The 45,230-nt window shown below is 68.5% G+C and carries 44 protein-coding genes; 22 read left to right on the top strand and 22 right to left on the bottom strand.

The features are described from left to right. Positions 1 to 459 (top strand): glycine cleavage T C-terminal barrel domain-containing protein (locus M6444_RS02790; protein ID WP_298322859.1); only part of this gene is annotated, 459 nt, incomplete at its 5' end. Positions 460 to 475: 16 nt separating this feature from the next. Here the strand turns inward: M6444_RS02790 and M6444_RS02785 are convergent. After that, positions 476 to 1,690 carry an MFS transporter gene (locus M6444_RS02785; RefSeq protein ID WP_298322856.1) on the bottom strand — a complete coding sequence of 405 codons (1,215 nt, stop codon included), beginning with the start codon at positions 1,688 to 1,690 and terminating at the stop codon, positions 476 to 478. A 402-nt stretch (positions 1,691 to 2,092) separates the two neighbouring features. On the opposite strand from M6444_RS02785, the gene M6444_RS02780 reads away from it, so the two are divergent. Further along, entirely contained in the window at positions 2,093 to 2,314 is a 222-nt protein-coding gene (locus M6444_RS02780) for a hypothetical protein (RefSeq protein WP_138977971.1), read from the top strand. A gap of 16 nt (positions 2,315 to 2,330) precedes the next feature. Here M6444_RS02780 and M6444_RS02775 read toward each other — a convergent pair whose 3' ends face one another. Continuing rightward, positions 2,331 to 2,837, bottom strand: coding sequence for a GNAT family N-acetyltransferase (locus M6444_RS02775; RefSeq protein WP_298322852.1), 507 nt, complete (start codon positions 2,835 to 2,837; stop codon positions 2,331 to 2,333). Then, a complete protein-coding gene (locus M6444_RS02770) occupies positions 2,834 to 3,460 on the bottom strand; it encodes a DUF3043 domain-containing protein (protein ID WP_298322849.1) in 627 nt (208 codons plus the stop codon). The genes M6444_RS02775 and M6444_RS02770 overlap by 4 nt, the downstream gene beginning before the upstream one ends. An 80-nt stretch (positions 3,461 to 3,540) precedes the next feature. Here M6444_RS02770 and M6444_RS02765 point away from each other — a divergent pair, with 80 nt between their 5' ends. From M6444_RS02765 to M6444_RS02750, 4 genes are all read left to right on the top strand, one after another. Beyond that, positions 3,541 to 4,332 (top strand): PspA/IM30 family protein, encoded by a 792-nt coding sequence (locus M6444_RS02765; protein WP_298322845.1) that lies wholly within the window; start codon positions 3,541 to 3,543, stop codon positions 4,330 to 4,332. After that, complete coding sequence (locus M6444_RS02760) at positions 4,329 to 4,622, top strand: hypothetical protein (RefSeq protein ID WP_298322842.1); 294 nt, start codon at positions 4,329 to 4,331, stop codon at positions 4,620 to 4,622. Before M6444_RS02765 ends, M6444_RS02760 begins: the two co-directional genes overlap by 4 nt. A gap of 161 nt (positions 4,623 to 4,783) precedes the next feature. Continuing rightward, positions 4,784 to 5,686, top strand: a complete 903-nt coding sequence (gene htpX / locus M6444_RS02755) for a zinc metalloprotease HtpX (protein WP_298322839.1) — start codon at positions 4,784 to 4,786, stop codon at positions 5,684 to 5,686. Positions 5,687 to 5,694: 8 nt separating this feature from the next. Then, on the top strand, positions 5,695 to 6,261 hold the full coding sequence (locus M6444_RS02750) for a hypothetical protein (protein ID WP_298322836.1): 567 nt from the start codon (positions 5,695 to 5,697) through the stop codon (positions 6,259 to 6,261). A gap of 187 nt (positions 6,262 to 6,448) precedes the next feature. Here the strand turns inward: M6444_RS02750 and nadA are convergent, their stop codons facing one another. Beyond that, positions 6,449 to 7,654, bottom strand: coding sequence for a quinolinate synthase NadA (gene nadA / locus M6444_RS02745; protein WP_298322833.1), 1,206 nt, complete (start codon positions 7,652 to 7,654; stop codon positions 6,449 to 6,451). 114 nt (positions 7,655 to 7,768) lie between these two features. Beyond that, positions 7,769 to 8,614, bottom strand: a complete 846-nt coding sequence (locus M6444_RS02740; protein WP_298322831.1) for a GNAT family N-acetyltransferase — start codon at positions 8,612 to 8,614, stop codon at positions 7,769 to 7,771. Between the two features lie 32 nt (positions 8,615 to 8,646). On the opposite strand from M6444_RS02740, the gene M6444_RS02735 reads away from it, so the two are divergent. After that, positions 8,647 to 9,768, top strand: coding sequence for a glycerate kinase (locus tag M6444_RS02735; RefSeq protein WP_298322828.1), 1,122 nt, complete (start codon positions 8,647 to 8,649; stop codon positions 9,766 to 9,768). Positions 9,769 to 9,904: 136 nt separating this feature from the next. Next, positions 9,905 to 10,252: an iron-sulfur cluster assembly accessory protein gene (locus tag M6444_RS02730; protein ID WP_298322826.1), complete on the top strand. Its 348-nt coding sequence runs from the start codon at positions 9,905 to 9,907 to the stop codon at positions 10,250 to 10,252. Between the two features lie 76 nt (positions 10,253 to 10,328). On the opposite strand, the gene M6444_RS02725 is transcribed toward M6444_RS02730, so the two are convergent. Both M6444_RS02725 and M6444_RS02720 read right to left on the bottom strand, forming a co-directional pair. Beyond that, the gene (locus tag M6444_RS02725; RefSeq protein WP_298322823.1) at positions 10,329 to 10,571 is read right to left on the bottom strand and encodes a sulfurtransferase TusA family protein; all 243 of its coding nucleotides are present in this window, start codon (positions 10,569 to 10,571) and stop codon (positions 10,329 to 10,331) included. Then, positions 10,568 to 11,737, bottom strand: coding sequence for an aminotransferase class V-fold PLP-dependent enzyme (locus M6444_RS02720; RefSeq protein ID WP_298322820.1), 1,170 nt, complete (start codon positions 11,735 to 11,737; stop codon positions 10,568 to 10,570). Before M6444_RS02720 ends, M6444_RS02725 begins: the two co-directional genes overlap by 4 nt. A 217-nt stretch (positions 11,738 to 11,954) precedes the next feature. Between M6444_RS02720 and coxB the strand changes: the two genes are divergently transcribed. The 4 genes from coxB to M6444_RS02700 all read left to right on the top strand — a co-directional run bounded on the left by coxB (position 11,955) and on the right by M6444_RS02700 (position 16,153). Further along, positions 11,955 to 12,716 (top strand): cytochrome c oxidase subunit II, encoded by a 762-nt coding sequence (gene coxB / locus M6444_RS02715; RefSeq protein ID WP_298322817.1) that lies wholly within the window; start codon positions 11,955 to 11,957, stop codon positions 12,714 to 12,716. A gap of 23 nt (positions 12,717 to 12,739) precedes the next feature. Then, the gene (gene ctaD / locus M6444_RS02710) at positions 12,740 to 14,440 is read left to right on the top strand and encodes a cytochrome c oxidase subunit I (protein ID WP_363326216.1); all 1,701 of its coding nucleotides are present in this window, start codon (positions 12,740 to 12,742) and stop codon (positions 14,438 to 14,440) included. After that, positions 14,437 to 14,832, top strand: coding sequence for a cytochrome c oxidase subunit 4 (locus M6444_RS02705; protein WP_298322812.1), 396 nt, complete (start codon positions 14,437 to 14,439; stop codon positions 14,830 to 14,832). The genes ctaD and M6444_RS02705 overlap by 4 nt, the downstream gene beginning before the upstream one ends. A gap of 274 nt (positions 14,833 to 15,106) precedes the next feature. Further along, positions 15,107 to 16,153, top strand: coding sequence for a DUF4192 domain-containing protein (locus M6444_RS02700; protein WP_298322810.1), 1,047 nt, complete (start codon positions 15,107 to 15,109; stop codon positions 16,151 to 16,153). A 25-nt stretch (positions 16,154 to 16,178) separates the two neighbouring features. On the opposite strand, the gene M6444_RS02695 is transcribed toward M6444_RS02700, so the two are convergent. From M6444_RS02695 to M6444_RS02680, 4 genes are read right to left on the bottom strand one after another with little or no spacing between them, the layout of a single operon-like run. Continuing rightward, a complete protein-coding gene (locus M6444_RS02695) occupies positions 16,179 to 17,819 on the bottom strand; it encodes a cytochrome bc complex cytochrome b subunit (protein ID WP_298322808.1) in 1,641 nt (546 codons plus the stop codon). Between the two features lie 43 nt (positions 17,820 to 17,862). After that, positions 17,863 to 18,960: a Rieske 2Fe-2S domain-containing protein gene (locus M6444_RS02690; RefSeq protein WP_298322805.1), complete on the bottom strand. Its 1,098-nt coding sequence runs from the start codon at positions 18,958 to 18,960 to the stop codon at positions 17,863 to 17,865. Continuing rightward, positions 18,957 to 19,811: a c-type cytochrome gene (locus M6444_RS02685; protein ID WP_298322802.1), complete on the bottom strand. Its 855-nt coding sequence runs from the start codon at positions 19,809 to 19,811 to the stop codon at positions 18,957 to 18,959. The genes M6444_RS02690 and M6444_RS02685 overlap by 4 nt, the downstream gene beginning before the upstream one ends. A gap of 14 nt (positions 19,812 to 19,825) precedes the next feature. After that, positions 19,826 to 20,473: a cytochrome c oxidase subunit 3 gene (locus M6444_RS02680; protein WP_363326214.1), complete on the bottom strand. Its 648-nt coding sequence runs from the start codon at positions 20,471 to 20,473 to the stop codon at positions 19,826 to 19,828. Between the two features lie 281 nt (positions 20,474 to 20,754). On the opposite strand from M6444_RS02680, the gene M6444_RS02675 reads away from it, so the two are divergent. Both M6444_RS02675 and trpD read left to right on the top strand, forming a co-directional pair. Next, on the top strand, positions 20,755 to 21,174 hold the full coding sequence (locus tag M6444_RS02675) for a hypothetical protein (protein ID WP_298322799.1): 420 nt from the start codon (positions 20,755 to 20,757) through the stop codon (positions 21,172 to 21,174). Next, entirely contained in the window at positions 21,171 to 22,205 is a 1,035-nt protein-coding gene (gene trpD, locus M6444_RS02670; protein ID WP_298322797.1) for an anthranilate phosphoribosyltransferase, read from the top strand. Before M6444_RS02675 ends, trpD begins: the two co-directional genes overlap by 4 nt. A 36-nt stretch (positions 22,206 to 22,241) precedes the next feature. Here the strand turns inward: trpD and M6444_RS02665 are convergent, their stop codons facing one another. The 3 genes from M6444_RS02665 to M6444_RS02655 all read right to left on the bottom strand — a co-directional run bounded on the left by M6444_RS02665 (position 22,242) and on the right by M6444_RS02655 (position 25,289). Continuing rightward, positions 22,242 to 23,117, bottom strand: coding sequence for an aminoglycoside phosphotransferase family protein (locus tag M6444_RS02665; RefSeq protein WP_298322795.1), 876 nt, complete (start codon positions 23,115 to 23,117; stop codon positions 22,242 to 22,244). Between the two features lie 12 nt (positions 23,118 to 23,129). Next, entirely contained in the window at positions 23,130 to 23,411 is a 282-nt protein-coding gene (locus tag M6444_RS02660; RefSeq protein WP_298322794.1) for an Lrp/AsnC ligand binding domain-containing protein, read from the bottom strand. 135 nt (positions 23,412 to 23,546) lie between these two features. Then, entirely contained in the window at positions 23,547 to 25,289 is a 1,743-nt protein-coding gene (locus M6444_RS02655) for a DEDD exonuclease domain-containing protein (protein ID WP_298322792.1), read from the bottom strand. A gap of 262 nt (positions 25,290 to 25,551) precedes the next feature. Here M6444_RS02655 and M6444_RS02650 point away from each other — a divergent pair, with 262 nt between their 5' ends. Together M6444_RS02650 and M6444_RS02645 are read left to right on the top strand one after the other, a co-directional pair. Further along, positions 25,552 to 26,841, top strand: coding sequence for an NYN domain-containing protein (locus tag M6444_RS02650; protein ID WP_298322790.1), 1,290 nt, complete (start codon positions 25,552 to 25,554; stop codon positions 26,839 to 26,841). 389 nt (positions 26,842 to 27,230) lie between these two features. After that, positions 27,231 to 28,286 carry an NlpC/P60 family protein gene (locus M6444_RS02645; RefSeq protein WP_298322787.1) on the top strand — a complete coding sequence of 352 codons (1,056 nt, stop codon included), beginning with the start codon at positions 27,231 to 27,233 and terminating at the stop codon, positions 28,284 to 28,286. Between the two features lie 1,146 nt (positions 28,287 to 29,432). Here the strand turns inward: M6444_RS02645 and M6444_RS02640 are convergent. Next, positions 29,433 to 30,077, bottom strand: coding sequence for a response regulator transcription factor (locus M6444_RS02640; protein WP_298322784.1), 645 nt, complete (start codon positions 30,075 to 30,077; stop codon positions 29,433 to 29,435). Positions 30,078 to 30,086: 9 nt separating this feature from the next. Next, complete coding sequence (locus M6444_RS02635) at positions 30,087 to 31,592, bottom strand: histidine kinase (protein WP_298322782.1); 1,506 nt, start codon at positions 31,590 to 31,592, stop codon at positions 30,087 to 30,089. A gap of 213 nt (positions 31,593 to 31,805) precedes the next feature. Here M6444_RS02635 and M6444_RS02630 point away from each other — a divergent pair, with 213 nt between their 5' ends. The 4 genes from M6444_RS02630 to M6444_RS02615 are packed head-to-tail and all read left to right on the top strand — an operon-like array spanning position 31,806 to position 34,345. Then, positions 31,806 to 32,243, top strand: a complete 438-nt coding sequence (locus M6444_RS02630; protein ID WP_298322781.1) for a hypothetical protein — start codon at positions 31,806 to 31,808, stop codon at positions 32,241 to 32,243. A gap of 16 nt (positions 32,244 to 32,259) precedes the next feature. Next, the gene (locus M6444_RS02625; protein WP_298322778.1) at positions 32,260 to 32,727 is read left to right on the top strand and encodes an SRPBCC family protein; all 468 of its coding nucleotides are present in this window, start codon (positions 32,260 to 32,262) and stop codon (positions 32,725 to 32,727) included. After that, complete coding sequence (locus M6444_RS02620) at positions 32,724 to 33,659, top strand: ROK family glucokinase (protein WP_298322776.1); 936 nt, start codon at positions 32,724 to 32,726, stop codon at positions 33,657 to 33,659. The genes M6444_RS02625 and M6444_RS02620 overlap by 4 nt, the downstream gene beginning before the upstream one ends. Further along, positions 33,656 to 34,345, top strand: a complete 690-nt coding sequence (locus M6444_RS02615; protein WP_298322772.1) for an endonuclease/exonuclease/phosphatase family protein — start codon at positions 33,656 to 33,658, stop codon at positions 34,343 to 34,345. The genes M6444_RS02620 and M6444_RS02615 overlap by 4 nt, the downstream gene beginning before the upstream one ends. 19 nt (positions 34,346 to 34,364) lie before the next feature. Here the strand turns inward: M6444_RS02615 and M6444_RS02610 are convergent, their stop codons facing one another. Both M6444_RS02610 and M6444_RS02605 read right to left on the bottom strand, forming a co-directional pair. Then, on the bottom strand, positions 34,365 to 34,847 hold the full coding sequence (locus tag M6444_RS02610; protein ID WP_298322768.1) for a hypothetical protein: 483 nt from the start codon (positions 34,845 to 34,847) through the stop codon (positions 34,365 to 34,367). A gap of 4 nt (positions 34,848 to 34,851) precedes the next feature. Beyond that, positions 34,852 to 35,622 (bottom strand): alpha/beta fold hydrolase, encoded by a 771-nt coding sequence (locus tag M6444_RS02605; protein WP_298322766.1) that lies wholly within the window; start codon positions 35,620 to 35,622, stop codon positions 34,852 to 34,854. A 65-nt stretch (positions 35,623 to 35,687) separates the two neighbouring features. On the opposite strand from M6444_RS02605, the gene M6444_RS02600 reads away from it, so the two are divergent. Continuing rightward, positions 35,688 to 36,458 (top strand): lysophospholipid acyltransferase family protein, encoded by a 771-nt coding sequence (locus M6444_RS02600; protein ID WP_298322763.1) that lies wholly within the window; start codon positions 35,688 to 35,690, stop codon positions 36,456 to 36,458. A gap of 53 nt (positions 36,459 to 36,511) precedes the next feature. Here M6444_RS02600 and M6444_RS02595 read toward each other — a convergent pair whose 3' ends face one another. From M6444_RS02595 to M6444_RS02580, 4 genes are all read right to left on the bottom strand, one after another. Next, on the bottom strand, positions 36,512 to 37,672 hold the full coding sequence (locus M6444_RS02595; RefSeq protein WP_298322760.1) for an osmoprotectant NAGGN system M42 family peptidase: 1,161 nt from the start codon (positions 37,670 to 37,672) through the stop codon (positions 36,512 to 36,514). Between the two features lie 77 nt (positions 37,673 to 37,749). Further along, complete coding sequence (gene ngg / locus M6444_RS02590; protein ID WP_363326215.1) at positions 37,750 to 39,492, bottom strand: N-acetylglutaminylglutamine synthetase; 1,743 nt, start codon at positions 39,490 to 39,492, stop codon at positions 37,750 to 37,752. Between the two features lie 101 nt (positions 39,493 to 39,593). Further along, positions 39,594 to 41,405 carry an N-acetylglutaminylglutamine amidotransferase gene (locus tag M6444_RS02585; protein ID WP_298322754.1) on the bottom strand — a complete coding sequence of 604 codons (1,812 nt, stop codon included), beginning with the start codon at positions 41,403 to 41,405 and terminating at the stop codon, positions 39,594 to 39,596. 11 nt (positions 41,406 to 41,416) lie between these two features. Further along, complete coding sequence (locus M6444_RS02580; protein ID WP_298322751.1) at positions 41,417 to 42,574, bottom strand: trypsin-like serine protease; 1,158 nt, start codon at positions 42,572 to 42,574, stop codon at positions 41,417 to 41,419. Positions 42,575 to 42,803: 229 nt separating this feature from the next. On the opposite strand from M6444_RS02580, the gene valS reads away from it, so the two are divergent. Further along, on the top strand, positions 42,804 to 45,230 hold a 2,427-nt coding region (valS, locus tag M6444_RS02575; protein WP_298322748.1), incomplete at its 3' end, for a valine--tRNA ligase.

Raw genomic sequence — 45,230 nt, 5'->3', positions numbered from 1 at the left:
GCCGGCGCCGCCGAAGACATCGCGCCCTGCGGACTCGGCGCCCGCGACACGCTGCGAACCGAGATGGGATATCCCTTGCACGGACAGGACCTGTCTCGCGACATCGGCCCCCTGCAGGGCCGGTCCGGATGGGCGATCGGCTGGTCGAAGCCGCAGTTCTGGGGCCGTGCGGCATTGCTGGCGGAGAAGGAGGCCGGGCCGAAACGCAGGCTGCGCGGGCTCAAGGCGATCGGACGCGGCATCCCGCGCCCGGGGATGACGGTCAACGTCGACGGTTCGCCCGCCGGGACCGTCACGTCAGGCACGTTCTCGCCGACCTTGCGTCAAGGCATCGGCTTGGCCTTGCTGCCGCCTGAGGTCGCCGACGGCACCGAGGTGGAGGTCGACATCCGCGGGCGCGGCGAGCGATTCGAGGTCGTCCGACCGCCGTTCGTGCAGACTCGGTCGAGCAGCAGCTGACGTCGCCGGCGCGGTGTCACGCTGCGTCGTCGAGGGCGGCGACCGCCAGTGTCCGCGGGGCCGAACGCAGCGGTGAGAGCCAGGCGATGACAGCTGCCACCAGCAGCGAGAGCTGGCAGACGAAGATGGTGTGCTCCGCGCTCACGCGGGCGGCGAGGACACCGCCGAGCAACGCGCCGATCGGGTAGCCCACACCGAACGTGGCCATGCGCCCGGCGGTCATGACGCGGCTCATCATCGGCTCGGGGGTGACCTGCTGGCGCAGCGTCAACGAGATCGTGGCGATCATGATGTACGTCACCGACCATGTCGCCACGGCGATCACGCCGTGCAGCCAACTGGTCGGCAGCGACAGCGCGAGGCCGCAAGCCGCGGCGGCCGGCAGCACGAGCAGGGCGGCGCGCACGCCGCCGAATCGACGCACCAGGCGCGGGACGAACAGGCTGCCGATGACGGCGCCGATGCCCCACGAGCCGAACAGCACGCCCAGGCGCCAGTCACCCTCGCGCACGTCGAGAGTCCGGTCGGCCCACACGACCAGGACCGCCATGAGCGAGCCCGCGCTGAACGCCACCAGCGCGCCGATGACGATCATGATGCGTACGACCTCGTGGCGCACGATGAACCGGGTGCCGTCGGCCACGGCCGACCACCCGGTCGCCTGTCCGGCCGGGCGCGGCGCGCTCAACGGGCGGGTGATGCTCCGGACCAGCAACGCCGAGGCGACCAACGTCACGACGTCGATCGCGATCACCGACGCGGGCGACACCACGACGATCAGCGCGCCGGCGGCCATCGGCACCACTGTCTCGGCCACGGTGCTGCCCCCGAAGACCATCGCGTTCGCCGAAGGCAACCGGTCGCGCGGCACCAGGCTGGGTAGCGCGCCCTGGTTGGCGGCATCGAAGAAGACGAAGACAGTCCGCGCGATCAGCGCCGCGAGCAGCACGTGCACCGCGCTCAGCACGCCGAGCCAGGACGCGATCGGCACCGTGGCCAGCGTGAGCGCGGCGAGCAGGTCGGAGATCACCATCATGCGACGGCGGTCGAAGCGGTCGGCCAGTGCGCCGGCCCACAGGCCGAGCACGAGGTAAGGGACGGCTTCGACGACGAAGACCATGGACGTCCACGTGGCCGATCCGGTGATGCCGTAGATCAGGACCGGCATCGCGATGAAGGTGACGGCCGAGCCGGCCAACGACACGATTCGCGCAGCGACGTATCGGAACACATCCGAATCGCTGAGTAGGCGCTGGTGCCCAGATGTCGGCGACGGTGCCACGTCGATGGACTCCTACCCCCCGCACAGGATTTACGACGAAGGCAACAGCATGACGGGACACTTGTCAAGAAGTCATGCGGAAACGAGTGCGGTGACAGCGAGTAGAAAGCCGGGGATTGTCGAACGAGGGCTGTGGTAGTGCCGTCGCCGTCCCCTGTGCGGCGACGGCACCCCACATCACCTCCCAAGACTGAGGAACGGCCGCGGTATGACGCGGTGTCGCGGATTCATGGATGTGATCTGTGCAACATCGCCGGAGAATCGTGTGAACCCGCGCAACCCGGGCGAGCGATGCGGGTGCCGAACCCCGTACTGTCGTGCCTGCGCGGACATCATGACGAGGAGGCGGCGATGAGCTGGAAATGGCAGTTCGTGGGCGCGGACGGTGGCCCGGTCCCCGGTGTCGATGACGGCAGCTCCCGCCCCGAGGCCGGGTTTCCCACCCAGTCCGACGCCGAGACCTGGCTGGGCGAGCACTGGCGTGAACTGGCCAAGGCCGGCGTGGACGCGGTGATCCTGCACGAGGACGGCCGCGAGGTCTACGGGCCGATGAGTCTCAACCCGCCCGAATGAGCGCGTCGCCGGTGGGTCAGTCCGCGGCGGGGACCTGCAGGTCCTTGGTGAAGAAGTGGCTCAGCTCCTCGTCGGCGTAGATGCCGAACGGCTCGGTGGGCTCGTAGCCACTGGACTTGTACAGGGCCATGGCCTCGGGCTGGCGTAAGCCGGTCTCGAGCACGACCCGGCGATAACCGGCCTCGGCCGCCCGGGCCTCGAGTTCGGCGAGCAGTCGCCGCGCATGCCCGCCGCCACGGTGGTCGTGCGCGACGTACATGCGCTTGATCTCCGCCACGTCCTCGGCATGCCAACGGAATCCGCCAGTGGCGACCGGTTCGTTCCCGATGAACCCGACGAGGAAGCTTCCGCGGGGAGGCGCGAACTCCTCGGGGTCGACCGGCGAGTCGTCCGGCCCGCCATAGCGTTCGACGTATTCCTGCTGCAATTCGGTCTCGAGCGCACGCACGACCGGGTCGGAGTAGCGCAGTGCACGCACGAACAGGCCGGTGTGGTCACGGTCGGCGATGGGTGCACTACTCACACGAGGGTCCCTGGTTTGACGGTCGGCTTGGGCAGACGCAGCCGGCGAATCTGAGTGGCGCGCATGGCGGCGTAGAGAGCATGCCCCTTGTTGGGGTCGTCGGGGAAGCGCTGGCGCACCTCGCGCTTGACCCGCAGGCCCAGGATCGTCAGATCGATGATCAGCAGGATCATGGCGACCACCCACGCCAGGGTGGAGATGAGCTGGACTTCCGGAATGCCGATGAGGCTCGTCACGAGAACGATCAGGATGATCGGCAGGAAGAACTCCGCGATGGTGCGCCGCGAGTCGACGTAGTCGCGGACGAACTTTCGCACCGGGCCTTGATCGCGCTTGAGGAAATAGCGTTCATCGCCGGTGGCCATGGCTTGGCGCGTCCGCATCCGCTCCGTGCGCATCTTCTCGCGGTCGCGACGTATCTGCTCGCGGCGAGTCAGGGCCGGTTTGACCCGCTCTTTACGTGCCTTTTCGGCTTCGCTGCGCTTGGGTGTCGGGCGGCCTTTCGAGCCGGGACGCGCAGGGGGCGGCGTAGGCTCCTCGGGCGGAGCTTGCGTGGATTCGGAAGTGGCTCGGCGACGGAACACGCCTACCAGGGTAGGCCAGTGCGCAACCAGGCCTGCCACAGTGCGGCCTTAGACCGTAGGCTTGGTGTGGCAACACTGCAGCCGACAGAGCACAGCTCACGAAAGGGATACCTGGCCAGATGGGGATCCTCCAGCGAATGTCCATGCTCTTCCGGGCCAAGGCCGACAAGGCACTCGATCGCGCCGAGGACCCCCGGGAGACACTCGATTACTCCTACAAGAAGCAGCTCGAACTGCTTCAGAAGGTGCGTCGTGGCGTGGCCGACGTCGCCACCAGCCGCAAACGCATCGAAGTCCAGATGACCCAGCTGCAAGGGCAGTCCGACAAGCTGCAGCAGCAAGCGCAGAAGGCGCTGTCCCTCGGCCGTGAAGATCTCGCCCGGGAGGCGCTGACGCGTCGCTCGGGTCTGAGCAATCAGATCGCCGATCTGCAGACTCAGCATCAGGCTCTGCAGGGCGAGGAAGAAAAGCTCACGCTCGCCGCCCAGCGCCTGCAGGCCAAGGTGGAGTCCTTCCGGACCAAGAAGGAGACCATCAAGGCCAGCTACACCGCCGCCGAGGCACAGACGCGCATCGGCGAGGCGTTCAGCGGCATCTCCGAAGAGATGAGCGACGTCGGCCTGGCCGTGCAGCGGGCCGAGGACAAGACCGCCACGATGCAGGCCCGAGCCGGCGCGATCGACGAGCTGCTCGCCTCCGGTGCGCTCGACGATCCCACCGGTACGGCGAAGGACGACATCAGCGCCGAACTCGACCGGCTGGCTTCCACCAGCGATGTCGAGCTCGAGCTGGCTCGGATGAAGGGTGAGATCACCGGTGGCGGTGAGGCGCCCAAGCAGATCGGCAGCCAGACCGAGTCCGCCGCCGAAGGCCAGGACGCGCAGCCTCAGCGCGAGGAGGGTCAGCTGTGATCATCCGCATCATGGGTGAGGGCCAGTTCGAGGTCGACGAGTCCCACCTCGACGAACTGAATCGTCTCGACGACGCGCTGGGCGAGGCCATCGAGGCCAACGACGACGCCGTCTTCCGGACCGCTCTCGAGGCGCTGCTCGCCGAAGTCCGCCGCGCCGGCAAGCCGGTGGCCGACGACGTCCTGGTCGACAGCGACCTCGTCCTGCCGTATGCCGAAGCCCACGTCGACGAGGTCCGCGAGCTGCTGACCGACGAGGGCCTCATCCCCGCCGAGCCGCCAGTCAAATGATCATGTTCACCATGGGATTCGCTGCTTCACCAGGCGTACACGCCTAGTGGAGCAGCAGTTTCCCTGTTGGTGATCCGGCCGCCGCGGAACAGCGACGGCTGCCTTGGCGTTGTTTTCGTTGAACGCAACTTCGCCCCTCGCCGTACCCAGGAGGACCCACGTTGGCGCGCACCAGATTCGCTCCGGACCGCGGGCTCACCACCCGTATGGTCCTCACGATGGTGCTGCTCGCCGTGCTGTACGTCGTACTCATCGGTGCTATCGCGCTGGCCGGTTTCGGCTGGGTCTTCGGCGTCATCATCGGGCTGGGCGTGCTGTGGGCGCAGTGGTACTTCTCCGACAAGATCGCGTTGTCGGCTATGCGTGCACGGCAGGTTTCACCGGCTGAAGAGCCGGAACTGCACGCGATGATCGACCGGTTGTGTGCCTTGGCCGACATGCCCAAGCCGAAGGTCGCCGTGGCCGACACCGATCTGCCCAACGCTTTCGCCGCTGGGCGCAGTCCCGATCGTGCAGTGGTGTGCGTGACGCGGGGCATTCAGCGTCGCCTCGACGATCGTGAGCTCGAAGCGGTCCTGTCTCACGAGTTGTCCCACGTCGCCCATCGCGACGTCCTCGTCATGACGGTCGCCTCGGTGGTGGGTGTGCTCGCCGGCATGATGACCAGGATGCTGCTGTGGAGCGGCATGATGCGCGGCGGACGCAACAACAACAACGCCGCGGTCATGGTGCTCGTGGTCATGCTCGTGGCGGCCGTGGTGTACGCGGTGAGCTTCCTGCTGACGAGGCTGTTGTCGCGTTACCGTGAACTGGCCGCCGACCGGGCCGGGGCCATCCTGACGGGGCAACCGTCCGTGCTGGCCAGCGCGTTGACGAAGATCTCCGGCGACATGGCCAAGATCCCACAGAAGGATCTCCGGCAGGCCGAGGCCTACAACGCCTTCTTCTTCGTTCCCGCAATGACCGGCAAGGTCGACATCGCATCCCTGTTCGCCTCGCACCCGCCGCTGGAGAAGCGGCTCGAGCAGTTGAACCGCATCTCCATCGAGCTGGGTCAGGAGTAACGACCGGGATGGGACTACTCGACGCGCTGTTCGGCCGCTCCAAGCAGGTCCAGCCGAACCTCGATGCGTTGTTCGCCCTGCCCACCGCGGCGCTCACGCTGGAGGCGTCCGCGCAGATGCGCCCCACCGGCGTGGGCGCGGTGTGCTTCCGGCAAGTCGAGGGCGGCCCGTTCGCGCGGTTGAAGGACGAGATCACGACGTTGCTCGGCGGCGCGGAGCCGGAGGAGCACGTCGACGACTACGGCTACACCTGGCTGGTCGTGCGTCGTGACCCTTCGCAGATGTCGGAACTGTGCACCGACCTGCACGCCGTCAATTCCACCCTGGAGGCCGCAGGATTCGGGCCGTCCCTGCTGTGCACGACCATCGGATTGCGTGCCGACTCGGGGCAGGGCCTCGCCTTGGTCTACCTGTACAAACGCGGCACCTTCTACCCGTTCGCGCCGGTGGATGCGGCGAGACAGCAGCGGGACAACGCCCTGGAGTTGCAGGTGCGTGCCTTGGTCGGCGGCGATCTGAACATCGAGCCGGACGTGTCGCGCTGGTTCCCGGTGTGGGGCGCCCCCGGCCTGTAAGGCGCCGACGTTGAGATCCGGCCGGCGAGGTCCGGGCTGTGAACACGGCCGCGTGACCGCGGGACGGAGCAGTCACGCCGAGCTGTGCAGGCCACGCCTGGCGGCGCGGGTCGGGCACCACCAGGCGTTGTGCTGCATCACTAGGCTTGCACGGGTGGTCCGGCAGGCAATCGGGTAGTGAACATGATCATTTCTTGACCGCGCCACTGCCGGGCAGGGCGAGCATCCGGTCGAGGGCGACACGGGCCCAGTGCTGCGTGTCGGCATCGACCTCGATCTGGTTGACCACATGCCCGTCGACGAGGCTCTCCAACGCCCACACCAGATGCGGCAGGTCGATGCGGTTCATGGTGGAGCAGAAGCACACCGTCTTGTCGAGGAAGACCACGGTCTTGTCCGGGTGGTCTTGCGCGAGCCGCTTGACCAGGTTCAGTTCGGTGCCGATGGCCCAGGCCGAACCGGCCGGTGCCGCGGCGACGGTCTTGATGATGTATTCGGTGGACCCGACGTAGTCCGCGGCCGTGACGACTTCGTGCTGGCATTCCGGGTGGACCAGCACGTTCACGCCGGGAATGCGCTCACGCACGTCGGCGACCGACTCCGCGGAGAACCGGCCGTGGACCGAGCAGTGCCCCTTCCACAACAGCATGCGGGCGTTTCGCAGCTCGTCGTCGGTGACGCCGAAGCCGGGCTTGTGCGGGTCGATGACCAGGCAGTCGTCCAGCGACAGACCGAGCTGCAGGACTGCAGTGTTCCGGCCGAGGTGTTGATCAGGCAGGAACAGGACCTTCTCGCCTTGGGCGAAGGCCCAGTCGAGGGCTTGTCGGGCGTTGCTCGAGGTGCACACTGCGCCGCCGTGCCGGCCGCAGAAGGCCTTGATGTCGGCCGAGGAATTCATGTACGTGATCGGCACCGTGGACTCCGCCACACCGGCATCGGCCAGGCGCTGCCACGCGTCGTCGACCTGCAGCAGCCGGGCCATGTCGGCCATGGAACAGCCGGCCGCGAGGTCGGGCAGAACGACTTTCTGGTGGTCACCGGTCAAGATGTCGGCGGACTCGGCCATGAAGTGCACGCCGCAGAACACGATGTAGTCCGCGTCCGGCCGGGCGGCGGCGTCGCGGGCGAGCTTGAACGAGTCGCCGGTGACGTCGGCGAATTGGATGACCTCGTCACGCTGGTAGTGATGGCCGAGGATGAACGCACGCTCGCCCAGGGCAGCGCGGGCGCGCCGGGCCCGCTCGACGAGGTCCGGGTCGCTGGCCGCCGGAAGGTCGCCGGGACATTCGACACCGCGTTCACTGGCGGGATCGGCGTTACGTCCGAGCAGCAACAACGGTAGGGGAGTGGCCGGTTCGCCCGCGGGCGCCCGGCCGCTGTCAGTCACGGTCACGGCTGTTCAGCCCTTCATCCGGCGGCCGGGCCGGCGACGTCGTCGTCGCAGCGCAGCCGCATCGATTCGGCGTCATGTACAACACGCGCTCCACCGCCGATCGTCCCACGATGTTCACCCGAACGACACGGAGGGCACATAGGGCGCGGGCGGGCGCATGTGCCGCAAAGCGAGGTATCCGTCCTGGTAGACGCCGAGTCCAGCGGCCATGCCCACGTCCACGGCCCATTCCTGGCCGGATGTGAGATACCGCACGCTGACCTCGTTGCCCGGAGGTATCAGGGCCAACGCCGACCACAGCAGCCGTTGGGCCACCGCGCGGCTCGTGGCGGCGAGCACGGTGACGGTGTCGGTGCCGACGTAGACGTACCCGGAGCCGCTGAACAAGTCACAGACGAGCAGGTGGCCGTCGCGACCCAGCATGGCGTGGTCGCCCCGGTGAGTGGCCCCGCGGACCTGCCGGTCGACGGAGTCCACGAGATCCAGATCGGCCGCCGTCCCCATGCGGACACCGTCGACGACCGGGAGTTCGGCGCGGTCGACGACGCCGCGAAGCCGCATGGTGGGGTGCAGGGTGAACCCGGCTCGACGGTACCGGCGTAGCGCGCCGGGGTGGGGCAGGGCACAGATCATCCCGCGCAGGCAGCCCGCGCCGTAGCCGATCGCGGCGTCGAGCAGCGCCCGGCCGAGCCCGCGGTTCTGACCGGCCGGGTCCACGGCGAAGGTGGACAGGATCCACAGCAGGTCGCGACGCGCCGACACGGCGACCCCCGCGAGCCGCCCGGCGTCGTCGTCGGCCACCCAGCATCCGGCCGCGTCGACGGCGAGTAGATGGTCGATGCGCTCGATCCAGCGTCGCGCCGCGGCCGGCGAGCGCGCAGACCACGTCTGGTCGTCACCGGACCACGTGAAGGCCCGAGCCGTCAGGCGCTCGGCCGCGCCCAGGTCGGTCGTCTTCATGGGCCGGACGCGCATGGGGCACACTCTGCCTCATGCGCATCCTCGTCGCACCGGACAAATTCGCCGGCACGCTCACCGCCGTCGAAGCCGCTGACGCCATCGCCGAGGGGTGGACTCGCACCGCTCCCGACGACGACGTCGTCACCGTGCCGATGGCCGATGGCGGGCCTGGGTTCGTCGACGTGCTGCACTCGTGCCTGGGTGGTGACTTGCTCGCGGTGACGGTGCACGGACCGTTGGGAACCGAAGTCCCCGCCACGTTCCTCCTCGCCGGCGACACCGCTTACATCGAGTCGGCGCAGGCCTGCGGTCTGGCGTTGTTGCCGCACGGGCCGGACGGGCGCGACCCGGAACCCGGGGCGGCCGAGCGCGCCTCGACGTTCGGCGTCGGCGAGTTGGTGAGGCATGCCATCGAAGCTGGAGCGCGGCGCATCGTCGTCGGGCTCGGCGGCTCGGGGACGAACGACGCGGGAGCGGGCATGCTCGCCGCCCTCGGCGCGACCGCCCACCCCAGTGACGCGCTCACCGGTGGTCCGCGCGGCCTGGCCACGCTCACCGCGCTCGATCTCGAGCCGGCTCGGGCCCGCGCCCGCGGTGTGGAGCTGATAGCGGCCTCCGACGTGGACAATCCGCTGCTCGGCCTGCGCGGGGCCACCAACGTCTTCGGGGCGCAGAAGGGAATCGTCTCCGACGACGCCAAGCTCGCCGCCGACGGCGCTCTGGCCCGGTTCAGCGATCTGGCCGACCGGCCACTGGCCGACGAGAAGGGCTCCGGGGCCGCCGGCGGGCTGGGGTACGCGCTGTTGCTGCTCGGCGGCCGGCGCGAGGAGGGGTTCGCGACCGTGGCCGAGGCGGTCGATCTCGCCGACCTCGTCGCCGGAGTCGACTTGGTCGTCACCGGCGAAGGCAAGCTGGATTGGCAGTCGATGAGCGGCAAGGTGGTCTCCGGGGTGGCCGCGCTGGCCGGCCCGGCGCTACGCCCGTGCATCGTGATGGCCGGCGCTGTTCAGGTCGGCAATCGCGAACTTCGGGCGAACGGGATCGAAGCCGCCTATTCCATGGTCGACATGGTCGGGACCAGCGAATCGTTCGCCTATCCGCGCCGCAGTCTCGCAGCGGTGGCCGAGCGGGTGGCCAAGACCTGGAGCCGCTGAGGCCGGCGCAGCTGCCGAGGCGGCTGGGAGCCGCGGCGAACGTGTGCAACCATGGACACAGGGAACGAGGAATGATGTTCGCCGGGCGTGCGTTGTACGCCCCAGGACGTAGTCGACACTCGTCAGGAGAACAACGATGACGGTTCAGGAACAGGCGACCGATGGCGTCGTCCTCACCGAGGGGGCAGCGGTCAAGGTCAAGAGCCTGCTCGACCAAGAGGGCCGTGACGACCTCCAGTTGCGCATCGCCGTGCAACCGGGCGGCTGTTCCGGTCTGCGGTACCAGCTCTTCTTCGACGAGCGGTCTCTCGACGGCGACATCGTCAAGGACTTCGGCGGGGTCAACGTCGTGGTCGACCGGATGAGCGCGCCCTATCTCGGCGGCGCGACCATCGACTTCGTCGACAGCATCGAGAAGCAGGGGTTCACCATCGACAACCCCAACGCCGGTGGCTCCTGCGCTTGCGGAGACTCTTTCCACTGAGCCGTTCGTCACTCGCCGCTGATCATGGATCATCCATGATCAGCGGCGTTTGCACGTTCTGGGGCCGGTCCGGCGGTCACGTCAACCGCCGGACGAGGTACACCGCGACGCCGTCGGGCGCGGTCGCGGTGCCGGCGTGCTCGTGTCCGCGCATGCGGCACCATGCCGGCACGTCGGAGGCCGCGGCGGGGTCGTCGGCGGCGACGGCGATGACGGCGCCCACACCGACGTCACCGATGCGGCGAGCCAGTTCGATCACCGGCAACGGACAGCGCGTGCCTCGGCAATCCAGCGTCAGCTCGGCGGTCGTGTCGTTCACGACATACCTGCCTGCTCGCGAAGACGGGTGATGACGTCGGCGAGCACGCTGATGAATCGCTCCACGTCGTCGTGGGTCACCTCGGCGCCCAGCGAGACCCGCACGTTGCCGTGTGTCAGCGCCCCCATCGCGGCGAGGACGTGACTGGGCTGCAGCGTGCTCGACGTGCACGAAGAGCCGCTCGACACCGCGAATCCGGCTCGATCGAGCTCGGTGACCAGTGCTTCGCCGTCCACGTACAGGCACGAGAACGTCACCAGGTGCGGCAGCCGGCGGGTGGGGTGCCCGACGACGTCGACATCGTCGATCACCTGCGGAACGCGGGTTCGGATGTGCTCGACCAACGGCCAGTGCCGCTCGGCCAGGCCGGCCGCCTCCTCGTGCCGGGCGCGCAGGGCAGCCGCGGCCGCGAGAACGCCCGGCACGTTCTCGAACCCCGGCACCCGCCCGTCGCCACGTTCGTCGTCCGGCCACGGTGAGCGCCAGCGCACGCCTCGCCGTACAGCCAGCACGCCCACCCCGCCCGGACCACCCCACTTGTGCGCGCTGGCGGCCAGGATCGACCAGTGCGCCGGTAGACCGACGCGGCCGACGGCCTGGGCGGCGTCGGTGAGCACCGGCACGTCGTGCTCGGCACAGGCCGCCGCGACGTCGTCGACCGGCTGGACGGTGCCCACTTCGTGGTTGGCCGCCTGCAGACAGGCCAGGGCCGTCTGCGGGCCGACGGCGGCGGCGAACTCGTCGGGATCGACGAGGCCGGCAGCGTCGACGCCGACGTGCCGGACGACGGCTCCGCGCGATTCGAGGCGGGTGGCGCAGGCCAGCACCGACGAGTGCTCGACGGCGGAGACCGCGAGCTCGGTGCGGTCGCGCTCACGTGCCTCGAACCGGCCGAGAATCCCCAGCTGAACTGCCTGGGTGCCGTTCGGTGTGAACGACACCTCGTCGGGTCGGCAGCCGAGCACCGCGGCGACCACCTCGCGGGCGTTGTCGAGCAGCATCCGCGCGCGCCGGCCACTGCGGTACAGCCGGGCCGGATCGGCCCAGCCTTCGTCGTAGGCGTTGAGCAGAACCTCCCGGGCGGCAGGATGCAGCGGCTCGCCCGATGCGACGTCGAAATACCCGGACACAGCGTTGGCGGCCGGCTGGTGTGGATGGGTAGGCACACCACCTGTGCGCATCGTCGAACCTCCCGGTCTGTTGCCGTACACCTACCGCTAAAGTGGTGCGCGACAGAGAAGAGTCTGCCCTCGAATGCGATCCGGTGGCGAGTCGCCGGTCCTCGGGGCTTGCGGTCATAGGGAAGGGCGCGTCGTGGGTCAGTCTGGCAGGGTTCGCCCGGCACGTCGCCGGGTCACGGCTGCCGCCGGCGTCGGTGCCGTCATGGCACTGACAGGATGCTCGACCGAGTCGAGCTCGCAATGGGCGCGTCTCGGATTACCTGAGGCCGCCACCGAAGAGGCACCGCTGATCGGCAATCTCTGGATCGGCGCGTGGATCGCGGCGTTCGGCGTCGGTGTGCTGGTCTGGGGCTTGATCATCTGGGCCGTTGTGGCCTACCGGAAGCGCAACGACGACCTGCCGCGTCAGACCCGGTTCAACATGCCGATCGAGTTCCTGTACACGGTCACACCGCTGGTGGTCATCGCCGCGCTGTTCTACTACACCGTCGATCACCAGGAACAGATCGTCGACACCTCGGCGGAGCCGGACCTGACGGTCAACGTCGTCGGCCAGCAGTGGTCGTGGACGTTCAACTACATCGACGAAGACGTGCACGAGGTCGGCACCACCACCGAGCAGCCCACGCTGTACCTCCCGGTCGGCCAAACCGTGCGCTTCGAGCTGACCTCGCCGGACGTCGTGCACTCTTTCTGGGTTCCGTCGTTCTACATGAAGATGGACGTCGTGCCGGGCCACCCGAACTCCTTCCAGGTGACCCCCGACCGCGAGGGCACGTACGCGGGTAAGTGCGCCGAATTGTGCGGCGCGTACCACTCGTCCATGGTGTTCGACGTGGAGGTAGTGTCGGAAGAGGAGTTCGACGAACAGATGGATGCCCTACGTGACGCAGGGCAAACGGGTCTGATCGAGGTACCCCTGCGCGGTACGTACTCCGAGGACCAGGCGGGGAGCAGCCAGTGACCACGTACGTCGAGCGGACTGCGGTGACCGGCGGCGAGTCGGCGGTGCGTCCGAAGCGAAAAGGCAATGTCGCCGTGCGGTGGATGTCGTCCACCGACCACAAGGTCATCGGCTATATGTACCTCATCGCCTCGTTCGGGTTCTTCCTGTTCGCAGGCGTGATGGCGCTGCTCATCCGGGCCGAGCTGTTCGAGCCCGGCCGGCAGTTCGTGAGCGACGGGTTCTACAACCAGTTGTTCACGATGCACGGCACGATCATGCTGCTGTTGTTCGCCACCCCGCTGTTCATCGGGTTCGGCAACGTGATCGTTCCGCTGCAGATCGGTGCGCCCGACGTCGCGTTCCCGCGGCTGAACATGTTCAGCTTCTACTTGTTCGTCATCGGCGGGCTGATCGTGTGTGCCGGGTTCATCACCCCGGGCGGCGCGGCGGACTTCGGCTGGTTCGCCTACGCTCCGCTGCACAATCCGATCTACAGCCCCAACGTCGGCGGCGACCTCTGGGTCGCGGGCCTGTCCATGAGCGGGTTCAGCACGATCTTCGGTGGCGTCAACTTCATCACCACCATCGTCACCATGCGCGCCCCGGGCATGACGATGTTCCGGATGCCGATCTTCACGTGGAACGTGCTCGTGACCAGCATCATGGTGCTGATGGCGTTCCCGCCGCTGGCTGCCTCGCTGTTCGGGATGTTCTCCGACCGCATCCTCGGTTCGCACCTGTTCGACCCGTCCACCGGCGGGGCGATTCTGTGGCAGCACCTGTTCTGGTTCTTCGGCCATCCCGAGGTCTACATCATCGCCTTGCCGTTCTTCGGCATCATCACCGAGGTCATTCCGGTGTTCAGCCGAAAACCGCTGTTCGGCTACAAGGGCCTGGTGTTCGCCACGCTCGCCATCGCGGCGCTGTCGATCTCGGTGTGGGCCCACCACATGTACGTCACCGGGGCGGTGAGCCTGCCGTTCTTCGCGGCCACCACGATGCTGATCGCCATCCCGACAGGCCTGAAGTTCTTCGCGTGGATCGGGACCATGTGGCGGGGGTCCATCACGTTCGAGACGCCGATGCTGTTCGCGCTCGGGTTCCTGGTGACGTTCTTGTTCGGTGGGCTGACCGGCATCATCCTGGCCTCGCCACCGCTGGACTTCCAGGTCTCCGACACGTACTTCGTCGTCGCGCACTTCCACTACGTGGTGTTCGGCACCGTCGTGTTCGCCATGTTCTCCGGCTTCTACTTCTGGTGGCCGAAGTTCACCGGCAAGATGCTGAACGAACGCCTCGGCAAGATCCACTTCTGGATGTTGTTCTTCGGCTTCCACGGCACGTTCCTCGTCCAGCACTGGCTGGGAGTCGAGGGCATGCCACGCCGGTACTCGAACTACTTCCCAGAAGACGGCTTCACCCTGCTCAACCAGGTTTCCACGGTGAGCTCCTTCCTGTTGGCGGCCTCGACGCTGCCGTTCCTGTGGAACGTGTGGCAGACCAGGCTGGCGCCCAAGGTGGGTGTCGACGACCCCTGGGGCTTCGGAGCCTCGCTCGAATGGGCCACGTCCAGCCCGCCACCGCGGCACAACTTCACGTCGTTGCCACGGGTGCGTAGCGAGCGTCCTGCCGTCGACCTGAAGTACCCCGAGGTGGCTGCCGTCTCCCATGGCAAGCCGGACAACGCCGGGCCGCTGACCGAGGCGCTCGGCCCCGCTGATGTGGAAGGTGGCCAGAAGTGAGGATCGAAGCAGCGATCTTCGTGCTCGTGACGATCTTCTTCGCGATCGTCACGCCGGTCTACTGGTTCATGTCCGAGGATCCCACCGGTACGACCGCGCTGACGTTGACCTTCGGGCTCGGCGCCATGATCGCGTTCTACTTCACGCTGGTCTCTCGCCGCATCCAGCCCCGCCCTGAGGACCGTCCCGACGGTGAAGTCGAGGAACTCGCCGGCGAGTACGGCTTCTTCAGCCCACACTCGTGGTGGCCACTGGCCGCGGCATCGGCGATCGGCGTCATGTTCCTGGGCTTGGTCTTCGCCTGGTTCATCTTCATCATCGGACTGTGCCTGATTGCGATATCGGCCGTGGGCTGGGTCTACGAGTACTACCGGGGCGAGTTCGCGCACTGACTCCGGCGTTGTCCCCAAGCGCCGAGGGCTGCGGGGGGATAGCGCCGCCAGCGCGCACATGTGAACGGCTCAGGCGGCTGACTCCGTAGCCGACAGAACACGACGCGGGATCCATCAAGCGGCCCGGCGCGGGACACCGTGCCGGGCCGCGACGCGTGTCGCACGGCTGCGCCGGTCACCGACTCGTCCACAGCTTGGCCAGTCGGCCGACGTTGTCCACATTCGCGACTCTCCCCGTTGAGCCAGGCTGGCCGGCTCGCGGAGAGTCGAAGCCATGAACCCACGTGAATCCGAGGGCACCGTCGTGCCGGTCGCCGGCCTGACCGAGATGCTGTCCGTCATCCCGTACATGGTCGGCTTTCATCCCAGCGAGAGCATGGTCGTGGTCTGCTTGCACGGCGAGCGGCAACGATCCGGCCTGGTCCTGCGCATCGATCTGCCCGCACCCGGCGACGAGGCACGATGGATCGACGAGCTGGTGGCGCGCGCGGAACACCAGGACGCCGATGGCGTGTTGCTGGTCTGCTATTCCGACCACATCGAGGCCGGGGGAGCGAAGCCATGGCAGACGCTGGTCGATGGATTGAGGGCGGCCCTGGAACGCCAGGCGATACGGGTGGCAGAAGCCGCCCTGGTTCGGACTGGGCGCTGGTGGTCCTTCATGTGCCGAGATCCAGCGTGCTGCCCGCCCGAGGGTCTCGAACTCCCGGACGCCCCGCGGGGAGCGGCGGCCCGGTTCGGCGCTGAGACCGCGCTGAGCGGCCGGAGAGTGTTCGCCTGTCGTGCCGAACTCGAGGCCACGGTGTCCGGCCCGCCGGCCGATCGGCTCGCCGAGGTGCGGCGGCTGTTCGCCGCCGCCGCACACGCCCTGTACGCCGAGTACGAGGCCGGTGGACGGCTGACCGCCCAGGCACGCACGGTCGAGCTGGCCGAAGCCGCGTGGGCGGCGTATGCGGCCGGTGAGCGGTCGTTGTGTGCCGAGGACGCCGCACGCATCTGTCTGGGTCTTGAGGATCCGGCTGCGCGCGATCACGTGGCGTCGCTACCGGTGACCGAACGCGGGCCGTGGCTGGCCCTGCTGAGTGACCTCGCGCGGCTGGCCCCGGACGACTTCGCCGCCCCGATCTGCACCGTGCTGGCATGGGTGGCCTACCAGCACGGCGAGGGTGCTCTGGCGAACGTCGCCGTGGACAGGGCACTGACGTGCCGACCGGGCTACAGCATGGCCGCCATGTTGCGCGACAGCCTCAACCGGCAGATCAGCCCCGAACTGATCCGAGAAGTGTCCCGCGCGGTGCGCGCTCGTCGCGATATCGCGTGAGCGCACACCGCGCGGGGCTGAGCTTCTACTGCTGCCCGCTGGTCAGCTCCTGCTGGCGGTCACCGCGCTCGAGCTCGTGGTGCTGAGCGGCTTCCAGCTCTTCGGCCGTGGGCTTTTGGACCACGTCGCCGAAGTAGAACCGCGACAGGCGGGCACGGCGGCGGTTGGCCTTGTACGACGGGTTCGGCACCCCATTGGCGTCAGTCGCCGGGCCCGGATCGATCGGCAGCTGCCGTTCGCGGAAGGCGAGGTCGTAGGCGCTGTGCGGATCGAGCGGCTCGTGCAGCTCGGAAAACTCACCGCTGGGGCTGACCATGATCACACCGGTCTCGCGTCCGTGCAGCAGGGTGTCCCGGTCGCGCCGCTGCAGACCGATGCAGATGCGCTTGGTCACCCAGAACGACAACGGCGTCAGGACGATGAGTCCGAACTGGATGAACCGGGTGATCCAGTTGACCGGAATGTCCAGCACGGTGGCAAAGAAGTCGTTGCCGCCGGCGATCCACAACTGCAGGTAGAAGGTGATGAACGCAACCCCGATGCCAGTGCGGACCGGCTGGTTACGCGGCCGGTCGAGCACATGGTGCTCACGACGGTCGCCGGTCGCGTACTGCTCGATCCACGGATAGAGCGCGAGCGGCGTCAGGATGAGACCAGGCAGGATGATCGCCGGAATCAGCACGCTCAACGTCAACGGATAGCCGAAGATCTCGGGCTCCCATGGAGGCATCACCCGCAGGGCACCATCGAGGAACCCGACGTACCAGTCCGGCTGTGTGCCGGCACTGACGACGGCGGGGTCGTACGGGCCCCAGAACCACACCGGGTTGATCTGGATCGTGGCCGCCATCAAGATGATCACGCCGAAGACGATGAACTGGAAGCCACCGGCCTTGAAGACGTAGACCGGCCAGAACGGGGCACCGACGACGTTCTTGTTGGTCTTGCCCGAGCCGCCCCAGTGGGTGTGCTTCTGGTACCACAACAGCATCAAGTGCACCGTGACCAGCAGAATGATCAGGCCCGGGAACAGCAGGATGTGCAGCGGGTACAGCCGGCTCACGATGTCGTCGCCGGGGTACTCGCCGCCGAACAGCAGCCACGAGAGATACGTCCCCACGACCGGGATCGCGAGCATGCCGCCCTCGATGATGCGCAGGCCGGTACCGGAGAGCAGGTCGTCCGGAAGCGAGTATCCGGTGAAACCGGTCGCGACACCGAGGAAGAGCAAGGTGACGCCGACCAGCCAGTTCATCTCACGTGGCTTGCGGAACGCACCGGTGAAGAACACTCGGAGCATGTGCGCCGACATGGCGGCGAGGAACACCAGAGCGCCCCAGTGGTGCACCTGGCGCATCAACAGTCCACCACGGACCTCGAACGAGAGTTCCAGCGTGGAGGCGTAGGCCTCGGACATGCCGGTTCCGCGCAGCGGCGTGTAGGCGCCGTCATAGACGATGTGCGCCATCGACGGCTTGAACCACAAGGTGAGGAACACGCCCGACAACAGGATCAGAATGAAGCTGAACAGCGCGATCTCGCCGAGCAAGAACGACCAGTGGTCGGGGAAGACCTTGCGGATGTTGCGCTTGAGCCAGTTGGATGCCGTGATCCGCTCGTCGACGAAGTCGACGACCTTGCCGGCACCGTTGACGATGGCACTCATGATGTTCGCCGAGCTCCGTTCCTGACTCGTTCCGCCGTGCTCATCAGCGCTCCCAGTAAGTCGGGCCGACGGGTTCGTGGAAGTCGCTTTGCGCGATCAGGTAGCCCTCACCGTCGACAGCCAGCGGCAGCTGCGGCAGGCTACGCGTAGCCGGGCCGAAGATGACCTTGCCGGCGTCGGCGAGGTCGAAGGTCGACTGGTGACACGGGCACAGCATGTGATGGGTGGTGCGCTCGTACAAGCTGATCGGGCAGCCGACGTGGGTGCAGATCTTCGAGTACGCGACGATGCCGTCGACGTGCCAGTTCTCGCGGCCTTCGGCAACATGCAGTTCCTCCGGGGCCATCCGGATCACCATGACCGGGACCTTGGCGCGCGCGTTGATGCGCTCCGGCCCGTGGTCGGGAAGGTCCTCGAAGGTCTCCGGCATCGCGTTGACCAGCTGACCGAGTTCGAGGTCGGCCGCCCGGATCGGCTGGAACGTGACGTCGGTGACGACCCGCACGCCCTCGCTCCAGATCGTCGTCTCCTTGGCGTCGACCGGCGACGGACCATTGGCAGGGCCGAGATCACGCAGCAGCACCACCGCCGGTAGCGGCAGGAGGGCAAGCGAGCCGAGCAACGAGTTGCGGATCATCTTCCGCCGGCCGAACCCGGTCTCTTCGGTCCCGGTTTCGAAATCGGCGAGGGCGGCCTCGCGGATGTTGTCGTCGCTGCGGAGCTCGTGCCGTTCGTGCACGAGTTCCGGAGACTTCATCAGCGCCCGCGCCCACTGCACGGCACCGAGGCCGATGAGCAGCGTGGCGAGTCCGAGGGTGATACCCAGGGTGAAGTTGGAGATCTGCACGTCGCCGACGCTGACGCCGTCGTCCGGATCGTCCGGCGCGATCTCGAACACGATGTAGGCGACGATCGACAGCACGAGCAGAATCGAGGCCAGCGAGAACATACCCGCGACCTGCCGCTCGGCGCGGCGCTCGGCCTTCGGGTCGACGTCGGTGAGCCGGGGCGGCGGATGGTGCAAGCCGGGGTCGGCTATCGGGTCTGCCTCGTGGCTGGTGCTCGCAGGAGTCGACTCGCGGTCGGAGGCGACGATCTCGGAGCTGGAGTGACCGTTCATGTCCTCGCTCTTCGCGCTCATGACTTCGACGACCTCGTGACGATCCAGGTGGCCATGCCAATCAGTACCCCGATGCCAATCAGCCACGCCCACAGGCCTTCGGCGACCGGTCCGGCTCGGCCGATGCCCAGGCCGCCGGGGTTGGGCTCCTCCTCGACGGACTTCAAGAAGGCGATGATGTCCTGCTTGTCCTGAGCCGGGATCGTCTCGTCGTTGAACACCGGCATCGCCTGGGGACCGGTGATCATGGCCTCGTAGATGTGCTTGGGCGATACCCCGGTCAGCGACGGGGCGTACTGGCCCATGCTCAGTGCACCGCCTTGCCCCGTGGTGTTGTGGCACTGCGCGCAGTTGGCGCGGAACAGCTCGCCACCGCGGGCGACATCGCCGGCGGACGGGTCGACGTCTTCCTCGTCGGGGACATCCGGGCCGGGCGCGAGCGAGGCGACGTAGGCGGACAGCGCGGCGATCTGCTCGTCGTTGTATGCCACGGGCTTGCGCTCGGCCTGCGCGTTCGGCGCCGCCATGGGCATCCGGCCGGTGCCGACCTGGAAGTCGACGGCAGCAGCACCGACGCCGATCAGCGACGGCCCCAGCACGGTGCCGTCCTCCTTGACGATGCCCTCGCCGCCGAGGCCGTGACACGAGGCACAACCCACGGCGAACAGCTTCTTGCCGTCGTCGATCTGGGTCGACGACGCTGCGTCGGTGCTGACCGACGCCGATGGCGCCAGCGCCGCATAGGCGCCCCCGCAGGTGAACAGCACCGCCACGAGTACGGCGATGGCCGCGAGTGGGTGCCGGCGCCGCGACGAGAGTGCCCGGCTGAGTCGGGACCGACGGCCGGCGGGACGGCTGGAAGGCGACTTCACCACGTCACTCCTCGTCACTGGATCACGTAGATGCTGAGGAACAAGGCGATCCACACGACGTCGACGAAGTGCCAGTAGTACGACACCACGATCGCGCTGGTCACCTGTTCATGTGTGAAGCGCCGAGTCATGTAGGTGCGGCCCAGGAGCAGCAGGAAGGCGATCAGGCCGAGGGTGACGTGGATGCCGTGGAAACCTGTCGCGAAGTAGAAGATCGAGCCGTACGGGTCGCTGGCGATCGTCAGCCCCTCGTGCTTGACCAGCTCGGCGTACTCGAAGACCTGGCCGCCGATGAACATCGAGCCCATGATGAACGTGAGCACGGTCCATTCGCGCAGGCCCCACTTGTTGACCTGGAACACGTTGCCCAGTCGGCCGACCTGCCCTCGTTCGGCGCGGAGAACGCCGAGCTGCATGGTCACCGAACTGAGGACAAGCACGGTGGTGTTGCCCAGCGAGAACGGTATGTTGAGCAGCTGAGACTTCTCCGCCCACAGGTCTGGTGCGTTGGCGCGCAGCGTGAAATAGATCGCGAACAAGCCCGCGAAGAACATCAACTCGCTGGACAGCCAGACGATCACTCCGACGGCGACCATGTTGGGTCGCTCGGGAGGCCGCGTCTGGGCAGCGTCGACGGCAGTTGTGGAAGCCACGTCCGCCATTATGTCTCTAGCCTTTCGCGACGGCGAACCGCCCCCGGTATCGCGGGTCGCGGCAGGCCCTGAGGTAGGCTATGTCGCGAGGCTACGTTAACTGAGCCTAACCTCACGGCTTCTGGCGTCGATGCTCGTTCGGATGCCGGGCTCGATTCGAGCGCATCCGAAGTGGCCTGGTACGGCCCGGGCCACGAGTCGCACGCCACGTCGAGCGTGCCAGGCTTCGCCCGGTAGCATCGTCTCGACCAGCAGCAGTGTTCCGACGATGCCAGCGAGGACCCCGCAGGATGAGTACGACCCAGCCGACGATGACCATCCTCGTCTACAGCGACGACCGTGCGACGCGCGAGAAGGTCCGCCTGGCCGTCGGCCGCCGTCCAGCAGCCGACCTGCCGCGGGTCGAGTACGTCGAGGTGGCCACGCATGCCGCGGTCATGAAGGCCCTGGATGCAGGCGGCATCGACGTCGCCGTGCTCGACGGCGAGGCCGTGCCGGCCGGCGGCATGGGTATCGCGCGTTCACTCAAGGACGAGGTTTTCGAGGCTCCGCCGGTGCTCGTGCTGATCGGGCGTCCGCAAGACGCATGGTTGGCCACCTGGTCGCGGGCCGAAGCGGCCGTCACTCATCCGCTCAATCCGGTCGAGGTGGCCGCGGCCGTGGCCGATCTCATGCGCCGTCGACTCGAGGGGATGGCAGCCGCGTCATGAGTGACCAGCCGCAAAGCTGGCCGGCGGTTCTCGGCGCACTGATCCAGGGCGAGGACCTGTCTGCCGAGGCGACGGCCTGGGCGATGAACGACATCATGAGCGGTCAGGCGACCGGCGCTCAGATCGCCGGCTTCGCGGTCGGGCTGCGGGCCAAGGGCGAGACGGTCGACGAGATCGACGGCATGGTCCGGGCGATGTACGAGCACGCCACCCCGTTCCACGTTTCCGGGCGAGCGTTGGACATCGTCGGAACCGGGGGCGACCGGGCCCGGACGGTGAACATCTCGACCATGGCCGCGGTGGTGGCCGCTGGCGCTGGCGCCCGTGTCGTCAAGCACGGCAACCGGGCGGCCTCGTCGGCGTGTGGCGCGGCGGATCTGCTCGAAGAGTTGGGGGTCCGCCTCGACCTGGAGCCACGGCGGGTGGCCGAGATCGCGGACGAGGTCGGCATCACGTTCTGCTTCGCACCCGCGTTCCACCCGTCGTTGCGCCACACCGGCGCCACCCGGCGTGAGCTCGGCGTGCCGACCCCGTTCAACTTCCTCGGGCCCCTGGCCAACCCAGCTCGGCCGAGTCACCAGGCCGTCGGCGTGGCCGACGCGCGGATGGCCGGCATCCTGGCCGGTGTGCTCGCCGGGCGTGGGGTGTCCGGAGTGGTCTTCCGCGGCGACGACGGGCTGGACGAGCTCACCACGACGACGACTTCGCGCGTGTGGGTGATCCGCGGCGGTGACGTCACCGAGGAGCGCTTCGATCCGGGCGACGTCGGTATCGCGCCTGCGCCGCCCGAAGCGCTGCGCGGCGGCGACGCGCCGTTCAACGCCGAGGTCGCGCGCCGCTTCTTCGCCGGTGAACGCGGGCCGGTTCGCGACGCTGTGCTGCTCAATGCCGCGGCCGGACTGGCTGCCTACGACGACTCAGGAGCCGAGCTGGCCGAGCGGATCGCCGACGGGCTGCGCCGGGCCGCTGAAGCCGTCGATTCCGGGGCTGCCGCCGCGGTGCTCCGGCGCTGGGTGGATGCCGCAGCCTGAGCTGGCGGTGTCGGCGCCGGCGTCGTGGTCCGGCGTTCAGGCGAACGTCCATCGCAGGTGGGCGATGCCGGCCTCGGCATAGGCGCGAACGCCGGTGCGCAGGCCGTAGGCGATGTCTTCCAGGACCGAGCAACGTGCGTAGAAGGCCAGCCGCTGCTGGTCCTCGGCGCCGACATCTCGCGAGTAGGCCTCGAGCGTGGGTGTGAGTACCGGCGGGCCCAGATCACGAAAGACCAGGGCGAGGTCGCGCATCGGGTCGGTGAGTGCGGCGTCGGTCCAATCGATCACGCCGGTGATCGCCCCGGTGGCGGCGTCGACCATGATGTGCTCGGCGCCGAGATCGTTGTGGCAGAACACCGCCACGTCCGGCTGCGTCGGCGGGGTGTGGGCGAGAAAGTCCTCGATCGGTGAACGCAGCTCGGCCGGCAGGTGTGAGCGGATCTGGCCGTAGTCGCGTCGAGCGTCGTCGAGCCAGGCCGACAGCGGGTAGTCGTCCCGCGCGACGAGCCCGGCCACCGCGTCGAGCGGCACGTCGTGCAGCGCGCCGAGGAACTCACCCAGCGCGGTGCCCAGCCGTCGCGCATCGGTGACCGTGTAGGTGCTCAACGCCACGCCAGGGACCTTGCGGTAGGCGAGGGCGCCTGCGTCCACATCGACGAACACCGGCTCGGGCACGGGCAGAGTCGACCATCGGGCCACGGTGTGCAGCAGTGTGGCCTCGGCACGGATCGTCTCGCTCCGCTGCGGGTCGGCGGCCTCGATGCGGCAGCGCACGATCAGGTCGTCGTCGACGTCGTAGACGACGTTGTCGCTGCCCCGCCCGAGCTGGACGATCGACCGGACCGGCCGGTCGGGCAGGTGCCTGGCGAGCAGATCGCGCAGGTCGCTCAGGTCGTGCCGGGCGTCGGCCACGTGGGCGCGGGGTCAGTCCTCGGCGCCCAAGGCGAACGCTGCTTCGAGGTCGTGCTTGGAGAACGTGCGAAACGCGATGTGCGTCTCGGTGTTGAGCACGCCGTCGACCTTGTTGAGCCGGTCGGCGACGACGTCGGCGACGGCTTCGTGTGTGCGGACCCGGACGAGGGCCACGAGGTCGATCTCGCCGGTGACGGAGTAGACCTCGCTCACGCCGTCGAGCGCGGCGATCTGTTCGGCGACTTCGGGGATTCGCGCCACGTCGGCCTGGACGAACACGATCGCGGTGATCACTTCGGGGTCTCCTCGTAGCGGCTCGGAACGGACCGGGAACGACATTACCGGGCGGCGCCGATCCGGCTCACCCGACTCCGCTCGTTGCACACCTGGACCGCCTCGGCGCGGCCGCGCTGCGCCCGTATGCGCGGGTCAACGTCGCGGGCGTAGCGGCCGACGGTCGGCCAGCGGTGCAGCGGCGACGCGGTCGGCAGCACCGACGTCCACGCGTGCGACGTAGGAGGCCGCCGCCGGCTGGGGCAGGGTCCACGAGCCGTCGACCTGGACCAGACGGGTGCCGGGTGTCTCGAGCCAGCGCAGTAGACACTCGGCCTCCTCGGCTGTCGCCGCCGGCAACGGAGCTGGAGCCGGTTCGACGGTCTCGGCGGTGGCGACCAGCGCGTCGACATACGGCCTGGGGTCGGCCCCGGGCGGCGAGCACTCGGCCCCGGCCAGCCGTCCGTATCGGATGACGTGCAGTTCCCAACCCCCGGCCTCACGCCGCCGGGCAGCGACCAACTGCGCAATGGCGGCCAGAGCGGCCATGCGTTGCACACGTGCCGCGGAGCGTACAAGGGTGGCGAGGCGATCGCGGCGCACTGCGGCGTCCTCGTACCGCTCGTGCTGCGCCAACGCGTCGATCCGCTCGAGCAGCCGATCGACGACCGGCCCCGGGTCGGATCGGAAAACCTGACGGACGAGCTCGACATGTGCCGCGTAGGTCTCGACGGACTCGGCCCCGACGCACGGTGCACCGCATCGGCCGAGGTCGGCGAGTACACAGGCCGACCCGAGGCGTTTCGGTGACAGCCGCTGGGTGCATTGCCGGATGGGTACCGCTTCGTGGACGGCGGCCATGGCCGCCTCAGCCGTACGGCGCGAGCCGAACGGGCCGAGGTAACTGCCGCCGTCGTCACGCACCCGGTGCACCAACGACAACCTGGGAAACGGCTCGACAGTGAGCTTGATCCAGCTGCCGCGTTCGGGGAATCGGGAACGCCGGTTGTACCGGGGCTTGCGCTCACCGATGAGGCGCAGCTCGCGGACCTCGGCCTCCAACGGTGTGGCGCAGGGGATGCCGGTGACTGAGGTGGCCACCGCGACCATCTCCGTCATGCGGGCCCGGGTTTCGGACGCGGTGAAATAGTTGCGGACCCGGGTGCGCATGTCTTTGCTCTTGCCGACGTACAGCACCTCACCGTCGTCGGCGGTGAACATGTAGACGCCCGGGGCGCGAGGCAGTTGCTCGGCCAAGTGGCGCTTGTCGCGTTGCGCTGCGGTGACTTTGCTCTGCCAGAGGCTGAGCTCCTCGACGGTGTGCACGCCGACGTTGCCCAGCCGTTCGATCAGGCCGTGCAGGACGTCGACAGTGGCGCGGGCGTCGGCCAGGGCGCGGTGGTTCGGTGTCGTGGACGACCGGAACAAGCGGGCCAACGTGGACAGCTTGCAGTCGCTGGCTTCGTCGCGGGACAGCACCCGCCGGGCCAGGCGCGCGGTGTCGAGCACCTGGAAGGCCGGCCACGCGGTGCCGGTGGTCGCACAGGCTGCCCGGAGGAAGCCGACGTCGAACGGCGCGTTGTGCGCGACGAGGACGCTGCCGCGCGCGAACTCCAGGAACGCCGGCAACGCGGAGGTGATGGGCGGCGCCCCGGCGACCATGGCATCGGTGATTCCGGTGAGCACGGCGATGAACGGCGGGATGGCGGTACTGGGCCGTACGAGAGTGCCGAACTCGCCGAGCACCTCACCGCCACGGACCTTGACCGCGCCGATCTCGGTGATCTCGGCGGTATCCGGAGCACCGCCGGTGGTCTCGAGATCGACCACGACGAACGTGGTGGCCACCAACGGCACACCGATCTCGTCGATGGTGCCCTGCACGGCGACGGGGGCCACAGCTCACACTCCCTCGCAGTCGATGCCCACATTCGGCACGGTAGGGGCCGGCACCGACAATCTCGGCCCACGGCCGCCGGCGAGCGGGCCGTTCCAGGCCTGGGCGTCGTTGATGATCATGAAACCGGCCTAGTGTGACGCCAAGCACCCGATCAGCGAATGACGAGGAGGACCCCGTGGCCGTGCCCGAGCAGTCCGGGACGGCGAGACGTCCGTGCGCGCGCTTCGGCGTCGTGGGTGGCAGCGTCCGATCGGATCGGGCATGACCACGCTGCCCGACTCCGTACGCGCCAAGGTCGTCGCGCTGGCCTCCGACGTCTTGGCCGACCTGGCGCCCAACGATGTTCCTCCGTCGCTGCGTCCGGTCGCGAAGTTCGCGCCCGCCAAGCGGGCCCGGCTGGGCGCGAACGCCATCGCGGCGGCGCTTGAATCAGACGCCGGGTTCCGCCAGCACGTGCTGCAGGCGGCTTCCGCGGCCGATCCCGCGCTGGCCGAGGCGCTCGAGACGGGAACGGTACCGCCTGCGGCCGAGCCGGCCGACGTCGCGGCGATGGCCTACCTGCTGCGACCGGCCGGGTGGGAGAAGATCGTCGAGTCCGCTGCGTCGTCGCTGCGTGCCGGTGCGGAGGAGGAGCGTCGGGCGCGTGAGTCCGCGGCAATCGAGCGGATCAGGGAGCAACTGGACGCCGCGCGCGCCTCGGCCCGTGAGACCCGGGCGACGATGAAGGCGGAGATCGACCGGCTCAAGGCCGAGAATGCGACCTTGCGACGCCGTCTGCAGGAAACACGTCAGCGACTCGAGGAAACGCGCGCTCGCGACAAGCAGGAGTACGACACGGTCGAGAAGGACCTCGCGGACTCGAGGGCCGCACTGCGCTCAGCCGAGACCGAGGCGCGACGACTGCGCAGCCGGTTGGCCGAGTCCGACCAGGCGCTGGAAGCGGCGCGGCGCAGCGGCCGTACCGAGCGCAGCCTCGAAACGGCTCGGCTGGCACTGCTTCTGGACACGCTCACCGAGGCTGCGGCCGGGTTGCGCCGCGAACTCGCGCTGCCGGCTTCGTCGTTGCAGCCGGCCGACACCGTCGACGCGGTGGACCCGAAGCCGGCGCAGCCGCCGCAGGGCCGGGCGCGATCCGGCGACGAGCCGGCCTATCTCGACGAACTGCTCACGATGCCACGGGTGCACATGATCGTCGACGGCTACAACGTGACGAAGACGGCGTGGTCGGCCATGCCGCTCGAGGCGCAGCGCACCAGACTGATCCAGGGCCTGAGTGCGCTGGCCGCACGGACGGGCGCCGAGATCACCTGCGTGTTCGACGGCGCCGACGTGGCTGCACCTCCGCCGGTGGCTCCGGCGCAGGGCGTGCGGGTGCGGTTCAGCGCCCCGGGGCAGAGCGCCGATGAGCTCATCCGTCGGATGGTGGGGGCCGAGCCGGAGGGCAGACCGGTCGTCGTGGTCTCGTCCGACCGTGAGGTCGCAGCGGCCGCGCGGCGCCCGGGTGGGCGCGCCGTCGAGGCCGTGGCGCTCGTCGGGTTGCTCGCGCGCTGATCACCGGGGTGTCGCGGAGAAACCCGACTTTGTCGGTGGCGGGCCGTAGCGTCCTGTCGTGGCGAGCGAGAGCTCGTGCTCATCGGACTCTGCTGGAGGTGTGACAGTTGCACATCGACTGTGATCGCTGCGAGATGCGAGGGCTGGCCTGCTCGGACTGTGTCGTTTCCGTCCTGCTCGGCGACACCGCGGGGCAACTCGGGGGAGAGGAGCAGCGGGCCATCGGGGTGCTCTCCGAGGCCGGTCTGGTACCGCCGCTGCGCATGGCTGCGCCTGATGATCAACCGAGAAAGTCGGGCGAAACTCGGTCCAGGGATTTGCGGGGGATGCGCTCGGCTGGCTAGGCTCCCCGCCCAGGTGCTGCGAATCCCGTCCACGGAAGGACCAGAGTGCCTGAGCATCGTGGCCAGTCCCGCCGTCCTCGTCGTGTGCTCATCGCCCTGTGCACGGCGGCGGTCACTGTTTCTGGAGGGTTGGTCCTGACGTCGGTCGGGTATGCCGACCCCGAGCCGACCATCGCCGAGGTCCAGGACAAGGTCGACAATCTCTATCATCAGGCCGAACAAGCCACAGAGCGGTACAACGCGGCCACTGACGAGCTCAACGACGTGAAGCGCCGTATCGAGCGGGCGAAATCGGCCGTGGCAAAGCAACAGGCCCGCGTCGAAGCCGTCCAGTCCCGCATGGCCGGGTTCGCGGCGGCGCGATACCGCGCCGGTGGGTTCGACCCCACGCTACGGACGTTCCTGGCCGAGAGCCCGGCCGATTTCATCGCGCAGGCGTCCGTCGTCGATGCCTATGCGAACCAGCAGACCGAACAGCTGGCCGAAGCTGCCGATGTGCGTCGCGCATTCGAGCAGGCCAACATGGTCGCCGAAGAGGAGCTGGCCCGGCAGCGGGCCATCGAGGCTGAACTCGAAGCCGAGAAGCAGAAGGTCGAGCAGTTGCTCGCCGAGGCCGAAGAGATCCTCGACGAGCTCGAAGCCGAAGAACGCCAACGCCTCGAAGAGGAACGCGAGCGGGAGCGGCAAGAGAACGCCGAGAAGCCCGATCGCGACAACGATGACGACGACGTCACCCCCGACGTCCCACCGTCGGAGAAGGCCGGTGTCGCTGTCGAGTTCGCGATGAACCAGCTCGGCAAGCCCTACTGCTGGGGCGGCAACGGGCCGGACTGCTGGGACTGCTCCGGGCTGACGTCGGCTGCCTGGGCTCAAGCCGGGGTCAGTCTGCCGAGGTCCTCAGGCTCGCAGATCAGCGCCGGCACCCGGGTGTCCATGAGTCAGCTGCAACCGGGCGACTTGGTCTTCTACTACAGCCCCATCAGCCACGTCGGCATCTACATCGGCAACGGCCAGATCGTGCACGCCACCCACCCCGGTGACGTCGTGAGCGTCGACCCGGTCGACATGATGCCGTTCTCCGGAGCCTCCCGGCCGGGCTGAGTTCACGTTCGTCACTACCACGCCTGCGCTGCGCACGTTGTAGCCAGCTCGGTGGGCAGCGACGTCCTGATGCCGGATCGGCGCACCGACGTGTCGCCTGCATGATCAGTGGGCGGGCGCCTCTGGGCTCATGAGCAGTGGGCGTCTCTGTGCGCATGAGCTGCGTGCGCGTCCCCGCGCGCGACCCGTCGAGTTCGCGCCTGCGCGTGATCTTCTTGCGGTCTGCGCGCATGATCGCCTTGCCTATTGTCTGGTCGGCGCGACCTGCGTGATTCTCGTGCGCGGTCTCTGCGCGTGGGGTGTTCGCGCCATTCCTGGCTCATGATCGCGTGGCATGGGTGATCATGAGGCGGTTGTGGGCGCTGTTTGGTGGATCATGAGTTGTTGGTGGCGTTATCGCGCCGGTGGTGTCTCATGATGGGTTGCGCGTGGGGGCGTTCGCGCCATTTGTGCCTCATGATCGCGCCGCATGGGTGATCATGAGGCGGTTGTGGGTGTTGTCTGATGGATCATGAGTCTTTGGTGGCGTTATCGCGCCGGTGGTGACTCATGATCGGTTGCGCGTGGGGGCGTTCGCGCCATTCCTGCCTCATGATCACGCAGCATGGGTGATCATGAGGCAACTGTCGCCGACGCGCTCAGAAGCCGAGCCCTGCAGGGGGTAAGCGGAAGTGTTGCCGCGCAAGCGCATGGCGAGTTGTGCTGTGCGGCAGAGGTAAGGGGAGTGCTGTCCCGCAGCGCGCCGCAACAAGAGTGCTGTTCCGCTGGCGTAGCGGGATGGCTCGCTCCGCGACCAGCGTCGAGACGTACAGGCCGGCAGCCGGGCACGGGGCCGGCGCGCCTCCCGCTATCCGTTGCCCCCGATGGCGTGTCCGAGCTGCCAACTGAGGAAGCACGTCCCGACGAGGACGATCCCCATCACTGCTACGTAAATGAGCATGGTCTGGAGTTGCAGCGACCTTCGCTGCCGCAGAGCCTCTCGCATGGTCGCCCACCCCGGGTCCCGACTCGTGGGTGCCGACGGACAGCACCAGTTACTCCAAGCATGAGGTCAGGTGACTTTCACGTCGATGGAGTGACCGGCCATTGCTTCATCACCTGAACGGGCTACCAGGGTGACAACCTGTGACAATGTGTCACGCAAAGTTACGAATCGAGGTGTCCTGAAGCGCCATCGGAGAGCAGCCCCGCGCGCACAGCGGACATGATGGCCTGCGCTCGGTTCGATGCACCAAGTTTGTCATACAACTTCGACACGTGGGTCTTGGTTGTCGATTCGCTGATGTAGAGCTTGCGCGCGATGCTCGAGACGCCGAGTCCGTCGGCGAGCAGATCCAGCACTTCGCGCTCGCGGCGGGTGAGCTGTGGGCCGGTTGGATGCATCCGGCGTTGCATGGCCTCGGCCAGGTCGGCGGCCACGAACGACGACGGGGTCGCGGCCGCATGCCGGGCGGCGGCGACGACGTCGTCGCTGGGCGCGCTCTTGGGGACGAATGCCGACGCGCCGGCGTCGAGGGCACCGAACAGGTGGTCGTCGCCGGCGTACATGGTGAGTATGACCAGCCCGATGTCGGGGCGCGCTTTGCGCAGCGACTGTGCGAGATCCAGGCCACTGCCGTCAGGCAGGCGGATGTCGATGACGGCGACCACCGGTTGGGTTGCCTCGGCCAGGCGATGCGCCTCCGCGACGGTGGCAGCCTCTCCGACGACGGTGAAGTCGACGTCGCGCTCGAATGCACGACGCAGGCCTTGGCGGATGAGCTCGTGGTCGTCCACGAGCATGACCGTCATGGGCACGTTCTACCCCTCTCCATCATGGGCGCCGAGGGAAACGTCGACGACGGTTCCGCCCTCGGGTCTGTCTTCGATGACGAGTGTTGCACCAACTCGCCTGGCTCGCTCGGCCATGATCTCAAGACCGTAACGTCCGCGCGGCTGTTCGTGCATGCCGATGCCGTCGTCCACGATGCGGATCTGGGCGGCCGGCGGGCTGACGGAAACGGTGACCCACAGGTTTCGCGCCTTCGCGTGCTTGCGTACGTTGGTGATGGCCTCTTGGCCGATCCGCAGTAGCTCCGCTTCGAGTTCGGGCCGCAGCCGGTCGTGATCTTCCTGGTGGACGAGGTGGACCTTGAGCCCGGCTTGTGTCCCGACTTGGCGTGCGTAGGCCGACAGGGACGTGCCGAGGCCGGCGTCGTGATCGAGGTCGCTGCGCAGGTCGAAGATCGAGTGCCGCAGGTTCGACAGGATGCGGGTCAGCTCCTGGCGCACGGTCGTGGACAGCGACTTGGCGTCGACGTCGGTGGTGCGGGCGATCAGGTCGTCGACGAGATACCCGAGCGAGGTCAGCTCCTGGGCGATGCCGTCGTGAATCTCGCGCGCGAGCCGGCGGCGTTCCTCGCGGGTCGCCAGCTCGCGGACTTCGTCGAACAGCAGCGCCGTCTCCAGGCGCAGCGCGCCTTCGTCGGTGGAGCTGACCAGGGCCTGCAGCTCGTCGGAGGTCACTTGGTCAGGCACGTCGGCGACGACGACCCCCATGGTGCGCGACCCGACGCGCAACGGCAGGACCACGCGATAACCTCGGCGACCGGTCGGTGTCCAGGCGGGAGCTTCACTGCTCCAGGCCTCGAGCAGGACGGGATCGCGTTCGGCACCCATCAGCCAGCCGTCGTCTTCGCCGCGGTGGGCCAGCGGGAACAGGTTGCCGCCTTCGCGGCGGACCAGGAGCGCGGCCCGGCGCACCGACAGCGGGCCGGCCACCTGATCGAGGAGGCCTTCGGCCAGGGTGCCGGGGTCGAGGCCCACCGACAGCCGTCGCGACACCACGCGCAGCTCGGACAACAGCCGGTAGGCAGCGGCGTACCGGCCACCGTCGGCGACCTGGATGCTGTCCAGGCGAAGCACCCACGCACCGATGGCGCCGGTGGCGAAGATGATGACGACCCACACGGCCACGCTGCCGAACGCGGTCGGCTCGATCAGGTCGCCGCCGGCCAGGACGTTGCCGACTGCGAGCCCGATGGCACCGGTGAGCGTGGTGACCGCCGTACCGGCGATGCTGCCGGCCAGCCCGGCCGCGAAGGCGGGGACGAGTAGGTACGGCAGGGCGAGATACGCCTCCGGCAACCCGAGCCCCACGATGATCGAGGCGAGCGCCATCTCGGCGCCGACCCGAAGCCGGGTGCGCGGCAGGATCCGCTCGGACACCGCCGCGGCCAGCGCCACGAGCGCGAGCGCCCCCAGCCACCACCAGTCGGTGACCACGCTACGGGCCGAACCGGTCAGCGCGATGACAAGAGCCAACATGCCCGGACGCGCGACGGCAACACCATGCCAATGTCGCTGTACGGAATCGGGCGCCCACACACTCACAGGGGGCAGTTTGCCGCAAAACGGGTTGCGACGAGTTCCGAAGTGCCGCTAGTGACCGGGATTCGAGACGCCACGGGTGAAATCTGCGTTTTCACGTCCTGACCGGGTCGGAAACGTCGTGAATTCAGCGAAGTAGAGTGAGCGACCATGAGCAGGCCGGCCGTCGACGTCATGGACTGCACGTTCGTGGTCGCCGCGCCGGCCGAGGTGGCCGCCCGGATCGCGCAGGCCGACGTGTGGCGTGTGTGCTGGCCGACCCTGCGGTTGACGGTGACCGAGGACCGCGGCGTGGAAGGAATCCGATGGCGCGTCGACGGCGAGGTCCGCGGAAGCGGGGAGATCTGGCTGCAACCGTGGGGCGACGGCGTCCTCGTGCACTGGTTCCTGCGCGCCGAGCCGGCGCGTGCCGCCACGAGCCCGCGCCGGACCAGACGGATCCGCGAACGCCTCGTTCGCACCTACAAGGCCGGCATCCACGAGTTGAAAGACCGGATGGAACTCGGCCGCGCGGTCGGGGCGCCTCGGCTCGCGCGAGCCGGACGGGGCCGGACGGCCCGCACCGACGCGGGGTCGGCGGCGCGGTGATGGCAGACTTCATCTCATGGCTGCGCAGACCACGTCGAGTATCGTGATCGCCGCCCCTCCGGCGCAGATCATGGCCGTCATAGCCGACCTCGAGGCGTACCCGGAGTGGACGGCGTCGGTGCGTGAAGTCGAGATCCTGACGGTGTACGAAGACACCGGCCGTCCGGGTGAGGCGAGATTCGTGCTGGACGCGGGGCCGATCAAGGACACGTACACGTTGTCCTACGAGTGGGACGGCGACGAGGAAGTTCGCTGGCACCTCGTCGAAGGTGGCATGATCAAGCAGCTGGAAGGGGCGTATACCCTCGCCGTGACCGAGTCCGGCGCGTCGACCGAGGTCACCTACCAGTTGACCGTCGACGTGGCCATCCCGATGCTCGGCATGATGAAGCGCAAAGCCGAAAAGGTGATCATCGACACCGCGCTGAAGGAGCTCGACAAGCGCGTGGCGGATCGCCGTGACCAGTACGGAGAACCGGAGTGAGCCTGACCATCGGCGTCGATGTCGGCGGCACGAAGATCGCTGCAGGGGTGGTCGACGAGAAGGGGGTCATCGGTCAGCGAGTACGCCGCACGACTCCGTCCGAGGACCCTGCGGCGATCGTGGCGACCATCGTCGCGGTGATCAACGACCTCGCCGACGGCCATGAGGTGGACGCCGTGGGCGTCGGGTCGGCCGGCTTCGTCGACTCCGGGCGGTCCAAGGTCATGTTCGCGCCGAATCTCGCCTGGCGCGACGTGCACGTTCGCGATCAGGTCGCCGAGGCGACCGGGCTGCCCACGGTCGTCGAGAACGACGCGAACGCCGCCGCGTGGGGTGAGTTCCGATTCGGCGCCGCCGAGGACGTCGACGACATGGTGTTGCTGACCATCGGCACCGGGGTCGGCGGTGGAGTCGTGCTGGGCGGGGAGATCTACCGGGGTGCGCACGGCGTAGCCGGCGAGATGGGCCACCTGCGGGTCGTCCCGGACGGCCACATCTGCGGTTGCGGGCTCAAGGGCTGCTTGGAGGCCTATGCCAGCGGTACGGCGCTGGTGCGCGAAGCCCGCACGGCGGCGAGCCTGCCCTCAGCGGCGCGGATTCTGACGCTGGCCGGAGGCGATCCGCAGAGCATCACCGGGCCGATGATCACCGCAGCTGCCGCCGAAGGCGACGACCTGGCCATCGTGCTCCTGACGCAACTGGCTCGCTGGCTGGGTGAGGCGATGGGATCGTTCACGGCGCTGTTCGACCCGGCGGTCTTCGTGCTCGGCGGCGGCGTCTCCGCGGCCGGGGACCTGTTGCTCGCGCCGGCCGAGGAGGCACTGCGCAAGCAGATCACCGGACGCGGATTCCGTCCTGAACCCGAAGTCCGCCTGGCCACCCTCGGCAACGACGCCGGCATCTGCGGCGCGGCCGACCTCGCGCGAAAGTGACGGCCCCGGTCACGCGCCTGCGGGTGCTCTCGTACAACATTCACGGCCTGCGCGACGACGCCCACGCGGTCGCGCGCGTGCTGCGTGCGGCCGACGCCGACGTGGTCTGCCTCCAGGAAGCGCCGAAGTTCCTCGCGTGGCGCGGCCGGTGTGCCGCGCTGGCGCGGCGCAGCGACCTGCTCTACGCCGGGGGTGGCGGGACGACCGGGGGGACGGCGCTGTTCACGTCGATCCGCGTGGACGTGCGTGAGGTGCAGGAACACCAGCTACGCCGTACGCCCGGGCTCACCAAGCGGGGCGTCGTCATCGCGCGGCTGGCCAAGAACGGCGTGGAGTTCTCCGCCGCGTCGATTCACCTGGGCCTCGACCCGGCCGAGCGTGCCCGGCACCTGACCGACATCACCGGGTTGGTCAACCGGCTCGGGCTGGCGACCACCGTCATCGCCGGCGACATCAACGAGAAGCCGGACGCGATGACCTGGGCCCGCCTCGTCACGCAGTACACCGACGCCGCAGCCGGTGACGACACGCCGACGTTCTCGGCGACGAATCCGCGCCGCAAGATCGACGGCATCTTCGTCCGCGGCGGCATCGAGGTGGAGTCCGCGCGCGTCGTGGATTCCCCGGACGTGCGAGCCGCCAGCGATCATCGTCCCGTCGTCGCCGACCTCGTCCTGACCGGGTGAGCGTTCGACGTCGGCGCTCTCAGAGCACGGCGCCGTTGTCGGGGTCGTCGGGGTGGTGCCCGCGCATCCGGGCGATCAATGTGACGAAGCCCAGGATGAACGCCGTCACCGCGAACAGCAGGAACTCCTCCGGCGGGGTCCACGGCAGCGCGGTGACGCCGACCAGGCTCACCGGGCCGAAGATCACGCCGGCCCACGCCAGCCGCGACACGCGGTCGCCGCGGGGAATGGGCGCCGGCGGCGGCGGCACGAAATGGTCGTGGTCGTCAGCGTGGTCCTGTGGGGTCTCCGGGCCCGGCTCCGGGGACACCGGCCCCAGCGGCCGCCCTTCGGTGGCGAGCGAGCCGAGCGTCACCGATGCATCGTCGTAGCCGTCGAAGTGGTCGTCGTCGGGGCTGAGATTCTCCGCGGCGGGCCAGCGTCCCTGTGATTCGCCGGAGTCGGGGGAGGCGTGGAAGGCATCGACCAGCTCGGCCCACGTGCTGTCGTCGTCTCGGGTCATGTCGTCAGATCCGGCTCCCCTTCGTGACTCGCTCGATGAACGCGGCCGAGCCGTCGAAGATGGCCGGAGCGTCGTAGTCGAGAGTGGCGACGTGGTAGCTGCGATGCAGGGTCTGTTCGGTGACATCGGCGGAGGAGACACCGGACAAGATGATCGGCGCTCCCGTCGCGTCGACGACATGGTCGTTCGTGCTGCGATAAAGCAGCACCGGCTGGGTGATCACGGCGAGGTCGCGTATTACCAGTCTCCACATCTGGGTCTGCGAATACAACGCTTGCAGGGGAGTGCGGTCGTAGGCGTGCTCGTCCTGGCCGGGCCGGGCGATGTCACCGCCGATGGCCCCGACCGAGCCGACGAACAGGCGCAGCAGCGGCAGCGCGACGAGCCGCCGGTCGCTGCTGGCGACGGCGGGGTTGACCAGGACGAGCCCCTGGACCAAGGTGCTGTGCTCCTGCGCCAGGCGCAGGGCGAGGCAGCCGCCCATCGACAGTCCCGCCACCACGACGGCGGCACACCGTTCGGCGAGGTCGAGGAGCGACCGTTCGACGCAGCGATACCAGTCCGGCCACGCCGTACGGTTGAGGTCCTGCCAGGTCGTGCCGTGCCCGGGTAACCGCGGCAGCTCGACGCTGTAGCCACGTTCAGCGAGGTCATCGGCCCATGGGCGCATGGACGCCGGTGATCCGGTGAAGCCATGGCACAGCAGGACGCCGACGCGCCCGCCGACGTGCCGGAACGGTTGCACCGCGGTGGTCACCTGGGCCTCGGACCGCATCGCGTCCTCCGTCCTCCTCGTCGAATCGGCCGAAACGGCCGAAACCAGCATCGTCCCATGGTGCCGTGTCCGGTGGGCAGGGCCTGCAGGCGGTACGGAACCGGCTCGTTTCGCTGTATCGTGCCGACGTGCTCTATTGGCTGATGAAGAGCGTGCTCCTCGGCCCCATCCTGCGGCTGGTCTACCGGCCGTGGGTTGAGGGCGTCGAGAACGTTCCGAAAGAGGGGGCGGCCATTCTCGCCGGCAACCACCTGACCGTCGTCGACTCGTTCTTCCTGCCCGTGATGATCGAGCGCAAGGTCAGCTTCCTGGCGAAGAGTGACTACTTCACCGAGAAGGGGATCAAGGGCTGGTTCAAGCGGCGATTCGTCGGCGGCACCGGGCAGGTTCCCGTCGACCGCTCCGGTGGCCGGGCGAGTGAGGCGGCTCTGAACGCCGCGCTGAAGGTACTGGACGAAGGGGAACTGTTCGGGATCTACCCGGAGGGGACGAGGTCTCCGGACGGCCGCCTGTACCGCGGCAAGACCGGGGTGGCGCGGATCGCCTTGAAGGCCCAGGTCCCAGTGATCCCGGTCGCGATGATCGGTACCGCGGAGATGCAGCCGGCCGGCCGGGTGATCCCGAAGATCATGCGCCCGGGGATCCGCTTCGGCGCTCCGCTGGACTTCAGTCGCTATTACGGCATGGAGAACGACCGCCACGTCCTGCGCTCGGTGACCGACGAGATCATGTATGCGCTGATGGAGTTGTCGGGGCAGGAGTACGTCGACGTCTACGCCTCCACCGTCAAGGCGAAGCTCGGCGCCGCCGGGCGCCGTGACGAGAAGTCGGACTGACCGGGCGCTGGCTCCGGCGGTGGGCGGGCCCAGCGGCGACCTCAGTGGCGACCTCAGTGCCGGCCCGGGTACGAGTCGGGCTCCGGCTCGGCGGGCTGCACGCTGTGGCTCGGAAAATCCTCGAGCGCACCGGTGGGCGTGTCGTCCCAGTCGCTGAACGTCAGCGGACTGCGCAGATACGCGGTGAGGAATTCGGCGGTACGACGGATGCCGTCGAGGTGGGTGCGTTCGTGTCCGTGGCTGGACTCCACCCCGACGCCGATGAGCGCCGCACGGCACTCCAGCCCGGACTCGATGGCCGGTGCCGCATCGGAGCGATAGAAGCGGAACACGTCGCGCCGGTACGGCAGGCCGACGGTTTCGCACAGGCCGATCAGCCGCCTGGTGAGGTGGTAGTCGAACGGCCCGGTGGAGTCGAGCATCGCGATGTTGACGACGTCTTCGCGTGACTCCTGGCCCTCGCTGACGACCGCGTTGTCGACGGCGACGAGTTCGGCGACGTTCTCGTCGAGCCCGTGAGTCGCGCCCATGCCCACTTCCTCGCCGATGGTGACCAGCAGATGCGCGGTGACGGGGAGGTTGGAGCCGTCTTCGACCAGCGCCTTGAGCGCAGCCAGGCACGCTGCTACGCCGGCCTTGTCGTCGAGGTGGCGGGATTTGACATACCCGTTGGGGGAGATCTGCGGCGCTGCGTCGATGGCCACGAAGTCGCCGACGTGCAGGCCGAGGTCCTCGAGGTCGGCGCGGCTGTAGACGGGCTCGTCCAGCCTGATCTCCACTTGATGCCAGCCGACACCCTGGGTGTCGACGGCGTCGCCGTAGTTGTGCCCGCTGGACAGCAGCGGCAGCACGGTCCCGGTGTGGATGCGCGTCAGATCGTCGGTGAAGACGGTGACGTGCGCGCCCTCGGCGAACCTGGCGCTGTGGGTGCCGATCGGGACGACTTCGAGCCGGCCGTCGTCCTTGAGCCGTTTGATCATGCAGCCGATGGTGTCCGCGTGGACGACGACGGCGCGGCTGGTGTCTTCCACTCGGCCGGTCAGCGTGGCGCGCAGGACGCCGCGGCGGGTCAGGCGCATCGGGAGACCGAGGTCCTTCAGGTGATCGCCGATGATCTGCATGACGGCGTCCGTGCGGCCCGACGGGCTGGGGGTGCGCAGCAGTTCGAGCAGGACGTCGCGCAGGTACTCCTCGTCGATCGGCAGGTACTTCATGGAGACAGCCTCGCACGTCGGAGGGTGTAGCGACGACGTGGGGAGCAAGTCGCCACGAAGAGTTGCGAATCGGCAGGTCAGGTCGACGCGGACGAGCCGGGTGGTGCGGGATTCCACGCTCGGGGGGCCGACCGCGTCGCGGGGAAGAGCAGATCGACGAACGCCGCGGCCGTCGGTTGAGGCTCGTGGTTGGCCAGCCCGGGACGCTCGTTGGCCTCGATCAGCACGTAGTCGGGCTCGTCGGGGGCGGCGACGATCATGTCCAGGCCGGTCACCGGGATGTCGATGGCGCGACTGGCCGCGACGGCCGCCTGCGCGAGAGCGGGATGCAAGCTCGCGGTGACGTCGTGGATCGTGCCTCCGGTGTGCAGATTGGCGGTGCGGCGTACTCGCAGCGCGACGCCGTCGGGCAGAACCGAGTCGAGGTCGTAGCCGGCTTCGGCGATGGTGTCGATGGTGACGTCGTCGAGCGGGATGGTGGACTCACCCCCGGTCGCGGCCGAACGGCGGCGGCTGTGCGACTCGATCAGCTGGGCGACGGTGTGCCGACCGGTGCCGTACACCGTCGCGGGACGACGGATCGCTGCGGCGATGACCTCGTGCCCGATCACGATGATGCGCAGGTCTTCACCGGTGACGCACTGCTCGATCAGCACGTCCACGCAGTACGACCGGGCGAACTCGATGGCACGCTGCAAGGCGTCGGCATCGCGGACCCCGACGGTGATGCCCCGGCCCTGCTCACCCCGCGCGGGCTTGACCACCACCTCGCCTACCTCGGCCAGCAACGCGCGATCGGCTTCCTCGTCACCGGCCAGCTGCCCGCGTGCGATGTTCAACCCGGCCCGCTCGAAGATCCGGCGTGTGGCCAGTTTGTCGTCGCAGCGGCTCATCGCGACCGCGGTGGTCAGCTCCGACAGCGACTCCCTGGTGACGATGCGGCGACCGCCGTGAGTCAGGCGTATCTCGCCGCTGTCGACGTCGGTGGTCTCGACGTGAATGCCCCGCCGGCGGGCTTCGTCGGCGATGATGCGGGCGTACGGGTTGAGCTCGGCGGACTCCGCGACCGGCTCGGCGACGAACAGCGGCTCGTTGATCGGGTTCTTGCGTTTGACCGAGAACACCGGGACGCGGCGGAAGCCCAGCTTCTTGTACAAGCGGATCGCGGGGTCGTTGTCGTGGATCACCGACAGGTCGAGGTGGTTGCGACCGCGACCGATGTAGCGCTCGGCGAGTACGCGAACGAGCGCCTCGCCGACGCCGGGCAGCGTGGACTGGGGGTCGACGGCCAGGCTCCAGAGGCTGGCGCCGTTGTCCGGGTCGTCGAAGGCGATGGTGTGATCGATGCCGGTGACCGTGCCGACGATGTCGCCGGTGTTGCTGTCTTGGGCGACGAGGTAGGTGAACGTGCGGGTGCGCTGGTTGGCCCACATCAGCTCCGGCGAGGCGGTCACCATGCCGTGCGCGGTGTAGATGCGGTTGATCTCTTCGGCATCGGCCAGCTCGCTCATCGCCCGCACGAACACTCCAGGCACCAGGTTGCGCCGAGGCCGGTAGCGGTGCAGCTCGAGGCGGTAGGTGAGCGACGGGTCGATGAACAACTCGTCCGGCGCCTGGGAGATGAGCACGTGCGGATCGGCGACGTACATGGCGATGTCGCGCCGGCCCTCCTCCTCGGCACCCAGCAGGCTGATGATGTCGAACGGCTCGTCGAAGGTCTGGGCGAACACGAGCCTGCCCCACCCGCAGTCGACCACGACGTCGCGCTTCATGTCCCGGACCAGATGCTCCGGGGTCTCTTCCCAGGGACGGGTCCACAGCGGCTGACGGGGTTCGGGTTGCAGCCGCCGGCGGAAGTCCGCCGGTGTTCGCGACGTGCGGGGTGCCTCGTTGCTGTCCTCGACGCTGCGGTCGTCGCCGTTCACCTGGTGCCGCCCTCCCCGGGCAGGTGCGTTTGTAACCACATCTCGAGCAGTCCGAGCTGCCAGAGACGATTGCCCCGCAGCGGGGTCAGCTCGCCGTTGGGGTCGGCGAGCAGGCGGTCGACGTATTCGGAACGGAACAGGCCGCGGTCGCGGGCCGGGGCCGAGTGCAGCGCGTCGCGGACCCGATCGAGATAGCGCCCGCGCAGGTACTTCAACGCCGGCACCGGGAAGTAACCCTTCGGACGGTCGATCACCGCGTTCGGAATGACCCGCCGGGCAGCTTCTTTGAGCACGCCCTTGCCGTCCTGGGCGAGCTTGAGCTCGGGCGGGCAATGTGCGGCGAGCTCGACGAGCTCGTGGTCGAGGAACGGCACACGAGCCTCGAGGCCCCAGGCCATCGTCATGTTGTCCACCCGCTTGACCGGGTCGTCGGTCAGCATGATCTGCGTGTCGAGGCGCAGCGCGGCGTCGACGGCGGTCTCGGCGCCCGGACGGCGCATGTGGGCGGTGACGAAGTCGAGGCTGGCCGGGCCGTCGGTCAGGTACTCCGGCGCGACGACCTCGGCCATCCCGGCGTGGTCGCGGTCGAAGAAGGCCGCGGCGTAGCGCTGGACGGCGTCGCCGCGCTCCGCGCCGTGCAGCGGCGGGTACCAGTGATAGCCGGCGAACACCTCGTCGGCGCCCTGCCCGGACTGGACGACCTTGACGTGCTTGCTGACCTCCTTGCTGAGCAGGAAGAACCCCACGGCGTCGTGACTGACCATGGGTTCGCTCATGGCGGCGATGGCGTCTTCGAGCGCGGGCAGCATGAGGTCTTGGCCGATCCGGATCTGGTGGTGCTCGGTGGCGTACTCACGAGCGATGATGTCGGAGTACTTGAACTCGTCGCCCTCCTCGCCGCCCACGGCCTCGAAGCCGATGCTGAAGGTGTTCAGCCCGCTCTGGCCTTCCTCGGCCAGCAGGCCGACGACCAGGCTGGAGTCCACACCGCCGGACAGCAGCACCCCGACGGGGACGTCGGCGACCAGGCGCCGGCGCACCGCGATCCGCAGCGACTCCAGGACGGCTTCTTCCCAGTCGGTGGAACTCCAGGCGGCGCGCTGCGGGTCGCGGACGAACGGCGGGTCCCAGAACACGCGCTCGCGGCTGCTGCCATCGGGCTCGATCACGCGCACGGTGGCCGGCGGCAGCTTCCGCACGCCACGCAGGATGGTGTGCGGCGCCGGGACGACGGCGTGCCAGGACAGGTAGTGATGCAAGGCGACCGGGTCGATGCTGGTGTCGAGGCTGGCATCGGCGGCACCGGCGCGCACCAGCGCCGGCAGGGTGCTGGCGAAGCGGAGCCGGTCGGCGGTTTCGGCCAGGTACAGCGGCTTGATGCCCAGGCGGTCGCGGGCCAGGACGAGCCGGCCGGAATCGCGTTCGTGAACGGCCAGGGCGAACATGCCGACGAGGTGGTCGACGAACGACTCACCCCAATGGTGGTACGCCTTGACGACGACCTCGGTGTCCGAAGCGGAGAAGAAGCGGTAGCCGTGCGCGGCGAGCTGCTCGCGTAGCTCCCGGTAGTTGTAGATGCAGCCGTTGAACACGATGGTCAGGCCGAGCTCGGCATCGACCATGGGCTGATGTCCGTGTGGGGAGAGGTCGATGATCGACAGCCGCTGGTGGCCCAGGGCCAGCGAGCCGTGCGCGTAGGCACCGGAATCGTCCGGGCCGCGAGCGTGCATCGCATCGCACATCGTGCTCACCGCCGCGAGGTCGGCCGGGCGGTTGTCGAATGTGTACTCGCCGGAAAGACCGCACATATGGTTCGACCCTACATGCCTCGGGCTCCTCGCCGCCCGGACGAAGATCCAGCCGCTGCCTTCTCGGGCGCCCCGAAAACGGTCACGGTGACCGTCGCCGGCGCCGAATCGGTGTGGCCGTCGTTGGCCACGTACGGCATGGTCGCGGTGCCCTCGAACCGGGGCGGCGGCGTGTAGGTGAACGTGGTCTGCGTGTCGTCGTCGCTGGTCACCTCACCCACGGTGGCGGGCATGACGTCGAAGGTGAGGTCGTCGCCGTCCGGATCGTCGGCACTCGGCGTGATCCGCACCGGAGTAGCGCGCGTGGTCTCGACCCGGACGTCCGCAGCCTCGGCGGGTGCGTTCTCGCCGGCGGCCACAGCGTGAATGGCCGAGGCGAACGCGCTGACCTGGGTGTAGACACCGGGATAGCCGGGTTGTGCGCAGCCGAGCCCGTGACTGACGATGCCGACCTGGATGAATTCGCCGGCCTCGTCCCGGCGGAACATCGGTCCGCCGGAGTCACCCTGGCAGGCGTCCACACCGCCCTCGTCGAGGAACCCGGCGCATATTTCCTGCTCCGGGACGAATTGATCGCCGTAGGCCGCAGCGCAGTCGGTGTCGCTGACGAACGGGACCTCGGCCTTCTGCAGCAGTGGACTGCCCGTGCCGGCGCCTTCCTCGGTGTCGCCCCACCCGGCGATGGTGAACTCGCCGTCGTCGTAGTCGCGGGTGGGGGCGATGGGCAGGGGGTCGATTCCGTCCACCTCGTCCTGCAGTTCGACCAGCGCCCAATCCGTGGGGATGCCCGAGAAATTGCCGGAGTAGGCGTACTCGGACTCGTAGCCGACCAGGTCGCCCTCGAGATCTGCAGAGCCGAAATAGGCCGTGATGCTGGTCGTCGGCCCGGTGCCCTGGACACAGTGGGCCGCGGTCAGAACGACGTCAGGTGCGTACAGCGAGCCCCCGCAGGAGTGGGCGCCGTCGGGCGTGACAACGGTGAGATAGGCCACGAACGGGAACTGTCCCTCGTCGGCGGGCTCGCCGCCGATGATGCTCGGCTCGACTGTCGTCGTCGGTCGTGGTTCACCGGTGGCGGGCTCGGCTGCGCCGGCCAGCCCGGCACAGCCGAGCACGACCGCCACCACGACGGCGAGCATCCGGCCGGCAGTACGTGGGTGGTGCCTCACGTGATCTCCCTTTTCCTGGCTTCGTTCCCGGGGTCGGTCGAATCGGTGCGGACGCTACCCGGCGTCCGCCGCACACGGGGCCCACTCGGCGATACCGCCGGATACGAAAGGACTCGCCCAGAATGCGACGACCACTTCTGTGAGCAGGCACGATGATGACGACGCGGTGTGTGGCGAGCCGGGGCGGAAGGCGCGACGACGCCCGCCGCGCCGGACTAGAATCAGCCGGGTGACCGAACGCGAAACCCCTACTCGGGCCCCCATCGTCCCCGCGAAACCGACCGTCGACGGGCTCGAGGACGTATGGGTCAAGCGGTGGGACGAGGCGGGGGTCTACTCCTTCGACCGCACCCGCCCGCGCGATGAGGTCTACTCCATCGACACGCCGCCGCCGACCGTCAGCGGCTCACTTCACGTGGGGCACGTGTTCTCATACACCCACACCGACGTGGTGGCGCGCTACCAGCGCATGCGGGGCAAGTCGGTGTTCTACCCGATGGGTTGGGACGACAACGGTCTGCCGACCGAGCGGCGCGTGCAGAACTACTTCGGCGTGCGCTGCGATCCGTCGCTGCCGTACGACGAGAACTTCCAGCCACCGCAGCGGCCGGGCAAGAACCAGGTACCGATCTCGCGGGGCAACTTCATCGAGTTGTGCGAGCGGCTCACCGTCGAGGACGAACGGGCGTTCGAGGAGCTCTGGCGGCGCCTAGGGCTGTCGGTGGACTGGTCGCACACGTACCAGACCATCGACGCCCGTGCCCGCCGGACGTCGCAGCGTGCGTTCCTGCGCAATCTCGCTCGGGGCGAGGCCTATCTGGCTGAGGCGCCGACGTTGTGGGACGTCACCTTCGGCACGGCGGTGGCCCAGGCCGAGCTCGAAGACCGGGAACGCCCGGGCGCGTATCACGACATCGCCTTCCAGCGGCCCGGCGCCGACGATCCGATCGTCATCTCCACCACTCGGCCGGAACTGCTGGCCGCTTGTGTCGCCCTGGTGGTGCACCCTGACGACGAGCGATACGCCGCGGTTGTGGGCTCGAGTGTGCGCACCCCGGTGTTCGGGGTCGAGGTGCCGGTGGTGGCTCACCACCTGGCCGACCCGGACAAGGGCACCGGCGCTGCGATGATCTGCACGTTCGGCGACACCACCGACGTCACGTGGTGGCGCGAGCTGTCGCTGCCGACCAGGCCCGTGGTCGGCCGGGACGGCCGGTTCGTACGCGAGACGCCGGCGTGGATCCCGACCGAGCAGGGGCGCGCCGCGTGCGCTGAGCTGGCCGGTGCGACCATGCACACCGCCCGCGAGCGGATGGTCTCGCTCCTGCGCGAGGCTGGCGCGCTGCAGGGCGAGCCTCGGGCGATCACGCATCCGGTCAAGTTCTACGAGAAGGGCGACAAGCCGCTCGAGATCGTCACCAGTCGGCAGTGGTACCTGCGCAACGGCGGCCGCGACGCCGAGCTGCGCGCGCAGCTGATCGAGCGCGGACGTGAGCTGAACTGGTATCCCGCACACATGCGGGTGAGGTACGAGAACTGGGTCGGCGGGCTCAACGGCGACTGGCTGATCAGCCGGCAGCGATACTTCGGTGTGCCGGTCCCGGTGTGGTACCCGCTCGACGGCAACGGCGAACCGCGTTACGACGAACCGATCGTCCCCGACGACGCCATGCTGCCGATCGACCCCGGCTCCGACACCCCGCCCGGGTATTCGCCGGAGCAGCGCGGACGCCCCGGCGGCTTCGTCGGCGACCCCGACGTCATGGACACCTGGGCGACGTCGTCGCTGAGCCCACAGATCGCCGGTGGCTGGGAGCACGACGACGATCTGTTCGCGCGGGTGTTTCCGATGGATCTGCGCCCGCAGGCGCACGAGATCATCCGTACCTGGCTGTTCTCGACGGTCGTGCGTGCTCACCTCGAGCACGGGGTGCTGCCGTGGCGCAACGCGGCCATCTCGGGTTGGATCCTCGACCCGGACCGCAAGAAGATGTCAAAGTCGAGAGGCAACGTCGTCACGCCGATGGACCTGCTGCAGCAGTACGGCGCCGACGGCGTGCGGTACTGGGCGGCCGGTGGCCGTCCGGGCGCGGACACGGCGTTCGACACCGGGCAGATGAAGGTCGGCCGCCGGCTGGCGATGAAGATCCTCAACGTCAGCAAGTTCGTGCTCGGCCTGGCCGAGGCCGGTGGTGCAGGCGACGTGACGCGCCCGCTCGACCAGGCGATGCTCGCGGCCCTGGCCCGTACGGTCGGCGTGGCGACCGAGGCGCTGGACGCTTATGACTACACCCGTGCGCTCGAGTCCGTCGAGCGGTTCTTCTGGGATTTCTGCGACGACTACGTCGAGTTGGTCAAGGCACGGGCCTACGGCGAGAGCGGCGACGCTGAAGGCGCGCGCTCGGCCCGCGTGGCCTTGCGCCTGGCGTTGTCGGTCCTGCTGCGGCTGTTCGCGCCGTTCCTGCCGTTCGCGACCGAGGAGGTCTGGTCGTGGTGGCACGAGGAAGGGCAGTCGGTGCATCGCGCACGCTGGCCGGAGCCCGCGGAGTTGACCGACGTCGTGGGAGCCGAGGCTGACGCCGACACCTTCGGCACGGCCTCGGAACTGATCGGCTCGGTGCGGCGGGCCAAATCCGAGGCACAGCTGTCGATGCGT

The sequence above is a fragment of the Haloactinopolyspora sp. genome, from assembly GCF_027324685.1.
Classification (GTDB): Bacteria; Actinomycetota; Actinomycetes; order Jiangellales; family Jiangellaceae; genus Haloactinopolyspora.
Note: the sequence above shows the minus strand (reverse complement) of the source record. Positions and strands in the feature narration are given on the sequence as shown.

Excerpts from the sequence above, each read along its gene's own strand:
- M6444_RS02635 (WP_298322782.1), bottom strand. The coding sequence starts at position 31,592 with ATGTTGGCTCTTGTCATCGCGCTGACCGGTTCGGCCCGTAGCGTGGTC.
- M6444_RS02750 (WP_298322836.1), top strand. The coding sequence starts at position 5,695 with ATGGGACTACTCGACGCGCTGTTCGGCCGCTCCAAGCAGGTCCAGCCG.
- M6444_RS02625 (WP_298322778.1), top strand. The coding sequence starts at position 32,260 with ATGGCTGCGCAGACCACGTCGAGTATCGTGATCGCCGCCCCTCCGGCG.
- M6444_RS02610 (WP_298322768.1), bottom strand. The coding sequence starts at position 34,847 with ATGACCCGAGACGACGACAGCACGTGGGCCGAGCTGGTCGATGCCTTC.
- M6444_RS02765 (WP_298322845.1), top strand. The coding sequence starts at position 3,541 with ATGGGGATCCTCCAGCGAATGTCCATGCTCTTCCGGGCCAAGGCCGAC.
- M6444_RS02780 (WP_138977971.1), top strand. The coding sequence starts at position 2,093 with ATGAGCTGGAAATGGCAGTTCGTGGGCGCGGACGGTGGCCCGGTCCCC.
- M6444_RS02585 (WP_298322754.1), bottom strand. The coding sequence starts at position 41,405 with ATGTGCGGTCTTTCCGGCGAGTACACATTCGACAACCGCCCGGCCGAC.
- M6444_RS02730 (WP_298322826.1), top strand. The coding sequence starts at position 9,905 with ATGACGGTTCAGGAACAGGCGACCGATGGCGTCGTCCTCACCGAGGGG.
- M6444_RS02700 (WP_298322810.1), top strand. The coding sequence starts at position 15,107 with ATGAACCCACGTGAATCCGAGGGCACCGTCGTGCCGGTCGCCGGCCTG.
- M6444_RS02630 (WP_298322781.1), top strand. The coding sequence starts at position 31,806 with ATGAGCAGGCCGGCCGTCGACGTCATGGACTGCACGTTCGTGGTCGCC.
- M6444_RS02650 (WP_298322790.1), top strand. The coding sequence starts at position 25,552 with ATGACCACGCTGCCCGACTCCGTACGCGCCAAGGTCGTCGCGCTGGCC.
- M6444_RS02675 (WP_298322799.1), top strand. The coding sequence starts at position 20,755 with ATGAGTACGACCCAGCCGACGATGACCATCCTCGTCTACAGCGACGAC.
- M6444_RS02595 (WP_298322760.1), bottom strand. The coding sequence starts at position 37,672 with ATGAAGTACCTGCCGATCGACGAGGAGTACCTGCGCGACGTCCTGCTC.
- coxB (WP_298322817.1), top strand. The coding sequence starts at position 11,955 with ATGGCACTGACAGGATGCTCGACCGAGTCGAGCTCGCAATGGGCGCGT.
- M6444_RS02605 (WP_298322766.1), bottom strand. The coding sequence starts at position 35,622 with ATGCGGTCCGAGGCCCAGGTGACCACCGCGGTGCAACCGTTCCGGCAC.
- M6444_RS02680 (WP_363326214.1), bottom strand. The coding sequence starts at position 20,473 with ATGGCGGACGTGGCTTCCACAACTGCCGTCGACGCTGCCCAGACGCGG.
- trpD (WP_298322797.1), top strand. The coding sequence starts at position 21,171 with ATGAGTGACCAGCCGCAAAGCTGGCCGGCGGTTCTCGGCGCACTGATC.
- M6444_RS02740 (WP_298322831.1), bottom strand. The coding sequence starts at position 8,614 with ATGAAGACGACCGACCTGGGCGCGGCCGAGCGCCTGACGGCTCGGGCC.
- M6444_RS02640 (WP_298322784.1), bottom strand. The coding sequence starts at position 30,077 with ATGACGGTCATGCTCGTGGACGACCACGAGCTCATCCGCCAAGGCCTG.
- M6444_RS02735 (WP_298322828.1), top strand. The coding sequence starts at position 8,647 with ATGCGCATCCTCGTCGCACCGGACAAATTCGCCGGCACGCTCACCGCC.
- M6444_RS02695 (WP_298322808.1), bottom strand. The coding sequence starts at position 17,819 with ATGAGTGCCATCGTCAACGGTGCCGGCAAGGTCGTCGACTTCGTCGAC.
- M6444_RS02690 (WP_298322805.1), bottom strand. The coding sequence starts at position 18,960 with ATGAGCGCGAAGAGCGAGGACATGAACGGTCACTCCAGCTCCGAGATC.